Source organism: Novipirellula rosea (assembly GCF_039541335.1).
Taxonomy (GTDB): Bacteria; Planctomycetota; Planctomycetia; order Pirellulales; family Pirellulaceae; genus Novipirellula; species Novipirellula rosea.
In genome coordinates this window covers 115344-173014 of sequence record NZ_BAABGA010000049.1, presented here as the reverse complement: position 1 = coordinate 173014, position 57671 = coordinate 115344, and the positions used below count along the sequence as shown (strand labels likewise).

Sequence of the window (57671 nt, the reverse complement as noted above, 5' to 3'; positions counted from 1 at the left end):
ACTAGTTTTAGTTACCACTGTTAGATTTGGACAGAGTGCCTTTCAATGCATCGCGTGTCTGGTCCTTTTTCTTCGCAAAAAAAGTGCCGAAGCGATGCCGAAAAGACCAGACAGCGTAAGCCCAATGCACGTTTCGATCACATCGTATGCTCTCGAATATATTCCGATGATTCCACAGATTGCCACGATGGCGGACAATGTGACAGAGGATCCCACAACTGCGTATTTTCGAAAGTCCCACCAACGGGTTGCTTTCACGGCACGCGATCTGAGAAACTGTTCATACTCGCCTATAAGATTTAGCTCATTTTGTGATTGATAGAAGTACGCCTTCGTTGCGATACGTAAGTCAGCGTCATACACGAGCAGATCACAATACACTGCGCAAATTGGGATAGCACAAAGTGATACGTAAGCATTTGGTGTGTTTTCGCCCGTAAATCCTAGTCCGAATGCAAGCACACCTCCACAAAGTATAATTTTCCACTTCAACAGGTCGCGTTGATAAACCTGATTCGCCATCACCTCATCACGAAGCTTATTGTCTGACATGGTAGGGCCTTAATCGTTGGTTTGAGTGTGTACGACAGGAACCTGATTTTCCAAAGTTATATGACTCACATCGGGCGCAGTCAGCAGCTCGTCGTTAGTTGCTGCTGTTACTGACAAGGATGGGATTCTCCCGTGCTATAAATATTGCGTCAAGATTGGCTAGCTTGGGCAAACGTCGTTGCAACGAAAATCTCGTCAGATTTTAAGCCAGTTCACGGTTGACGAAGCCATTCATTTTTTTGGGGGCGGTGCATAATATTTTTGCGGTATAGCTTATCGTTTATGTCTTAGATGATCTTCTGTTGGCGATCATTTCTTGCGGCCATCTCGTTGATTATGATCGACATCGCGAACATGGTGATGTACCAGCCAACCAAAGACACGATTAACCAACAGCCATAAGTGCGTTTGGTTGGCGTTGGTGCGGTGCGGATCGGGGCGGCGTAGGGGTTGATTCGTTGAGGCATCGTGGTTCCCTATCTCTTGATGACGCCCTCGGGCATCAGGACGTCGGCGGCGTGGTCCAGCTCGATCGACTCGATCCGGCGGACGTCGAATTGGCGGTGCTCGCCGCGGCCGGTGCACAACGCGACGAATGTGTTGTCGTTCCGCCATCGCGTCGGGCTGACTCGGCGAACGGTGACGACGCCGTCGGCATCGCGATAGGTGATCCGGATGACCCATCGATCGGGATCTCGCATGGCCCTGCTGACTTGTTGCTGGACACGCGAGATCGCGTGGCTGCGGCCGGACGCTTGTTGGGATGACTTGATGCGGTTCATGGTTGGTTTCCGTGGGCGTTGGATGATGCGGACCGGTGGGTCGCGTTGTAAACGGCTAGCTCGTTGTCGTGGACGTGCTCGAGCAAACCTGCGTTTGGCGGTGACGCCGGCGATCGCGTGCTGGGTTGTGCCACGTGGGGCGTTGGCGGCGACCTCTTGGCGGATTCGCGGACCGCAGCTTTTTATGTTTTTGGAAGCCACCAACTTCGTCATGCACCGAGACAAGACGTAAAGAGGCGGTCGAGCCATCGCGGGAGTTCCTGCCGTCGCGTTGCGACTGCATGGAGAGTTTATCTCTGATGGCCGCAGTGCAGGCTATCTAGTTTACCGGTCTCAAATTTTCCTGCCCCTCCCCATCTTCCTGCCCAACCTCTGGTTGCACAGAGCGAACCTGCCATCACGCGGCGAATTCGATGTGATTTCGAGATAAGCTGTCCAGCATCCCGTCCTAGAAATTTTTCTGTCGCACCAATTTTTCTGTCCTCACTTGCGGTGTGAGCGATTTGGCACGCAGGAACAAGTCGGTCTCGGTGTCTGTGGATGGGCACGGCGCGACGGGGCACTCCACAGACCTCGTTCGGTGGCCATCGTGGTCTTAAGTCGACAGAAAGATTGGTGCGACAGAAAAATGAGTGTGCCACGGCGATTCGCGATTGGATTTGATCGGCCAGTGCTTCCCCATTTTCTAACCTTCCCATCTTCTAACCTTTCACTGCGTTCCAGTTACGTGGCATCGGGTTGCAGACAACTACATCTGCCATCGCGTTGCGACTTTGTGTGACGAGGCGTGTGTCGATCCACGGACTCACGTTTCGTGGCTACAGTCTACCATCGCGTTGCGACTGGTAGGACTTGATGATTTGGTCAACCGGGGTGACCGCAAACGTGGCTACCAAGTCGCCCGGTCTCAAATTTTCCTGCCCCTCCCCATCTTCCTGCCCAACCTCTGGTTGCACGGAGCGAACCAGTCATCGCGCTCCGAGTTAGGTGCGGTTTAGAGATAAGCTGTCCAGCATCCTGTCCTAGAAATATGAGACTGCCAAGGCGATTCGCAATTGGATTTGATCGGTCAGTGCTTCCCCATTTTCTAACCTCCCATCTTCTAACCTTTCACTACGTTCCAGTTACGTGGCATCGGGTTGCAGACAACTACATCCGTCATCGCGTTGCGACTTTGTGTGGCGATGCGTGTATCGATCCACGGACTCACGTTTCGTGGCTACAGTCTACCATCGCGTTGCGACTGGTAGGACTGGATGATTTGGTCAACCGGGGTGACCGCAAACGTGGCTACCAAGTCGCCCGGTCTCAAATTTTCCTGCCCCTCCCGATCTTCCTGTCCAACCTCTGGTTGCATAGAGCGAACCTGCCATCGCGCTACGAGTTCGGTGCGGTTTAGAGATAAGCTGTCCAGCATCCTGTCCTAGAAATCTTTCTGTCGCATCAATTTTTCTGTCCTCACATGCGGTGTGAGTGATTTGGACACCGTGGAACAAGTCGATCTCGTAGTCGGTGGATGGAGACGGCGTGAGAGGACATGCCACAGGTCCCGATCGGTGACCATCGTGGTATGAAGTCGACAGAAAAATTGGTGCGACAGAAAAATGAGTGTGCCACGGCGATTCGCAAGTGGGTTGAATGGCCAGTTCTTACCCATTTTCTAACCATTCTTTTTATCCCAGCGGCGTGGCATCGAGTTGCAGACAGCAACAACTGCCGTGGCGTTGCGACTTGCAGACTGTAGAATCGTTAGGCGATGTCAGTGGATAATCTGCACGCCAGTCCATGGAATTGATTAATGCTTTACGGATGGACTCAAACTGAAAGGCGACCGAAATGCCTGATAACAATAATATCGAGAAAGAGCCGGCGCTACGAAAGACGCAGTTTTCGTTGCGGTTTCTATTCAAAACGACAACGTATTGTGGTCTTCTGATCTATTGGGTCTGGCGGACGTGGGATCATCTGGGAGTCGCGATAATCATCTTGGTCCTAATGGCTCCGTTTATTTTCTTTACGGAGATTGTGGATTACCTATTGGGCGTCAAACGTTCGTGATGCAACCGCCTTGTTGACGTCTTCGGCGACGGCAGTTGATCATTAAGCGGCAATGGAGTCGCGGCGGCGATTATCGCCAATTGCATCTGCTTGCATACCAAACTGCTGTATACATATCTCTCCATTTGATCGAAGCAACACTCATTGAGGCGAATTGTCGCTGCTGGAGATTTCAGCATTGGTTACCTCTCCCGACGCTCCGCGATCGGCAGACTCATCATCTCGTGAGACTAAACCCATCGAGCAACTGCCTCTCGAACTTGACAAGGCGATCAAAGGAAATTTTCCAGATCGATGGCATGCTGGTTTAGCGGACTTGGGTAGGACTCGCTATACTCGCCGTCAAACAAGAATGGCCCGTTCCGCTAACCGTCAATGAATCGAGTGAAGGTAAAGACATGACCGTAGAAAGCCAGCGTGACGTTGACGGGGTTCTGAATGCCGGACGAGTTGTCGCTTCGGTGCGCGACGCCATGCTGAGCGCAGTCGAACCGGGAATGACGACCGCTGAACTGGATCGGCTGGGAGAAGCGTTGTTGGATCGCTCTGGAGCTAAATCAGCACCCCGAGTCACTTACAACTTCCCAGGCGCGACCTGTATCAGCGTCAATGAAGAGGCTGCGCATGGTATTCCTGGTCACCGAATTATCGAGGCGGGGGACATTGTGAATGTCGATGTTTCCGCCGAGCTTGGCGGCTATTTTGCGGATACAGGTGGCACGATCGTGGTTCCGCCTGTGGCAAGAGTCAAGGCGAGATTGTGTCATGCTACGCAGTTGGCCTTGAGATCCGCGCTAGCCGAAGCCCGAGCGGGGGCTCCAATTAACCGAATTGGAAAAGCCATCGAGCGCACGGCGGCGACACATGGGTTCAAGGTAATCAAGAATCTTGCCGGCCATGGAATTGGGCGAAGTCTACACGAAGAGCCTGAGGGTATCGTCAGCACCTATGATCGGTTCGATACCCGCCGACTACAACTCGGCCAAGTCGTCGCGATCGAGCCCTTTCTTTCCACGATAAGCACTCATGTGACCGAAGCGGAAGATGGATGGACTCTCGTCGGTCATCCCGCGAACCTTTCCGCGCAATTCGAACACACCATTATTGTGACAAAGGGCGCACCGATTGTTGCTACACTTTCTGAGCAGTGGGAAATAGGAGCATAGGTGCCATCCACCAATGTTGGTCTCTACCAATGTTGGCTTCAGTGGTCTCAGCTTATCGACGAACGTTGCTGGAATGTGAATTGATTGCTGCCAAGCTGAAACATCAACTCCGTTACCTACCGAGACAAGACGCAAATGTTCCCAGCGGGGCAATCGGACCATCGCAGCAGCACCTGCCGTCGCGTTGCGACTCTTCGCGGCGAGGTGCGTGTCGGTCCACGGACTCACGTCCGTGGCTACTACATTTCGTCGCGTTGCGACTGGCTGGACAGGTCGGATCGGATTGCTCCGATGACCTCAGTAAAAACGGTCCAGTTTCCCGGACTCAAATCTTCCTGCCCAACCCCCGGTTGCAGGGAGTGAACCTACCATCGCATCGAGAGTTTGGTGTGACTACGCGACAGACGATTCAGTTTCTCTGCCCTTAAAATGTTTCTGTCGTACCCATCTTTCTGTCCTCACTTGCATGGTCCGCAATTTTTGCGACCGGGGGCACAAGCTCGTCTCGAAGTCTGCGGAAACGCACGATACGACGGTACACGACAATGGTCCCGTTCGGCGTCCGTCGCGGTATTAAGTCGACAGAAAGATTGGTGCGACAGAAAAATGAGCCTGCCATGGCGATTTGCGGTTGGGTTTGAACGCTCAGTTCTTCCCCATTTTCTAACCTCCCATTTTTTAACCTTTCGATGCATTCCAACGATGCTGCACTGGGTTGGCGACAGCAGCACCTGCCGTCGCGATGCGACTCTGTGTGGCGAGGTGCATGTCGGTCCACGGACTCACGTCCGTGGCTACAGCCTGTCGTCGCGTTTCGACTGGTAGGACTGCTTGGAGCGTTTAACTCTGATGACTGCGGTACAGACCATCAACTTTCCCAGACTCAAATTTTCCTGCCCCTTCCCATCTTCCTGCCGAACCTCTGGTTGCACAGAGTGAACCTACCATCGCATCGAGAGTTTGGTGTGACTGCGCGACAGACGATTTTGTTTCTCTGCCCTTAAAATGTTTCTGTTGTACCCATCTTTCTGTCCTCACTTACGGTGTGAGCGATTTTTTGCGACGCAGGCGCAAGCTCGTCTCGAAGTCTGCGGAAACGCACGATACGACGGTACACGACAATGGTCCCGTTCGGCGTCCATCGTGGTATTGAGTGGACAGAAAAATTGGTGCGACAGAAAAATAAGACTGCCATGGTGATTCGCGTTCGGGTTTGAACGCTCAGTTCTTACCCAATTTCTAACCTCCCATTTTTTAACCTTTCGATGCATCCCAACGATACTGCACTGGGTTGGCGACAGCAGCACCTGCCGTCGCGTTGCGACTCTGTGTGGCGAGGCGCGTGTCGGTCCACGGACTCACGTCCGTGGCTACAGCCTGTCGTCGCGTTGCGACTGGTAGGACTGCTTGGAGCGTTTAACTCTGGTGACTGCAGTACAGACTATCAACTTTCCCAGACTCAAATTTTCCTGCCCCTTTCCATCTTCCTGCCCAACCTCTGGTTGCAGGGAGCGAACCAGTCATTGCAACGCGAGTTCGGTGCGACTGCGAGATAAGCTGCCCGGCATCCCGTTTTTTAAAATTTTTCTGTCGCACCAATTTTTCTGTCGTCATTTGCGGTATGAGCGATTTGACCACGCTGGCGAAAGTCCGGTTCGCTGTCTGCGGAAACGCATGATACGAAAATGGTCTCGTTCGGCGACCGTCCTGGTATTGGGGCGACAGAGAAATGAAAAGCCGAAAATGCGGAACGCACCATCTTCCTAGCCAATCTCTTTCTCGGGATTGACCGCCGAGCCAGGACGCTAGGTTTCCCAGGTAAATTTCTGGATGCGATCTGTCGTCGGCGAATGGGCGCGAATGTTCAAGTATTGTGACACCACGTCAGGCAAATCGGTGGCTAACTGGGAACCCAAAGCGTATCCTAAGCAGGTAAGATTTATCGATCGAAATTCCGTTGGCCGATTGGGTGAACGCTGCGAAGCATTTCGTAGCGGAACGCGTCAAAAGTTTCGGAAAGCACGCCTCATGAAACGAAAGTCTTGGCGGCTTCAGCGACGCCAAAACGACTTACACACGGCGTTTTGAGATTGAATCGCTGACCATCCCGGCTTGAGGACGGGCATCGTTATTCGCCTATCGACTTTTTTGAGAGACTATCATGTTGAAACCTCAGGTCCTACTTGCTGTTCTTGCCTGTTTGCTCGTCTGTCCGAGCGAACAACTTCGTGCTCAAGAACCAGCGTCGCTGCTTGAGTTTCGACTCGCCGACGACAACGATACGGCAGGGTGGCAGGAGATGGAAGTTCGTGGTAGCGACAAACCGATTTTTGTTTCCAACGAGGTTGCGCTGAACGGCGGCGACATCGAAAAGGTGTCCTTCTACAAAGACCGGAATGGCGATCCGTCAGTCGGGCTTACGCTGAGCCAAGATGGTGCGGAGGCAATGATAACAACGACCTCGCAAAATCGGGGTAAGAAACTCGCAATTTTGCTCGGCGGCAAGGTCGTTAGTGCTCCAGTGATTCAATCAGCAATCTCTAAGGAGGTGCAGATCACGGGGCGGTTTGATCAAGACGATTTACTCACCTTCTTTCACGCAATCGTCCTGCGCAAGTTGCCAGCAAACGGCAAATAGCGAAATGAAGAACGTGGGGTTGCCGACGCTACCTGTTTCGAAAGACGATCCGATTCCGGTGGCTTCTGATCTGCAGCGTTCTGGCAATGTGAGCTTAGTGTGATGAATCGAAGCCACCATCTTTGTCTGTTGATTCTGCTCGCGGTTGTTGCTGGGTGCGGTGGCGGCGTGCGATCCGACGTTCCAGCGGATGATTTCACTCTCCGTACGCTCCCCAGCGACGCATCCGCGATTCACTTCGCGATTAATCCGGGAATCAGGAATCCGAATTCGTACTTTGAATTCACCACTTCCGAAACTGAATTCTTGAAGTGGGCACGCCAACAGCCCAATGTTCAGCAAGCCGTCAAAACGCACTTCATCGTCTACCGGTATGCGGGCTACCCAGGGGACGCGGATGATCGAGGATCGCTGGTCGTGGAAGATGGTTATCTGTTTGAGTGGTACGACCCGTCTGACGGTGACCACGGAGAACACATTGCGTATGACAAAGCGACCGGGCGGGCCTATTATTGGAGTCACACCTTTTGACACCAACCAACTCGAAATGCTTCATCGCATTGCCTGCCGCGGCTAGCAATCACACCTCATGCCTTGAACGCCGCTTCGTTCGCTCACGGGAAACTGCATAGCGCTCCATGCGGCAATGCCTCCATACTGTTCTTTCACCGTGAAGCCCGCTTCCAACAATATGAAATATGAAAGGCCCGGCGGTCCGGCGAATGTTGCTCGCGCGATACCCACCCTTCGCTTTCAAGCGAATCTTCAAGCTCCTTCTGAGTCTTCGGGCCGTACTCGGCGACCAACGTCATGACACTGACGTGTTTGGTTTGTAGATTCAACACGGACAATTTCTCATCAGCCGTCGCAGCAATCCGCTGCGTTAGTTTGCTGATGACAAAACCGATCGATGCTCGCAGCGTTTCTGACAATTGCTCACTTATCATGATTGTCAGTGGTGCTGACGATATGGGGTGTGTCAACCCAGGTTGGGCGGCGACCGTCTTGGTAGTAAGTCGACAGAAAAATTGGTGCGACAGAAATATGAGACTGCCGTGGCGATTCGCGATTAGGTTTGATCGGTCAGTGGTTCCCCATTTTCTAACCTCCCATCTTTTAACCTTTGGCCTTACCCCAGCTGCCTGGCATTGGGTTGGTGAAGGCAACACCTGTCGTCGCGTTGGGGCTTGCAGTTCCCTGCAATTAAAATTTTTCTGTCGCACCAATTTTTCTGTCCTCGCTTGCGGTGTGTGCAGTTTGGCCACGCAGGAACAAGTCGGTCTCGGTGTCTGTGGATGGGCGTGGTGCGACGAGACACTCCACAGGTCTCGTTCGGCGACCGTCGTGATATTAGGTCGACAGAAAAATTGGTGCGACAGAAAAATGAGACAGCCGTGGCGATTCGCGGTTGGATTTGAACGCTCGTGTCGTGCTCATTTTCTATCCCTTCATCTTTTAACCTTTGGCTGTCTCTCAGTTGCACGGCATCGAGTTGTCGACAGCAGCAATTGCCGTCGCGTTGCGACTCTGCATTTCGAGGTGCGTGTTGTTCCACGGACTCACGTCCGTGGTTACCGCATGTCGCCGCGTTGCGGCTTGCGGGACTGGCTGATGCGGTTAGCTTGATTGATCGCAGTACAGACTATCCATTTTCGCGGTCACTATTTTTCCTGCCTCCCCACTCCATCTTCCTGCCCAAACTCGGGGTGCATGGAGCGAGCATGCCGGCGCGGGGCGAGTCGGGTGCGACGTCGTGATTCCTCACGTTCAAGCCTAGGTCTGTTAGCTGTTGTCGCGTTGATTTTTTCACGGATTCGCGGCCGGGACTAACATCAACCATCATCGCATCACAGGAACGATCCTAACGATGTTCTGGCCCGAAGAAGAATGCAGGACGATGATTTGACGTTTGTCGCTGAGCGGGATTGCATCGTCGTTGCAGCAATCATCGCTGGATACGATGGAGTTAAAGGATGGAGCGTCCGCCGTGATGTGTCGCCGGAGCACATGCGATGCGGATGATGAATGGACAGCAAACAGATGCTCCGATCCTAGAATCTTGTCAGCCCTATTTCCGCTTTCGAAAAACGCTAGAATTGAAGGTCATAGTGTGCCAAAATGCATTCGGTGTTGAGGAAGTTCGCCGAATTCCAAAGGCCGGTGGCGATTTTCGTTTAACAGCGAAGGAGAAAATGATGGCAGCGACGATGGAACCAGTGAATCTAGCGGGATCTGTGCTAAATCGTTCCTACCATGTTTGTGCATTTTTCCACACGAAGGAAGAGCAGTATCGGGTGCTAATGCCGTATTTCAAGGAGGGGTTCGAAAGGGGCGACCGGGCTTTTCACATCGTAGACCCCAGCCGGCGTCTCGAACACCTGCGTCGGCTGGAGCAGGAGGGCATCGACGTGGCCAACGCCGAGTCCAAGGGACAACTGGAGGTTCGTTCTTGGGATCAGGCGCACGTCAAGAACGGCAGATTCGATCAAAAGCAAATGATCGAGACCCTTGTGGACATCTTCAGCCCAGCCAAGAGATCCCCCGGTCCACTGACACGAGGCTTCGCAAATATGGAGTGGGCGCTGGAGGATTTGCCCGGCGTTCACGACATTGTGGAGTACGAAACCCGACTGAATCACGCCCTGCCGGAATACCACGATCCCATCGTCTGCACTTACGACCTCTCACGCTTTAACGCCAGCATCGTGATGGACATTATGAGGACGCATCCAATGGTGATCATCGGTGGCATCCTGCAAGAGAACCCGTTCTACGTCCCACCCAACGAGATGCTCAAGGAACTGGCCGAGCGGAAGTCCGACAAGAATTAAAATGCCGCTGGGTAATGAGCAGGCTTTGTAAGACTGGAGTAGTTTGGAGGAATGCACGTCACCGGGAACGACCCAGAAGGGGAGAATCGCCGCTTAGCACGGACGATGAGGGATTTAGTCGCCCTTTCGACGCTGCCAGCCATTTGGAATGGCCAAAACCCCGAGGGGATCGCCCGAAGCTTAGCCGAGGTGCTGTTTGACACGTTGTTGGTGGACTTTGTTTACATCCGGTTACGAGGGCTGGTGGGCGAGGAAGTAATTGAAGTTGTCCGCACACGAATTGGTTCTGATCCTGACAACGTTGAAGCGGTGAAAGCTTCGCTCAAGTCAATCTTGAGTCTCGAGGGGGCAAACACGCCTGCAACGATTCCTGATCCATTTGGAGATGGAATTCTCCACCTTGCCATTACTCGGTTCGGGATCGCTGGTGATTTGGGGGTGCTCATTACCGGCTCTCAAAACAATGAGTATCCGACCGAACGTGACCGACTGTTACTAGGTGTGGGGGCAAACCAAACCACGATGGTCGTCCAGCGGTTAAGGGCCGAGGAGCGACTGCGCGAGCAAGGGGAGCGATTGCGAGAGTTGGCGGATCGGCTGTCCGAAGCCGACCGCCGCAAGGATGAGTTCTTGGCGACGCTGGCGCATGAACTTCGTAATCCGTTAGCTCCAATTCGCACTGGGCTAGAAGTGATGAAGTTGGCGAAGGACGACCCCGCCACGATCGAAGAAATTCGCTGCACGATGGAGCGGCAAACGAACCAGTTGGTAATGTTGGTTGACGATCTTCTCGACGTGTCACGCATTAGCAAAGGCAAGCTCGAACTTCGCAAGTGTCGCGTAAAACTTGCTGATGTGGTGCAGAGTGCGGTCGAAGCATCCCGCCCGTTCATCGTTGAGTTCAATCACGAACTGACAGTCGCCATACCCGAACAGCCGATCTTCTTGGATGCTGACCCAAACCGATTAGCGCAGGTGTTATCCAATCTGCTTAACAATAGCACCAAGTACACACCGGAAGGCGGACGCATTCGATTGTCCTCAGAGCAGCAGGGAAGCGACGTTGTTATTTCGGTTGAGGATAACGGCCTCGGCATCCCTTCGACGATGCTCGAGCGCATCTTCGAGATGTTCGCGCAGATCGACCGGCCGCATGAGAAAGGCTATACAGGACTAGGCATCGGACTTTCGCTCGTCAAGTCGTTGGTTGAAATGCACGCTGGGAGGATTGAAGTTTACAGTGAGGGGACTGGCAAAGGAAGCGTTTTCAGCGTGCGTCTGCCGATCTTACACGAGCCATCTGGTGAGGACTGTGCGCCGTCTCACTCCGACGGATCACCTCAAAAGACAACCAACAAGCGGAAAGTGCTTGTCGTCGATGACAACAAAGCAGCAGCAACCATGTTAAGCATGGTGGTTAGGATGCTCGGAAACGACGTTCGCAAGGCCCATGATGGAAAAGAGGGGATTGAAGTCGCCGAAGAGTTTATGCCGGACGTGATCCTGATGGACATTGGGATGCCGAAGATGAACGGCTACGACGCCGCGCGGCACATTCGCCGGCAACCTTGGAGCAATGGGATGATGCTGGTTGCGCTGACAGGGTGGGGGCAAGAGGAAGACAAAATCAAAACGAAGGATGCGGGGTTCGATCATCACTTGGTCAAACCCGCCGAGCCTGCCGCTATCCAGAACCTGCTCAATAACTTCACAAAAGAGAGAGCCCGATGACTTCAAATAAGGATGTTTCACCATCAATGAACAAAGAACGCCGAGAGCAACTTCGGCAACTCGAACACGACATGAAAACACATCTTGGCGTTGTGACGATGGGGCTGCAAGCTTTGGAAGGAGTTAGGGAAGACGCAAAGGAATTTAGCGAGATGTCGCAGACCATCGAAGAAGAAGGGGTGAAGCCATTGAAACGAATCGTCGCCGAAATCGTTGCCATTGCGTTGAACGAAAGTGAGTGACATGCCGCTTTAGTGAGCCGCTAGCCCCGAGCCTATAGTCATCATCGCGAAGCCACGCAGCAGTCACTTGACAAACAAAGTTGCTAAGAAAAACTTGCAATCGATATCAGTGAGCTTTTGGACGTGTGATCGCGAACGCAGCTTTTGCTTGTGCGGAGATGGCGTGTCATTACATCATCAAAGATGTCCGTCCTCGGTCGATGCCGAACCATTTGCGCTAACTTGCGGACTGGATCGTTTGCTGATTCGCTCGGCCTCATCTTCTTGGTAAAAGAAATAGGCTTTCCCTTTTTGCAGGCCGGCTATCTCTGGATCGCTCAGCAGTATCGCTCGGTTATCGTCCATCTTGCGGTATTTGCTTCCCATGTGGAAGAACGTGTCGCCGACATCGATGCTCGCAAAATCGTCATTCATCGCAATCTAAGATCTGTTAGGGTGTCACGGGTAGTCGTAATGCGATGAAGCAACCAGCATACCGGACGTTTTCAAGGCAGTAAAATTACTGGTGGTCATCACGAAAAGATCGCCAATAACTGCCGCATAATCGCTTCAATCACTCAGATCAGCATCCGAAATGCCAAGCCGGTTGCGAGCATGGAGCAACTTAGGTTTGTCAGCGTCCATCTGTGCCTGTCGGTCGTTGTCTTGCTCCGGCAACCTGTCGTCCGCTGAGTGGGAAATCGGAATTAGTAAATCGATCCACGGACTCACCTCCGTGGCTACAGCCAGTTGTCGCGTTGGGACTGGCTGGACAGGTTGGGGCGGATAGCTGCGACGGCCGCAATAAAAGCTATCCCGTTTCCCGGACTCTAATTTTCCTGCGCCTTCCCATTTTCCTGCCCAACCTCTGGTTGCACGGAGCGAACATGCCATCGCGAGGCGAGTTCGGTGCGACTGCGAGATGAGCTGCCCAGCATCCCGTCTTTAAAATCTTTCTGTCGCACCCATTTTCTGTCCTCACATGCGGTGTGAGCAAATGAGGCACGCTGGCACAAGCCGGTCTCGGTGTCCGTGGATGGGCACGGCGAGACGGGGCACTCCACAGGTCTCGTTCGGCGACCGTCGTTGTATTAAGTCGACAGAAAGATTGGTGCGACAGAAAAATGAGACTGCCATGGCGATTCGCAATTGGGTCCGAACGGCCAATTCTTCCCCATTTTCTAACCTCCCATTTTTTAACCTTTCGGTGTATTCCAACGGCGTGGCATGGGGTTGGCGACAGCAACACCTGCCGTCGCGTCGCGACTTTGCGTGCCGTGGTGCCTGTTGTTCCACGGACTCACGTCCGTGGCTACTACATTTCGTCGCGTTGCGACTGGCTGGACAGGTTGGATCGGATTGCTCCGATGACAGCAGCAAAAACAGCCAGTTTCCCGGACTCAAATTTTCCTGCCCAACCTCTGGTTGCACAGAGCGAACATGCCATCGCGAGGCGAGTTCGGTGCGACTGCGAGATAAGCTGCCCAGCATTCCGTCTTTAAAATCTTTCTGTCGCACCAATCTTTCTGTCCTCACATGCGGTGTGTGCAGTTTGGCCACGCTGGCACAAGCCGGTCTCGGTGTCTGTGGATGGGCACGGCGCGACGATACACTCCACAGAACTTGTTCGGCGACCGTAGTGATATTAAGTCGACAGAAAGATTGGTGCGACAGAAAAATGAGACTGCCGTGGCGATTCGCGGTTGGGTTTGAACGCTCGTGTCGTGCTCATTTTCTATCCCTTCATCTTTTAACCTTTTGCTGTCTCTCAGTTGCGCGACATCGAGTTGTCGACAATAGCACCTGCCGTCGCGTTGCGACTGGCAGATCAGGCTGATGCGGTTTGCTTGGGTTACTTCGCGATAGACTATCCAGTTTCCCGGACTCTAATTTTCCTGCCCAACCTCTGGTTGCACAGAGCGAACATGCCATCGCGAGGCGAGTTCGGTGCGACTGCGAGATAAGCTGCCCAGCAGCCCGTCTTTAAAATCTTTCTGTCGCACCAATCTTTCTGTCCTCACATGCGGTGTGAACAATTCGCCCATGCAGGCACAAGCCGGTCTCGGTGTCTGTGGATGAACGTAATGCGACGAGAACCGCCAGCGGATTGAGGGGGATCGGAGCATCGGAAACCAATTGCCGGCCCGGAGCCAACCATTCCGCGATCTCGCGATCGTACCGTGATGTCGATCAGACGGCAAAGACTGTTCACGACGCGGCGTGAGAGGGGGGATCTGCTAAGGTGCATCGTATTCGAGTCAACTGACTCTAATACGACCACGAGATTTCACCACACAACCGCCATCGGAAGGTCACGCAAAAGCGTGTTTCGGCTGTAAAGAAAATTGCATTTCAGCAAAAGAGGCGACGGTGGGATTCGAACCCACGAATAAAGGATTTGCAATCCTTCGCCTTAGCCACTTGGCCACGTCGCCTTGTTTGATTTGCCGCAAAGTTAGGAGATGTTTGCGGGTTAGTCAAGATCCTCTGACTGGAACAATCGGGATGTTGCAGTCGGTGATACGCATCCTATCGGTGTTTCTGCGTCGGAGCTTTAATGTCCCGCAAAAATAACTTTACTTTTTGACTGCCGACCTTGCTAGCCGTCTGCTATTACAGCCGCACGCTAATTGATCAGTGACCCCGTAAAAGACGCTGAAAAACCAGTTTTGGTTCGCGTGGCGGATGCGAAATGGCAGCTGTTTTCCAAGCCGCGGTGAGCTCCCGACGCTGAAAAATTTTCCGCCAAAATTTTTATACGATTTTGATAGCGGACTTTGATTTGAGAGCGCGAGTCAGGAAGCGAGAAAATTTTTGCCTGGAGCCGCCATCCCCTCGCTAGTGCGGTCTCTTTTTGGCTGGCGTGCGGTGTCGCGAAGGGTGATCGCCGTAAGCGGAAATCCAATCGCTTTTTCGTCGCTTATGAAACCTGCAACCACCGTCCCCTCGACGCTCGCCTTCGTTCAGTCGTGTTTTTGTCGCATCCGAACCGGCGGCCGTTTCATCTTCGCTGTTGTTCGGCTGTGGTTGGGAGGGCGCGATGGTGGCCGCGACGGTGGTTAGTGCCGGCGAGACGTTTTTCGTTGCGGTCGACGGCAGTGATGAAAACCGCGGCACCATCGACTCGCCGTTTGCTTCGATCCAACGAGCCCAGTTGGCGGTCGAGCCTGGCGATACCGTGTTCATTCGCGGCGGTACCTAATTGATCAGCGAGTCGCAGATCGCGCGGAAGCAGCGAATCGTTGCGCACGTGATCGATTTGAACAAGAGTGGTGCTGAGGGGAAGCCGATTCGTTACCAGGCGTACGGAAACGAGCAGGCCATTTTCGACTTTTCCAATGTCAAACCTGCCGGCCTGCGTGTTCACGCATTTTCCGTCAGTGGATCGGGGTTGCATTGGGTGGGATTGGAGGTGGTTGGTGTTCAGGTCACGATCAAGACGCATATGCAATCGATCTGTTTCGCCAACGACGGCAGCGACAATGTGTTCGAGCGATTGAGTATGCATGATGGACACGCGATCGGTATCTACTCTGTCCGCGGTTCTGTCAACTTGTTCCTGAACTGTGACGCTTACCGAAACTACGATCCGGTTTCCGAAAATGGCAAAGGGGGAAACGTCGATGGTTTCGGATGTCACCCGCGGAAAGGGGATCGCGGCAATGTATTCCGAGGTTGTCGAGCGTGGTTCATTAGTGACGATGGGTTTGATTGGATCATGGCGGCTGAGTCGGTGAGGTTTGAAGATTGTTGGGCGTTTTAGAACGGCTATTCTCCGGAGTTTAAAAGCCATCGCCGACAGCAACGGCTTTAAAGCGGGCGGTTACGGCTCGACGCCGCGATCACGTTTGCCCGATCCGATCCCTCGACATGTTATGATCACTTGCTGCGTAACAACTTGAGTGTGCGTAGTCGCGTTTTGGTCAAACAGCTGAGTTTCGAAACCAGCGATGTGGCGTTTAACTCGTTCGATATGGACGTGTCAGTAAGCGAGGATGACTTTGTCGCTACCGACTTTGCCGAGCCAGAGGAGCGTCAGCTGGCGGGGCCATGGCAATCCGATGGTGGACTGCCTTTGATTACGCTGCTGCGGTTGAGACCGGGCATTGGACTGGTTGACCGCGGAGTCGATGTGGGGCTGCCGTTTGCAGGGGCCGCGCCGGACCTCGGAGCGTTTGAGGTTCAGCCGAGCGGGAATTCTGGAAGTCGATAGAGTTATTTTCGGGGGGAGCGACGAAAAGTTTGGCACTCGGTGGCGAGAATTTTCGCACTACACAAGGGGAAGCGAGTTCGGCCGGGGAGAATACCGAAGGGGAGATGCTGACGCAGGGGACAGTTTTGGATGTATTTCGACGGCGGACACAGGCTGGAAGCCTATGCTACGTGGATGACGACAGGCTGGGAAGCCTATCCCACAATATCGGCTTTTGGCGGAACTTGCTGCGACCCTAGGGGTTTACTCGATCTTGTTTTCAATTCATTGCTGCGGATTCGCATTTTTTGAAGCAAAATATAACGCCACACGATATAGCGACATCTCGCATCCGACTCGATTTTGACTCGCCTCATGAATAGCCCCACTTCTGGTCCCCCGCGGACCCTCAAGCATCTCGTTCTGAATATCGTGGTTTCGATCATGATTTTGGGGGGCTGTTTGTTTGGCTACACCTTACTCGGGGAGCGTAAACGCCCGGCGCGTTCGAAACCGAACAAACCTGCAGCGACGGCGGTGACGACCGAAGCGCTGCAGCGGCACCAAGGCCCGCTTTCGATCGGCTCCAACGGCGTGGTGGTCCCCTTACGAGAAATTCGCCTCGCCACCGAGGTGGCAGGACGCGTGGTCGAGCAATCCGAGAATCTGCGCCCCGGTCGCGAGGTATCAAAAGGGGAGACACTGATTCGTTTGGACGCCATCGAATATGAGCTGGAAGTGCGGCGATTGGCGGCACAGAAAACGCAAGAGGACGCCGAGTTGGCTGCCGCGGACGTCGCAATCGAAAACACAGCACACCTGCTAAGATTGGCCGAAGAGCAAGTCCGACTCGCCAGCGCCGAACGGATTCGTGCGGATGCACTGGTCGCTCGCCAAGCCGCCTCGGTTGCCGAAGTCGATGTCGCGAAACGAGCCGAGTTGACTGCGAAATCGGCATTGGTCGAGTTGCAAAATCGCGAGCGAGAGCTGATCGCACAGCGAACTCTGATTTTAAGAAAACAAGCGTTGACCGAGGTGGCGTCAGAGCGGGCCAAACTCGATCTTTCTCGCACCACGGTGACTTCTCCTATCGACGGACGGGTGGTGCAAAGCGGAGTGGAAGAACAGTCGTTTATCGCCGCAGGGACCTCTTTCGTCACCATCGAAGACACTACCGCAATCGAAGTCCGATCGAATTTGACGGTTGACCAAATGTATTGGGTCTGGAATTCCGCTGCGATGGCGAACCAGTTCGATCAGGGGAATCATGGCGACCGAGTCCCGCCTGTGAGTGCAACGATTCAATACCGATTGGGAAAACGCGTCTACCAGTGGCAAGCGGTGTTGGCTCGCATTGATGGTGCGGGCATCGACTTGGACACTCGCACCTACCCTTGTTTGTTGCGTGTCGATTCGCCCGCCAACGTGGTCGCTGTCGAGACCGACAGCGCAGGGGATCGTAGCGACAATTCGTCGCTTCCGGGCAATGGCGTCGCGGACGGACCGAGACGTTTAATGCGTGGAATGTTTGTTTCGGTCACGTTGAACGTCCAGCCGACACGAACCCTCTACCGCGTCAACGAAGTGGCGATCCGTCCAGGAAATCGCATCTGGTTGGACGTCGATGGGAAGCTTCGTGTGGTGCCAGTCGAAGTGATAAGCCGGATGAATGATGCGGTCATTGTCGACGCGGATATCGATTCGGCACTGGCTATGTCGACCTTGCCAACGTCGACCATGCCAACGTCGACAGTGACAGCGGACCAGGTCGCGGTGATTATTTCGCCAGTTAGCGATCCGAAAGACGGGATGCCGGTCATGACCTCGGGGACAACGCCAAGGCAGGCGGGCCGTACGCCCGCGGGAATTGCCGACGATGCATCGGCCCTTGATTCAGAAAAGGCAGCTGGATGAAATCGATAATCGCTTGGTCGGTCAAAAATTGGCAGGCCATGAATGTCATCATGCTCGGCACGCTGCTACTAGGTGCGTGGAGTCTGTCGCAGTTGCGACGCGAGTTCTGGCCCGACTTTGAACTGTACGTCGTCAATATCTCGGTGGTCTATCCCGGTGCCAGTCCGGATGAAATCGAACAGGGCATTTTAGAAAAGATCGAAGAGGCGATTCGCACCGTCGATGGCATCGACGAAATGACCTCGTCGGCTCGCGAGGGGATCGGTAGCGTCACGCTGGAATTGGACAGCGACACGAAGCAGGCCGATGCGCAGCGAGTGTTGACCGAAGTCACTACGTTGATCGATCAAATCCCGAGCTTTCCTGAATTGGCGGAAAAGCCGGACGTTCGTCTGAACACCAACTTCACCACGGCAATTCGGGTGGCGGTGTTGGGGCCCAAGAATTCGGGGGCGGGCAATGGCAATAACGACGAAGCGGTGGCCGAGGCGGCCTTGGAATTGCGGCGAGTGGCTGAACGTGTTCGCAACGACTTGTTGGCGTTGCCGAGCGTCTCGGTCGCCGATTTAGTGGGTGCTCCCGACTATCAAATCGATATCGAGATCCCCGAGCACACGCTCCGCGAATACAATTTGTCGCTGAGTGAAGTCGCGGGCATTGTGCGAGCGAACAACGTCGAATTGCCAGGCGGTACGCTCAAAGGACGATCCCAAGAAATCTTGCTTCGCGGCAGCGACAAGAGTGAAATCGGGGACGAGATCGCATCGATTCCTTTGGTCAGCCAGAGCAGTGGTGTGGTGCTGACGGTCGGCGATTTGGGAATCGTGCGTGACGAATTTGCTGTCGATGCGACAATTAACGAGGTCAATGGTCGGCCGGCGGTGGTGGTGTCGGTCGAATCAACCAGCGCCGATGATTTGATCGCCGTCTCGGACGAGGTGCGTCAGTATGTCGATCATGAAAAAGGTCGGCTGCCAGACGGGTACAGCATGCTGCACATGCGTGACCGCAGCACGAGTGTGAAGAACCGCTTGAATTTGTTGGCGTCCAATGGCTGGATGGGACTGCTGCTCGTGTTCCTGGTGTTGGCCCTGTTTCTGGAGATGAGATTGGCGTGGTGGGTGGCACTCGGGATTCCGGTTTCATTGTTGGGCGCGTGTATCTACATGTTCCAAAGCGGCCAAACGCTCAATATGACATCGATGTTCGCGTTTTTGATCGCGTTGGGGATCGTGGTCGATGACGCGATTGTGGTGGGCGAGAATATTTATGCACATCGCGAACAAGGCAAGAGTTATCGGGATGCCGCAATCGACGGGGCTGCCGAAGTGATGCCTTCGGTGATCACTGCGATTCTAACCACGGTGATAGCGTTTGTTCCGATCATGTACCTCGAAGGCAATATCAAACGGCTGACAGTGGTGTTGCCGCTATGCGTCGGAGCGATGTTGTTCATCTCGATGGTCGAAAGCTTGACGATCCTGCCGGCACATTTGGCTCATCGACGCAGCCGGTTTCTCGATGTGTTGACATGGATCCTGTTCCCCTTTCGACCGGTCGCGTGGTTGTTACATCGCAGCAACCAAGGGCTGACGCGGTTTTTAAACTGGTTCATCGAGCGGATCTACACTCCGGTTTTGAATGTATCGCTACGAAATCCGGCGGTCGTGATGTCGGCCGCGGCGGGATTGTTGATTTTGTCGTTAGGAGTCGTTCGATCCGGAATGGTCCCATTCCTACTGCTGCCCAAAATCGATTTCGGATTCATCACCGTCCAAATCACCTACCCCGATGGCACCCCGGTCGCGATCACTGATGCCGCAACAAAACGGTTAGAGGCGGCGATTTGGCGAATCAACCAACGTTCGATCGACGAAGGCTTGACGACCGATCCGAACGGTTTTGTGCAAGCGGTGCAGCGATCCGTCGGTTCCTCGGGCGATGAGGTTGGCGCTGCTCCGGCCAGTCATATCGGAGGCATCTTTGTGCAGCTGAATGACATTGGGCAACGGACAGTGTCCAGCGCTGACATTGTCCGCATGTGGCGTGAAGACGCGGGACGTTTCCCTGGTGCGGAGGCGGTTGCGTATGGAGCAACGCCTCGTGGCCCCGCTTCGCTGCCCATCGAAATGCGATTGATGGCAACGGCCGAGAACATGGACCAAATGGATGCGGCGATCGCCCGCTGTAAAGCCAAACTTGCCGAATATCCGTACGTGTCGGACATCGCAACAGACACGCGGCAAGGCAAGTGGGAATACCGCATGAAGGTCCGTGACGACGCCAAGGCGATGGGAATCTCGTTAGCCGACGTTGCCGGTACGGTGCGTGCATCGTATTACGGCGAAGAGGTGATGCGGCTGCAACGGGGACGGCATGAAGTACCACTTCGCGTTCGTTATCCACGCGAAGACCGAAATACGTTGGTCAGCTTTAATGGGATCCGGATTCGTAACGGCGATGGAATCGAACGCCCCCTCAGCGAAGTTGCCGATGTGGAAGTCGCCCGAGGTTATTCAGAGATCCGCCGCGTCAATCAGATGCGGTCGATCGGCGTTGTGGCTGACGTGGACGAAACGCAAGGCAACGCGTTTAACGTGGTCGCAGATTTGCGAGCCAACTTCGTGCCCGAATTTGAAGCCGAATTTCCTGGAGTGCGATTAGAGTGGGCGGGCCAACAAGAACAGACCACCGAGACGGTCAACAGTTTGACCATCGGTTTTTTCGTGGTGGTCGGCGCGATGTTCTTGCTGCTGACGATCCAGTTCGGGTCGAGTTGGCAAGCCATCTTGATCCTATCGATCATTCCGTTTGGCTTTATCGGTGCCATTTTTGGGCATATCGTCATGGGCATCGAATTGACGCTGTTCAGCATCTTCGGCATTGTTGCGTTAGCAGGGGTGGTGGTGAATGATTCGATTGTCTTGGTCGACTTTATCAACCGCCGTGTCGAAGAGGGGTTACCTATCCGCGAGGCGATCGTCGACGGAGGCCGCCGCCGTTTTCGAGCCGTGTTGTTGACGTCCGTTACGACGGTCGCCGGAATGTTACCGATCCTGTTGGAACGTTCCAAGGAAGCCCAAGTGGTCTCGCCGATGGCAACCAGTTTGGCGTTTGGATTGACACTCAGCACGGTGTTGGTTTTGGTGTTGGCCCCGGTGATGTATCTAATCACCGCGCGTTTCTCGGGCGGTCAAGAAGTCGCGGTTGACTGAGTTGCCAGTCTCATTGTGTTCGTACATTAGTTGCGCAATTTTTCTGCCACCTCTCCACCAACTTCAGCAGTCACCTTCGTCGGTGGAGAGGCGACTGCAGTGTCTGCCGGAAGAAAAACTCACCCCCCAATATCCGATGGCAACCCCAAAGATTTAGCAGTCCAGTGGTAGCCGCGGGCCTCGCGTTGCGAAAGTTCTACAGAGCGGCGGCTCGACTCTAGTGAGTTCGGCTCACTACATGCGAAACTCGCGAAAAGTTTCGGACCCGCCAATGCCGCCCGAAAGTCTCTGCAACTTTCGCTACGGATAAATTTTCTTTGGGGCATTCTGCCCCGCTGCGGACTTGTGTCCCTTGAATCTATCACGAGGACATTTGCTAAGTCCGTTTAAAATCACGTGTTTTACGCAGTAGTTGCGATTAAATGCGGCTGTTTTCGCTGACGGCATGGCACGTGCTTTTATTGGGATCGCCAGCGGGTTGTCGTTTGTGAACGAACCTCGGCCGTTTCGAGCTGCCTGACTCTTTCCGCAATGATGCGGGGGCTCGCGACATCACTCAAGATTGATCTCACCCTTCGCTAAAGGATTACATTATGAATCGTCCTCTTTCAAAACGTTCCAAATTGCGTGCTGCATTATTGGCCGCTCCGCTGACCGTGGCTGCGACGGGGGCGTTGATCGCCGCTGCACCGGCGACGCACGTCAAAACCGAAACGTCGGTTGCCACCGCCCCGGTGCTACGAAGTGAATCGATCGGCGTCGCGAATGCGTTGAGCGATGCGTTTCGTGATGTCGCGACTCACGTTCTGCCCTCGGTCGTCGCCATCGAAAATCGTCCCGACACGTCATGGCAATCGGCCAAACAGCCTGTGCCCGATCGTGGACAATCGCTTGGTCAAGAGAATCCCTTCAAGGGAACTCCGTTTGAAGACATGTTTCGAAATCAAGAGTTCGGCCAACGCGGAGGACAAACCCCTGGTCCGATGACGCCGCGGCAATCGCCTCGATCGCAAGGCGGCATTGGCTCGGGCGTGATCATTGACTCAGCCGGGATTGTATTGACGAATAACCATGTCGTCGAAGGTGGCGGGACGGTGATCATCAAAACGCAAGACGGTCGTGAGTTTGTTGCGACGGAGGTGTTGACCGATCCGCAAACCGATATCGCGGTGGTGAAATTCGAAGGAGACTCGAGCTTGGTGGCTGCCAAGATTGGTGACAGCGAGGCGATGGAGGTAGGCGATTGGGTTGTCGCACTTGGCCAACCCTTTGGACTGGAAAGCACCGTCACCGCCGGGATCGTAAGTGCCAAGAATCGGGGCATCGGGATCACCGATCGTGAAAACTTCATTCAAACTGACGCCGCGATCAACCCAGGAAACAGTGGTGGACCGCTGGTGAATCTGCGTGGTGAAGTGATCGGGATTAATACAGCGATTTCCTCTCGCGGAGGCGGCAACAATGGCGTCGGATTTGCCGTCCCATCGAACCTCGCCCACTGGGTCAGCGATCAATTGGTCAGCCATGGACAAGTCAAACGGTCTTATTTGGGGGTCAGCATCCAGCCGGTGAATTACGAATTGAGCACCCAGCTTGGCGTGGCTCCGAAAAGCGGTGTGGTCGTGACAAATGTGTTCCCGAAAACACCTGCGGCGAAGTCGGGACTGAAAACCGGCGACGTGATTGTCAACTTTGATGGGATCCATGTCACCACGCCTCAGCAATTGCAGTTGGCGGTCGAACGATCTCCGATCGGCGAAACATTGACCGTGGACGTGGTGCGTGATGGCAAGTCGATCGAATTGTCGTACGAAGCCGAAGTTGCCCCCAATCAGTTCGGGGCGAGCACGAAGTCGGCCGAAAAGAGCGACGGTGTGAAGATGCAGTCGCTTGGGCTGGAGATCAGCGAGTTGTCTGCCGATGTGGCTGAGCAATTAGGAATGGATTCGCAAAAAGGTGTCGTTGTCACTCGGGTCCAGGAAGGCAGTGCCGCGGCAGATTCGGGATTGGAACCTGGAATGGTGATTGTCCAAGTGAATCGTCACGATGTCGCAAACGCTAATGAGTTCGAGAAACGCGTTGCCGAAGACACCGACGGCTCGGTGCTGTTGTTGGTTCGAAGCGAGCAGGGTTCGCGATTTGTGGTGGTTCGGAATTAAGGATCAGCGGAATATCACAGGCTAGAAGCCTATGCTACGGCTACTGACTGCGGCCAACGTCTGACTTACAATCGACGTTGGTCGCGTTTGTCTTTGGGAAGCATTTTTTATGAAACTTGCAGCGAAATTGATCCTGATCTTTTTGGTAGGAGTTTTTGCGGTTGTTTCGTTGTTCGCCTGGCAAACGGTTCAGCGTCAACACGCATGGCAGCGGCAGCAGCGTGAAGCTCACGCCCACGAGTTGGTCGAAACAATGCAGTCCGCAATCGACTCGGTCGCGGGCAGCAATTCACGCGTTACGTTTCGGCAAGCGGTTGAAGTGACGATGGAACAACGGGGCGGACCACGGATGCGGTGGATCGATGGGCAAGAGGTTCCGTCAGCCGAGCAGCAAACGGTTGCGAGATCGATGTCCAGTGTTTCGGTCACCGACGCCAATGGAACTCGCACCGCTTATTCGTACGTTCCGCTAAACGTCGATGGCAAGAAAATGGGCACCGTCGAGGTGTCTCAGCCAATTTCAGAACAGGATTCCTTTGTTCGCGATTCCGTGTATGCGTCGCTGCTGTCGTTACTGGGGGTTGCTGGATTGTCGGCGCTGGTGATTTATTGGGGCGGCGTTCAGTTGGTCGGCAAACCACTGGATAAACTGATTGAACAGGTCAACCAGATTGGCGAAGGCAAACTTGATCAACCGCCAGCACTGACATGCCACGATGAACTGGGACGACTTGCTGCCGCGATTAGCCAGATGAGTCACCGGCTAAGTGCGCAGCGGGATACCATCCGGCATACGGACCGATTGGGGACGATTGGCACGCTTGCGGCCGGGGTGGCACATGAACTGGGGACACCTCTAAATGTGGTGTCGGGACGTGCGGGATTAATCGCCAGCGGTAAGTTGTCGCCCGAGGAAGTGGTATCAAGTGCGCAGACGATCAAGAGCGAATCGGAACGGATGACCACGATCATCCGCCAATTGCTCGATTTTGCTCGACAAACCCCGTCGCCACATGGCGTGATCGAACTGCGTGAGATTGTCTCGCGGACTTGCGATCTGATGCGTCCCTTGGTCCGCAAATCGGAAGCCGAGTTGGTGTTCGAGTCGACCGACACGCTGATGGAAATCGATGGAGATGCGGCGCAAGTCCAACAAGTGTTGACAAATTTGATCAGTAACGCGATCGCTGCGATGCCGAACGGCGGTACGGTGACTGTGTCACTCGGCAGCGACGAGGATACCGACCGCGTGTGGGTCGATGTGCGAGACACCGGCGTGGGCATTCGAGCCGAAAATTTGAACCAAGTGTTCGAGCCTTTTTATACGACCAAAGACGTTGGCGAAGGGACGGGGCTTGGGTTGTCGATTGCCTATGGTATCGTGCGTGAACATGGTGGCGACATCACGGTGGACAGCAAACAAGGCCAAGGAACCACGTTTCGCGTGTGTTTTCCGCGTCACACGAACCGGTAGCGGAAGTCGTCGAGACTTTCGACCACACACTTTCAGGGCCGGAATTCTTGACGAATTTCGCTACGACGGGATCGGCAATGATCGCTCCATATCGGTTTTAGGATAGGTTCTATATCGACACGCCGTTAAAAATCCCGAATGAACGATCTTTGGCAAGATCCACTACGAGGCTTGGTGAACATGACGTTTAGTTACTCAAACTAAGTATGGAATGATGACAAATCCCAGCGATTCGACTCGCGTCCTGATCGTGGATGACGAGCGTAATATGTGCGAGCTGATTCAAACCGATCTGCGTCTTCGTGGGATACAGAGTGATTGGTTTACATCGGCAGGCGAAGCGATCGAGGCGATTCATCAACGTGATTACGACGTGGTATTGACGGATGTTCGCATGCCTGGAACCACAGGTCTGCAGTTGTGCGAACAACTGACTCAGCTTCGTCCGGACATCCCCGTGATCGTGATGACCGCGTTTGGAACGCTCGAAACAGCGATCGCGGCAATGCGCAGCGGAGCTTACGACTTTATCACCAAACCGATCGAAATGGACTTGTTGTCACTTTCGATCAAACGCGCAATCGAACATCGACGGTTATCGGAACAAGTTCGTTTACTCGAGTCCTCGCAAAACCAGGCGACTTCGTTTGGCGAAGTGCTTGGGCAAAGCCCCGCGATGCAATCGTTGTACGATCATTTGCATCAGGTCGCCAGTTCCGATGCGGCGGTATTGATCACGGGCGAGAGTGGTACTGGTAAAGAATTGGTGGCCCGATCGATCCACGCGAATAGTCGCCGATCGAACAAGCCGTTTGTCGCGGTGAATTGCGCGGCACTGACCGAAACGTTGCTGGAAAGTGAGTTGTTCGGGCATGTCAAGGGAGCGTTTACGGATGCTCGCGGCGAACGACGCGGATTATTTTTGGAAGCTGATGGCGGGACGTTGCTGCTTGACGAGATGGGCGAGATGCCAATGACCATGCAGGTCAAACTATTGCGAGCACTGGAAGAACGCAAAGTGCGACCGGTTGGAAGCGACAAAGAGATGTCGTTTGACGTGCGGGTGTTGACCGCAACAAATCGGGACCTGGAAACGGCGGTGGATGAAGGACGTTTTCGCGAAGATCTGTTTTACCGAATCAATGTGATTGGAATCGAATTGCCACCACTGCGTTCGCGCGGTGCCGACATCCTGCGATTGGCCGAGCATTTTCGCCAGCGATTCGCCAACAGCGAGAACAAACCGGTCGATGGGTTGGCCGAGGGGGTCGCCGAAAAATTGCTCAGCTATTCGTGGCCTGGCAACGTGCGTGAACTGCGAAACGTGATGGAGCGAGCGATCGCGTTGACGCGTTACGATAAAGTGACCGTCGAAGATCTGCCCGAGAAGATCCGGAATTTCAAAGGCGGCACTTTGATTTTTGGTGGTTTTGATCCTGCGGAATTGGTTTCGATGGAAGAGATTCAGCGGCGGTACATCAACCATGTCATGGACGCCGTCGGAGGCAACCAGACTCAGGCGGCTCGGATCCTGGGGCTGGACCGTAAAACGATCTACCGCAAACTGAAACAGGAAGCGGATTGAGAAAGGCGTGGACGATTTTGTTAGTGGTGCGGTGAAAAAGTTTGCGAGACCGAAAAAACACTACAACTTCATACGATTGAACAGCGCGGACTCGCGTCCAACCTCTATGCGTCAATCGTCACTGTACGCGGCCGCGGGGCAAACAATCCGTACATCACTGGCAACACCAGCAAATTGACGAGCGTGGCACCCACCAACCCAGTCAAAATCACCAGCGCCATCGGATGCTCAATCTCTTGGCCTGGCAGTTCGCCGGTGATGACCAGCGGCAATAACGCCAGCCCCGTGGTCAACGCTGTCATCAAAATTGGTGACAATCGTTCTTCGGCGCCTCGCATGATCAGTTCGCGGTGTGTGATGTCGGGTTCCTCCGCAGCTAGGTGACGGTAGTGACTGATCAACATGATCGCATTGCGTGCGGCGATTCCCAGAACAGTGACAAAGCCTACCAGTGAACCGAGCGAGATGATGCCGCCGCTGATGACGACGCCCAACAATCCGCTGGCGAGTGCGAGTGGTAACGCGAGCAAGATCAGCAAGACAAGTCGCCAACTTTCAAAGTCGATGTACAAAATCACGGTGATCGCCAAGATCGAACCGAGCGAAAGCAACAGCAAGCGTTGTCGCGATGCTTTGGCTTCGGCGTATTCGCCCAAAAATTCAGGGTGGTAACCCGTTTTGAACGACACCCCTTCTCGCACCGCTGCTTCGATGTCGGTTGCCACGGATGCCAAGTCACGCCCCTCGACATTACATGTGACGTCCAATCGCCGCGAGGCTCCTTCGCGTTTGATTTCGTTGGGGGCGGGGACAATCGTGACACTCGCTAGACTTTTCAATGGTATCTGGGCTCCCGACGGCGTGTCGATCATCATGTTGCCGAGTGTCGCCCAATCGGTAAGCAAATTATCGTTGCCGCGAACCACGACTGGAAAGATCGCTTGGTCGCGATACATCTCACCGACTTGCGTGCCGTTGACCAGCGTGTTGACACTTTGCATTAACATGCCTGGCGTCAGACCGAATTCCGAAGCGGCGTCGACTCGCAAATCGATGGCGATTTGAGGCACTAAGACTTGCGGTTCAATCTTCAGTGTTGTGACTCCCGCGATCGGCTTGATCAGTGCTTCGATCTCCGCCGCGGTGGAACGCAACTGATCCAGATCGGGACCATAGACTCGCACGACGATCGAAGCACTGGTGCCAGTGAGCACCTCCTTGATCCTTTCGGTCAAATACGTCAACAAGTCACGATACAGCCCTGGGTATCCGTCGACGATCGCTTGCACCTTGTTGACAGTGGTGTCGTAGTCTTTGTCGTCATCAATGCTGATCCAAAGTTCAGTAAAGTTGGGGCCGACCACTTCATCGGCCACCGTGGCTCGGCCAATGTGAGATCCAAAATTGCGAACTCCGTCAACGCCCATCAACTCTTCGCTCGCTCGCAATGTAATCCGATCCATCGCATCGATCCCGATGCCAGGTTTTTCGACCCAGTGCATCAGGAAATCGGTCTCGCGAAACTTCGGCATCAATTGCTCACCCAGTCCCGGGATGATCGAAACAAGGGCAAGGAAGATTAACGCGGCAACCGCGAGCGTCCCCCACTTCAAGCGAACCGTGATCCCCAAAGTTGTGCGGTACAGCGATTTGAACAATCGAACCAGCGGACCGTCGACCGAGCGCCGCTGAGCCGATTTAGGCAGCAAGATCAGCGACATTGCTGGCGTGACTGTGAGTGCAACCAACAACGATGCCAAGATCGCGAGGATATAGGCAGCGGCGAGCGGGCGGAAAAACGCTCCCGCCAGTCCCGTTAAAAAGAAAACGGGAAGAAACGCCAAAACAACGATCACGGTTGCGTACACGACCGCGCTGCGGACTTCCATCGAAGCGTCGAAGACCACTTCAAAGGTCGAGCGAGGTTTATCCAGCAACGCGTTCAGTCGCAATCGACGCATGATGTTCTCAACGTCGATGATCGCATCGTCAACGACTTCGCCTAACGCGATCACCAATCCAGCCAGCACCATCGTATTGACGGTGCCGCCACGCCAATACAGCACCATCACGGCGGCTAGCAGCGACAGCGGGATCGCCGTGGCACTGATGATCGCGCATCGCCAGTCAAATAGAAACAACAACAGCACGATGACGACCAGCACACATCCGACCAGCATCGAATGGCCGAGGTTAGCCAATGCTCGTTCAATAAACGTCGCCGGGCGAAAGATCGTCGTGTCGTATTCCACTTTGCCCATCGCAGGTTTTAGCTCTGCCATCGCTTTTTCGACGTTCTTGGTCACGTCCAGCGTGTTGGCCCAAGGCTGCTTTTCGACAATCAATAACAAGCCTGCGCGGCTGTTGATGATCGCGTTGCCGATCGGAGGCGCGTAGTCATAACTTACTTCGGCAACATCCTTGATCCGCAGTGGGGTCGTCGGCAACGCCGTAACCCGAGTCGGCGTGGGAGAAGTCGTTGCGGGGGCAGCGGGCGATGTCGCGGTACGAAATCCGATCACGATTTCACCGAGTTGCTCGGGTGTATAGACGGCCGGAACGTGACGCAGCGCCAGTCGTTGGTTAGCGGTGTCGACGAAACCGCCGGCGCCCACTGCGGTGGCATCGCGAACCGTCTGTAACACGGCATCAAGTGTGATTCCGCTGGCCCGCAGTCGGTCCGGTTCGACAATGACTTGCAATTGCGGTTCTTTCTCGCCCCACACCGCGATGTTTGCCACCCCGGCGATCGACATCAACCGTGGCCGGATGGTCCATCGCGTCAGCACGGTCATATCCATTTGCGACTGCGTATCGGACCACAACCCGATCTTCAAGCAGCGGCTAAGCGACGAGAGTGGCGGCAAGATGACCGGCGGCTTGGCCACCATTGGCAGTTGCTGTGAAACCAGAGCGAGTCGCTCTTGAACCAATTGACGGGCAATCAATAGGTCGGTCCCTGACTCGAAGATCAGCCGGACGCTCGATAGACCCAACACTGATTTGGAGCGGACGGTTTGCACAAACGGGATGCCGTTAACCGAGTTTTCGATCGGGACGGTGATTAGGCTCTCGACATCCTCGGTGGCAATCCCGGGAGCTTCGGTTTGAATTTCGACCAGCGGAGGTGCGAATTCGGGAAACACGTCCAGCGGCACCGAGTCGGATGTGCGGACGCCGACGACGATCAATGCAATCGCCAACACAATGATTAGTAAACGGAATTGCAGCGAGGTTCGAATGAGCCAATTCATACTGCCGCCCCCATTACCCAGCAAAGCGGGGCGGCAGCGTGCTGTTGCACTCTCTGCTGGGGATTCAATGCGTTGTCTGACCTTGGTTGCGGTAGCGAGCCAGCGTTGCGTCGTTGGATGCTCATTTGCCCGCTCCGAATTCGGTACCGAACAATTCCGCAGCACCATCGACGACGACGGGAGTACCAACCGCAGGCCCTTTGGCCAAAATTGCCTCATCCGCTGCGACAAACTGAACCGCCACGCGATGACGCGTGTATTGCCGCTGGCCCGTTTCTACATAAACCCAGGCGTTTCCATAGATGTCATAGATGAGCGACGCCGCCGGGACGATCCGCGATGTTTGGGTCTTCGACATCGGCAACTCAACACCAATTCGTTGTCCAGGACGCAGCCCGATTTGTCGGTTATCGACTTCGTAATACACGTCGGCCGAGGACGAAAGAGCGTCGGCCGTGGGCGGCGCCGCAATCGGTTTGGCAACGATCGGTTCGCGTAGCGGGTCACCGGACAGTGACACGAGTTGAGCGTTTTGCTCGGATTGGATATCCCTGAGTAGATCGACGTAAACCGAAACACGAATCCAAATCGTATCGAGGTTCACGATCTCGAATAGCACGGCACCGGCGGTCACGGTTTGTGCTTCACTGACGTCGATGCGGTTGACCAAGCCGGAAATCGGAGTGGTAACGGACATCGCAGTCGCAGCCGCCTCTGGTGACTTAAATTCGAGCGACTTTTGCAAATCAATCAGCTGTGTGTTTCGATCTTTCGCGGCTTTGAGCGTGGAGGTCGCGATATTTAATTGAGCTTCCGCATCGTCGACAGCTCGGCGGGAACCGGCGCGATCCGCAAACAATTGTTGCGCTCGATCCAACGCAATTTGCGCCCCGTTCACTTCCGCTTGGCTACGGTCCACATCCCCTGCGGCAATGGTTTGTGCCGCCATCAGATTGGCTTGGGCGCTAATCAATTGAACTTGCTCGGCGGGCGTCGGCACATCACGTTCGGCCGACAACAATGGTTTCAGCGATAACAGAGGTTGCCCAAGTTCGACTTTACTGCCGGGGAAGGGAAGCGGTTTGCCGTCTGCCCCCGAAACCGTGCCAGCCAGAGGGGCCGAGACAATGATGCTCTTTCCCGATGGCACGACGGCTTGTCCGCCCAGTGTCCGACGCTGAGTGATCTCACGTTCGGTCACCGCCGATGTCGTGATCCCCAATCGACGATCCGCGTCTGCAGTCAGTGTAATCGTGGCGAGATCGGTTTCGACAGGCAGCTTTTCAATCTTCGCTGGTTTTTCTGCGTCGGATTTTGTCGCAGCCTTTTTTTCGCCCGCTGCTTGGTGGCAACCTGAACTCACCAGGCTTACAGTCAACAGCAGCGTCGCGACGTACGCTGGGGGAAGGTGGGGATAGCCGAAGCGAAACATGAAGCAAATCTGCCATTGGAAAAACGCGGCTGACTTTGTTCCGATGCGCTCACCGCTACACGCTACTAACAGCTTAGTTATTGGATGCGGTTGTGATAGGGACCAAGCGTCTTAATGAAGGATTCTTCAAAAATGAAATGGCGGTTCCCATGGAGTTGCTGACAGAAGTGACCTAACGCAAGGTGCTCTGCAAAAGTAGCACCTTACCAGCAACGCCTGGGGTCGAGATCGTGCAACGTTTTTCACCCTACCTCGGCAGGGTGACATGTGTCACACGATCGTAATCCCGACTAGCGAATGTTGGACAGGCACGGCGCAGTATTCATTTTCGACCTGCTCAGCTAAACGAATTTTTGACGTCGGCTTGAAACAGCAGAATCAGACACCAGATTCCAAACGGGATGCCCAAGATGAAACAGGGGCCGCAAACCGGAACCAGCGCCAGAAACGCCCCCGCCATGGCAAGCGGATAAGCTTTTCGCTTGAGCATCATGATGCTGCCCAATAGGACGACAAGATTGATGATCGGCAACAAAATGATCGCCGCATAGAAACCAAATTTTTGGGCAGCGACATTGCCCTGATTGGCCAAATTTGGCGGCAGGCCGGTCGTCATTGAATAAATGAAATTGACCACGCCGTACAACAACCAAATACTCGACAAGATGATCAAGATGATCGCTGGGATCTTTAGCGGATGCGAAGCAGGTGGCGGCGGCTGAAATCCACCTTGACCCGGAGTTTGATAAGGCCCCTGATTTGAAGCAGGAAATTGACTCGACATGATGGGCGTTCCTGGGGTGAATACGATCGCGTCGACAACCCCTGGGCCGAACTCGCATCATCGGTTGAGTTAAGTCGTTGTCGAAGCCGAAAGAGGAATGAACGTTATCAATGTAACGGATGTCAACGACCCCGGGGGGCACGGCATCCCTGCTCGTCCTGATTTCACTGTTTCCAGTCGTCTCACTCAGCCGGACTCACTACCGTGTCGATTCGTCAAATTCAATTGACGTGGCTTCGATCAACTCGGCAACGTCAACCACGCCGGCCTCTAAATGGCACCCCACCGCACGCTCAAGCTCCGCCAAGGCACGCCCGTAGGCAGCTTTCTGGTCCAAGATTCGGGCTTTGGTATCGAGGTATTGCGTGGTCGTTTGTAGCACTAACAGGTACTCGGTGCCGCCGCCCGCAAAACCCTTTCTGGCGATTTCCAAAGCCTCGATCAAAGCCGGTGCGACCTGTTGTTCTAAAACCGTCAGATTGTCGTTGGCTTGCTGCAGTTGTCGTGCGGCGGTACGAACATCCGCAACGATCTGGTCGTGAATCGCGTCGCGAGCATGTTGTGCTGCGTTGACTTCCCAATCGGCGCGGATGATTCCGCCTTGATTGCGATTGAAGATAGGAATGTCGGCTCGCAATCCACCGCCGGTGTGGGTGTAACCAGGTCCGTCGCGTACATCCAGCACTCCGTCGACTCGCAAAAACAACCACCGCGCGAGTCGGGATCGCTGAGATGCCGCTGCAATCGTCCAGTTTGCCGATTGATAATCAGGTCGACACGCCAAGGCTTGCGCAATCAAACTCGTTTCATCCACGATCGGAACATTAGCCACGTCCATTGGCAGCGGCATCAACGGGACGTCCAATGAAGTGAGCCCGATGAGGGTCGCCAATCGTGCTTCGGCAATCGCAACGGTTTGCCGCTGGACAGCCGACGTTGCTGTGGCATTGAGTTGATCGACACGGGCCGCAATCGTTTCAAGTTCGCTGATGTCACCATCGTCGAACCGCTTGTCCGTCAATTCAGCAATACTCTCTCGAATTTCCAAGGCTTCTAGCGCCAGCGCCGCCTGTTCGTTGGCTACGGCCAAATCGGTATAAGCCACGCGAACGTCACGAGCCAGATCCAAACCATTTTGCACCAATTGGTCGCCAATCCGCCGGTAATCTCGGTTGGCCACTTTCACTCGCATCGGACGCATCAGGTACGATTCGATCGGAGCATACAGCGTGTACTGCCCTTCCTTGGCACCGGTGGGAAAGTACGCCAGCAGCGAGGGGTTTGCCAGCAAACTTGCTTGGACTGCATCGCCGTGGGCCATCCCTAACTGAGCCAAAGTGGCTTGAAAGGCCGAGTTGTTGGCAAGCGCCGTCTGCACCGCCTCGTCTTCGCTCAGCCCGTCTTCGAGGATCACGTTGGCGGGAATGACTTCATGTGTCGGTTTGACACCTTGCGGGCCTCCCCCCGTTCGCCAGTTCAGCTCGCGAGAAACCAAATCGGAATCACAACACGGCTGAGGCGACTTGCACCCAACTGGCATGACGCTGACGATCAATACGGCAAGGACAGACAGGTTTGATTGCCACTCGAATCGGATTGCCATCCTTGGCTTCCTTCGATTTTCGGGCGTGACGTTGTCATGTCACGTCGCAGGACGATTGATACACAGTCATTCGGTTGCTGGAACGCAACCGACACGTTCATGTTATTCAGATCGACTCTCCCCTACGGTGTATTTAGTACGACCCACTCGCCGTGCTTCGATCGCGATAACCGGATTCACCCAACCCACCCGCGAAAACCTTCCTTTGCTATCATTTCCTGGGCGGAACTCTTGAACTACTAGAGTTTTCGATATTTAACTACGAAGGAGATAGGAGTTGGGGTTGTTGCGGATTTCGCTTTGCAATTATCCTTCGCGGATCAGCAAATGACTCCTAATTTGAAAGTGCAAGGATGTACGCCAAGGATCGGTCGGGGGCCGCCCCCACGCTCTCGCTCATATTGCCAGCTTGGAACGAGAGTGAAGTGATTCGCCGAGCGATTGACGAAGCCGATTCGGCTTTACGTCAATTGACCCACGATTACGAAATCATTGTTGTCGACGATGGCAGCACCGATGGCACCGGAGAGCTCGTCGAGCAAGCGGCGAAATCGAACCCTCACGTGCGTTTGCTCCAGCACCATCCGAACCAAGGTTACGGGGCCTCGATTCGCAGTGGTTTTGCCGCGGCGAGGAAAGACTTGGTGGTCTTTACGGATGCCGATTGTCAATTTGATCTGACGGAGTTGGATCGTTTTGTGCTGCTTGCCGATCGCTACGACATCGTGTGTGGGTACCGAATCGATCGCAAAGACACGCCGCTGAGGTGTCTGTATTCACGCGTCTACAACCAGATGGTACGGATCCTATTGCGTACCGAAGTGCGAGACGTCGATTGTGCGCTGAAAATGTTTCATCGCGAAGTGGTTCAGAAGCTCGAAATTTCGGGCAGCGGGTTCCTGGTCAATTCCGAAATCCTAACGCGTGCAAAACAGGCTAGGTACAAAATTGTTGAAGTGGGCGTGTCGCATCGACCGCGAACCGACGGCACAAGCACTGTTTCGATCTCGCATATTCCCAAAGTCCTCTGCAGTCTGGCGCGATTTTGGTGGAACGCAGTGCAGTTCCCCGTTTGTGACGATTCAGCTATCGCGGTGAGTCCGGCCCACCAATCGCAGGCGACCACAGTGCAGGATCGTCGCTACGTTTGGGCGAGCGTTGGGTTGTTGTTGATCGCGGCATTTTTCATGTTAACGAATCTCGGTTATCCGCTGATTGATCGCGACGAAACTCGGTACGCCGAGATTCCACGTGAGATGATTGCGACCGGCAACTGGGTTTTGCCACAGTTGAACTTCCATAGCTACTACGACAAACCGCCGCTGGTGTATTGGTTGTGTGCCATCAGCTTCAAGCTGTTTGGGATCACGGAAACCGCGGCAAGGCTTGTTCCTGCCTTGGCGGCACTAGCAACGATTGCGTCAACGATGTGGTTTGGTGCTCGAGTATTTGGCAAGCGAATCGGATTGCTTAGTGGCGTCGTATTGCTGTTGTCCGCTGGATTCGCATTCACGAGTCGATACTTGTTGCTGGACGGCGTGATGACGTTGTTTATTTCGCTGTCGTTATTCACCGCCTACGAAGCGATTTGCAGCGGCGAGATGAAATTGAGCTGGTGGTTGTTATCGGGTGTGTTCTGCGGTTTGGCGTTTCTGACCAAGGGGCCGGTTGCGCTCATTCTGTGGCTACCGCCGGTGTTTGCGTTTGCATGGTTGTCGGATACGTATGCCAAGCCGCGTGGGTGGCATTATGGGATGATCGCCGGGGTGACATTTGCAGTCGCGGTGCCGTGGATGATCGCGGTTTCGTTACAAGACGCCTCGTTTTTAACCGAGTTTTTCTACACACACAACTTGAAGCGTTTTGCCGGTGGGTTTCATCGCCAACCGATCTGGTATTTTGTTCCGGTACTGTTGGTCGCGGGGCATCCGTGGTCGTTTTTGGCGGTTCCCTACGCTCATTTTCTGTTTCGCCAATCGGGCGAATCTCGCTACCAGCGGCCTGCGGTGGTCGGTTACTTGTTGCTGTGGAGCGTTTGGTGTTTTGTCTTCTTTTCGTTGTCGCGATGCAAGCTGCCCACTTACTTGTTGCCCGCCGCTCCGGCGTTTGCGTTGATGGTTGGGCACTACTTGGATTACGTGCTGGACGGATCTGCGGACAAGGCATCATTCTGGTTCGCTCGGTTCTGGTCGCCCCGAACGGCGACGGTGACCACCTGCGGCGTTGGCATCGCATTTGTCGTTTACATCGCTGTTTATGTTGGTGATGCCTCGTCCTTGATTTATGCGTGGGCGACGCTCTGGGCTGCGTTGTTGTGCTGTTCGTTGTTCACGTTGTTCGGTAAACGTGACGACACGGGGTATGCTTGGCCGGCGTCGATGGGCACTGCATTGCTGCTTGCTTTTATGGTGATGCACCATTGGGTACCGACGTACAGCCAAGGCGAAACGTTGTTTGGCCATGCGTCTCCGCTAGCAGAGCAGATTGCGTTGCAGTCGAATCCTGCGATCGCCACGGTGGCTCACGAGTTCTCGGGCGTACCGTTCTACCTAAATCGATCGGATGTTGGCAACTTTGGCGGACTGGACGACCCCCAACTGCGATCACTCGTGTCGGCAAACGAGCGGACCGTGTTGGTGGTGGAAAAGCGAATTCCTAGCGAACAACTCGAGCGGTACTTTCCGCCTGGGACACGGATCAGGCGACTGGGGAATCGAGGGCAGGCTCAGGTGATCGAAGTTGTCAATCCCACGACGATTGCCAAGCGAGTCCAACCCAAACGCCGATCGGTGGCGAGATGAGGATGCGGATGCGAACTCGCCTCTCGCTTCCCATGTTGGCGGTGACGATTGGCAGAGGAGTGCGAGATTGGTTCGATCAACTCTCGGCGTCCTGTTTGAACAGTGCAATGCAAGTCTCTTGCGGTGTCACCTGCGAAGATGTGCTGGCGATTCGCGAGATGATCGAGATGTTGGAACAAACCGAGTGGCGGACGTTCGCCGCTTCACACCGCGAGGAAGACCCATGTTAACGAGGATCCAGCGTGGTATTGCACGCGACATCTTGGTGATGTTTGGTTTGTCCCTTTTTGTGATGACGTTGATGGTGATGCTAATTGGTGTCGCCCGCGAAGCGTTGTCGCAGGGATTGGGAGTGGTTGGTGTTTTCCGACTACTTCCCTACGCGATGCCCAATGCATTGTCGTTGGCGGTACCAGGAACGGCGTTATTTAGCGTGTGTTGTGTCTATGGACGGATGTCGGCGGACAACGAATTCACGACGCTGCAATCGGTAGGTGTCTCGCCGATCACGGCGATTTGGCCCGCGATTGGGATCGCCACGCTACTGAGTCTTGCGACAGTGGGGTTGATCAACACGGCGTTCACTTGGGGATTTAATGGCATTCAACATGTCGTGTTGTCGTCGGTCGAAAACGTTGCGTATGGCGTACTGCAACGTGAACGAAGTTTTCAGCACGGCGATTTAAGTTTGTCGGTACGCGATGTCAACGGTCGCAACTTGGTTGAACCGGTGATCGGAATTCGTCGACCGAATCAGGAATCGATTTCGATCGAGGCGAAATCGGCCGTGCTGCGTTACAACGACGAGGAAAAAGGTTTGACGTTAAGCGTCACCGACGGAACGGCAACGATCGAAGGCAAAGCTTCGTTTCATTTCCCCGATACGTTTGTCCATACGGTCCCTCTACGCACCGAACCACCCTACGACGTATTGACGGCCAATCCATCGCATATGCCGATGAGCGATTTGCCGATCGCGTCGTCGAAACAGTCTCTAGAGATCGTACGACGCGAAAGTTCAATCGCGGTTGAAACCGGAATCAATATTTTGACAGGGCGTGTTCACGAGATCGTCGGCGCGACTGCAATGGCGCACCATGACGCTGTCCGCGAAGGACGTAAACGTCTGCAACGACTCGATGCCGAGATGCACCGACGTTGGGCCAGCGGGTTTACCTGTTTCGCGTTGGCGATGGTCGGTGTGCCGTTGGCAATTCGATTGAAGACGGCCGATACGATGACCACCTTTGGGATCGTCTTTTTGCCAACGTTGTTGGTCTATTATCCGATTTTTGCGTTAACGCTTGATATGGCCAAAGATGGTCGAATCGCGGCGTGTGGCGTTTGGATCGCGAATGCTGTTTTTGTCCTTCTAAGCATCGTGATGATGCGAAAAACGATTTATTCGCCGGTATAGGAATCATGGTCAAGAGAATCAAACGCAATTTGCGAGCGTGGTGGAATGACACGCAGTTTCCCATCGCCACCTGTGATCACGTAACGTCGGTCCGCCAATGGACACCACGACAAGAAAAGGTCGCCGCGCTGATCCTGACGCTGGCGTGCTGTGTCGTGTTGTTGCCGAATCTGTCCTATCCGTTGATAGATCCCGACGAGACTCGTTACGCGCAAATCGCGATCGAGATGAATGATTCTCGTGACTGGGTGACGCCGACGCTCGAGGGCCAAGCGTATCTGGATAAACCGCCGCTGATGTATTGGTTGACCGCGGCAAGTTTACACTGGCTTGGCAACAACGAAACGGCGGCGCGGTTGCCTTCGGTACTGGCGTCGATCGCAACGGTGCTGGTCGCCTATCTGCTCGGGCGACGCATCCTCGGCAGCCGCGCCGCTTGGTTGGGCGGCATCGTATTGCTGTTAAGTGGCGGTTTTGTAATCGCAGGACGGTTTCTGATTCTGGATTCGTTGTTGGCATTCTTCGTGACCGTTTGTTTCTTGACTGGCTACATCGCAGTCCGCGAAACGGAACATCGTTGGACATGGTGGATGATTTCCGCAGTGGCATGTGCACTGGGCGTGCTAACGAAAGGCCCGGTGGCGTTCGTCTTGTGTGTTCCGCCGCTGATTACCAGTGGATGGTTGCGTCGCGATCACACACGCACGCGACTGGTGCATTGGGTCGTTTTTGTATTGCCCATCGTGATTGTTTGTGTTCCATGGTACGTCGCGGTTTGGAAGTTCAATCCCGAGTTTGGTGACTACTTCTTCTGGGAGCACAATTTCAAGCGATTCACCCAAGGATCGAACCATGAGGAACCGTTTTGGTTCTATCTGCCAGTGATATTCATTGGGATGTTCCCCGCTTCGTTGTTGTTGCCGTCGTTGGCGGTCTATTTGGTTAGCCGCAAAGAGTCCAACCGTGTGCTGAGATCCAAAGACTTGGGATTCCTGTTTTGCAGTGCGGTTTGGATTTTGTTGTTCTTTTCGATCGCCAGTTGCAAGCTGCCCACTTATATATTGCCTGCGATTCCGTTGATGGCATTGATGCTAGGCGGAATGCTTGACCAAACCGTCTTGCGGCCCGAGCGGACCAGTGGCATCACCACGTATTTGAATCCGTTTCCCCAACGCGCCAACTTAATACTGCTGGTAACAGGGGGGGTGATTGTGATGGCCGAGATCAAACTTGGCGGGCATGTCGACCTGACCATGATTGTGTTTGCTTTGCTTTGCACGATGGTGTTGTTGGGAACGTGTCTTGCGTGGAATCGAGAGATTGCGTTTTCACGTCGTGCGTGGGCGGGGACAGCCATCGTGGGCATCTTGTTACTGGGGTACACCACCGCGCGATTCATTCCCAAGGCGGCAACGCAACGCTCGTTGTACAGCAAGACCGCCAGCATCTTAGAGCAGCATCCCGATGCGATGGCCGTGTTCTATGGCGAACACGCTCATGCCGCTTCCCTGCAATTGCCATTGGAGCGGGTGGTGTATTTTCCGCTGGAATGGAAAAGTGAGTTTGCCGCGTTTATGGCAAAGTCTCATGAGGTAATTGTTGTCGCCGACGAAGAACATCTCGATGAAACACGCGACGCGATCGCTCGGACCCACAAGCTAATTGCGACAGGAATCCACAAGCGTGTCTACATGGGACGTGAGATCGATACACCCGATGCAAAGGTTGGCATGCGAAATGACGGAGCAATGCATTAGTATGGTCCGGATAGCCATTGGGACGCTTTGGTGGGTAAGCGGATGCATCGGATTGGCCCTTTTGCCGATTGCGTCGTTTGCGAATGAAAATGTCCGCTTGCGTGACCCCGCGGAAAGCGATTTTTACAATCAGTTTCCCAGCGTGATTGATCAGCTCGATTCGGTACTGCAGCGGACCGAGATCGAGTGTGACGCAATCTGTGGTGATTTGGCCGGATGGAGGTATGTTGCCGGACGTGATCACCACAACCTCGCCAACTCCGGTGCTCGCGACTGGTACGTGCTGCCCGATGGGTTGTTGTGGCATTCCTATTTGGCGGGACCGCATGAGCCTCGGATTTCAACCGTGATCTTTAACGACACCGACAACGGAGTTTTTTGGGATGCGACGCTCGGGGGCCGAGTGGGGCTAATTCGCTATGGAACCTTCGGTGCGAAAGATCCTCGCGGTTTGCAGTGGGATTTAGAAGGTGCCGTTGCGACACGATTAGATTTGCATCATGCCGAAGATGTCGAATCGATGGACTATCGTTTTGGTACCGAGATCACCGCCGCAGAAGGACGATGGGCGATGAAGTTTGGGTACTTTCACATCAGTTCGCATGTCGGTGACGAATACATGGTACGCAATCCGCTGTTTCAGCGAACCAACTATGTGACCGAGTCATGGGTAATCGGACTGCGCTATGCCGCGACCGAATCGATTCAAGTGTACGGTGAAATGGCGAATGCGTTTTCAACGTCGGGCGGAGCGAAACGCTACCAATACCAAACTGGCTTCGAGTACACGCCGATCGCGACATCGTTTCGAACCGGAGCCCCGTTTGCCGCGGTCAACCTGAATTTTCGCGAGGCGGTCAATTATGATGTTTCGACAACCGTTCAATTCGGCTGGGCTTTTCAAGGCCCCGAATCGCAACGTCGATTCCGCGTCGGGCTGCAGTATGCCGAGGGCCCGACCAGCCAGTACGAGTTTTTTACTCGTCGCGAAGAATACATCGGCGTCGGGGTTTGGTTTGATTATTAGAGGGGTGGGTTCACTCTTTTGCCGAGTTGCCGAACTGGCGTGGGTTTCCTTCGTTGCGGCCCCCCCGAAGGCAACAGCGCAAACTTAAAAAACGCCGCAAAACATGCTCCGGCAAAAATGCTCCGAAACCCATGACTCGCGTTGGGGTTCTATGGGTATGTCGAGTCGATGAGCGACACCCTGCCACAGACTGTCGTCCGCGGAAGCATTCGTTCGTGGAGTTGTCTTTTGTCACACCCCAATAGAAAGGTTGCGGAAATGGAATTCGTGCACGTTCAATGTCATGCTGGCCATCGTTTGAAAGCGGGCACTCACTTGCGAGGACGAACGTTGCCATGTCCCAAGTGTCGCGCCGAAGTGGTCGTGCCGCAACCGAAAGACACGCTTTCCGATACGGGGGTGATGCGGATTCTCGGCGACTTGGCACCGCTGTCCGAGCCGCCTGTGGCAAAACAACAACCGCCTCAGCGTCCCTGTCCAAGATGCAGCCTCGAGGTCAGCGTAGACCTCTCGGTATGTAACCACTGCCAATGTTTCATCGGAATCGTTCCCGATTACATGAAGCAAATCGGTTAGCATCGAACGAGGAGAACTAAGTTTGCTGTGATTCCCAGGCTGGAAGCCTAGGCCACGCTAAATTCAAAGTCCTTCAGTAACAATCGGCGTCGCGGAGCGATCAGCGACTCTTGCTCAATTCCTTGGCGATTTTGCGGCCTGTCACGCTCATCGGAAGTTCGTCGAGCTCCGCAAGCGTTGCGAACTTCCAGGGGGCGGGCGGTTTCCATCGGCGCGCCGATCCGTTAGCAACGTTGGCTCGAAAAACGTTTAACCGGATTCGGTACTTCGTCACAGCATGCTTCATCGACATCAACGGATCGCCCACCGAGATCGGCGTCGCCAACGTGTCATGTAACTGTGTGGCTGCCACCGATTCATTCTCAATTTCGCCCGTGGTTAATCGAGGGAAATCCCAGAGCCCCGCCCAACGCTCGCCCTCGGGAATCGGTCGAACAAGAAATTGAGATTGGTCTCGGTTTGCGATCACAAAGGCAAACTCGGTGCGATCTTCGTAGTCGATTTTCTTGACTTTGCCGGGAATCGTTTCTTGCATGCCAAGTTTCTGTGCGCAACAACTTGCTCGCACCGGACACTGATCGCACTTGGGGGATCGCGGCGTGCAAATGAGTGCACCGAGTTCCATTGCGGCTTGATTAAAGATGCCTGGCCCGCGGCCTGTCGCGGCGTCGCCGGCAGATCCGTTTTGTTTGGGCAACATCGCTTCGGCAAGTTGCCAGAGTAGATCGAGTGTCGGCTTCTCTGAAAGGACACCCTGCATCGCGACCCAGCGGCTGTAGACACGCTGCGTATTTCCCTCAAGCACCGGAAACGCTTGGCCTTGAGAAATCGACAAGATCGCGCCTGCGGTGTAGCGACCGATACCAGGCAGATTGATCACGTCGTCAAACGTCGTGGGAAAGACCGCGTCGTGTCGTTCGCAAATCTGCTTTGCAGCCGCGTGCATCGACCGCGCGCGGCGGTAATATCCGAGTCCTTCCCAGTGGGAAAGTAATGTCGATTCATCAGCGCCCGCGAGTGCTGCAACCGTGGGAAACTGTTTTAGAAAGCGTTCATAGTAAGGAATGACCGTCGCAACCTGAGTCTGTTGCAACATGATCTCGCTGACCCAGACGTGATACGGCTGAGGGTCCGATCGCCAAGGCAGCACACGGTGGTTCGAGGCAAACCAATCGAGCAATCGCTGCCGTGTCCGACTTCGCCACGCCGATTGTTCCCAGATCGGGTCATGCGGTGGCGGTTCGGGTTGAACGCGTTGCGGTTTTGACTTGGACTTTGTCTTCGTGTCTGACTTTGCTTTTGACCTTGACCTTGACTTTGACTTTGGTTTGGACTTCACCGCTGATTTAACTTCCCAAGCTTTAACTTCACCGATTCGAGGGCATCGCCGCGACGGAATTTCACTTCCACTTCGTCGCCTGGAACCTTTTGATTGATTGCATTCTGAAGGTCCTCGAACTTTCCAATTTCCGTTTTGTCGATCTGGACGATTTCGTCACCGCGTTGTAATCCTGATGTCTCGGCAGCCGACCCCGGGATGACTTCGTTGATTCGGCAAACGTCAAATCCGTTGATACAGCTGACGCCAAGAAAGCCTCCCTGGCGATGATCGATGGTCAATCCGGGAAGCTGCTGACGCATCTCTTCGACCTTTTCTTTGCTGATCCCCGTGCCCATCAGATTCAGCGAGATTCGCATCGGGATTTTTGCGATTTCATCACCAAGTTCCGCAGTCAGCGGCACGTAGCGAAACTCCATCGAACTGACATGTTTCATTTTTTGCAAGGGACGCAGCGTTTTTGCATCGACTTGGCCTTCGACCACCGCGATGGTGTTCAAGTCGGGCATGGTGACAAGTTGTTCAAGCACATCGCTTCGCACTGCGGGGCCTTTGACGCGAGCAAACTCGATCGCTCGCACCCATCGCAGCCACTTCAGTGATTCGATATCCCCGGACCAATTCTCGTCGATTTGCACGACCATTTGCGGCGTGCTGATGGCGCGGACCAGGAATTGATCGACACCAATGATGACCCCGGCGCGGCCGAGCGCTTCTTGCGCCTGTGTGGCTCGGACTTCGTGGATTTCTTCGACAGCCGCTTTCGCCAATGACGCTTGGCTTCCAGCGGCGTGGACACTTAACGTTCGCAATTCACCGAGCGCCCCATCCTCTTCGTTCGGAGCCTGTTTCAGCGCGATCGCACTGAGGGCATGAACGGCCCGGTCGACCGTTTCCAGATCGCCGAACTTCATCGCATCGACCAACAGCGTGACCGAGTCGGGCCCCGCATCGATCAACTTTTGGGTGGCTAGTTTTCGGCGGTGAAATTGGTCGTTGCTAAGTTGCTCAACCCAGTAGGAGAGCGGTTTCGAGTCGGGAGATCGCGTGGTTGTGGTGTCGGGGGTCGTTGTTTCGGGGGGCGTCGTTTCAGGAGGGGAGGCAGGTTTTTCCGCGGTTGGATCGATTGCCGGGTCGGTTTGGCCTGGCGAGGAAACGGCCCACGACCATGACAAAACTAGCGAAATCAGCAATCTCAATGCAATTTGGTTCATTCGATGACACTTCCCATGCGGACCCGAATCATGACTCTTGTATGGTACTGGGTTAGGTCGTCGCGCGTCAGCCCTAGGTTTGCCGCGGTCTTCGCTGCGATTGTTCGGTGCTTTCGCTGCTTTCAGTGCGATTGTGAGCCGACGAGCTAGCACGATACCATCTGCTTTGCCACTCAAACGGGTGGTTTTTATAGCCGAACGGCAGGTTGCGTCATTATGGACTCGCAGGGGGGCCGAATTTCCTGACAAATTCGCAGGCTGCTTCCCACGCCGCTTCATCACGGCATTGGCCTCGCGAGACCAGATGGTACATGTCGGAACCTTTTATTTTTAGCAGAATCATGTTTCCGGTGACCTCCGTGGCTTCGAACAGCGACCAATTCGCCTTGGATTGCCCGGTCGTCGCCATACTGAACTGCCCCGCAGCATCGAACCACCCTGACGACATCAGCAACGGTTCGGCGTTGCTGAGCGTCGCCCGGCGGGCCTTGATTACCGAGCGAGCCGGTTTACTGAGCACGAACAGCAAGACCAATCCGACGACGATCCCAAACCAAGTGAACCCCGCAAAGTAAAACCAAGCCACAATCAGGGTGACGGCGAACAAGCCAAACAGCAACGTGAATCGCAGCAGACCGCGACGCCATTTTCGCCCCAGCACGGTGTCTTGGATGTCGTCAGCATAGATTCCACCCGCAAAAAAAGCCGCGTCCTCAGCCGGGCTGCAAACAGCAACGTCGTCCGCCAGCACTTGCCGTCGCGGGTCGATGACTTGGATCGGACAGGGAGGCCGCAGTTCGCTTAATCGTTGGGCTAGCATCACGGCACGGTTGCGATCGGCAAACGCACGCAGCGGCAGGACGTCAAATTGCATCTGCGTTGCGTCAAAGCAAAGCGTCAAGGTGTTGCGACTGCGGCCGACGCTGACCAAGTGTTCCATTTTCATCCAACGTGTTTGGTCTGCGTGCACGATCATCATCATGTCGTGATCAATGTAGCCGTGGATTGGGCCACAGCGATGTGCATTCAGGTTTACCGCGCGGCACAGAGCACGATAACGGACCACCAATAACGCCGCGGTAATGACGATCGGGATCGATAACAGCAACGCGACCGTGGAATTGGGAGACGCAACCAGGCTGAGAAAGCCGATGTAGAAGCAAAAAAAGATGACAATCGACGCCAACGTCCGCATGCTGACCAAATCGGTGCGAATGTTGGTTCGGGCAATGCCGTCGCGAATGTCCCTGCGAGTTAACTCGGTCTGAAACTCGAGCCGCTCGAAAGTCAGCAGTGCGTCCCCGATCGCCAACGGATTTTCGACCGCCGGATCGCTGCGTGGAGGTTCGTACGGATTGATGGACGCGTTAGAAATGATCAAACCGTGTGGAGTCAATGGGACGAAAGTGAGCGACCGCGTCGGGCGACGCCCTGTCTTGATTTTATCATGTCGTCAACAACGAAATCGCACGATGTTCGGCGGCGGATTGATAACACACGTCGACCAATGCCATGGTTCGCAAATTGTCGACTCCGTTCATGGCTGGTTCGCATCCCGACTCCAACGCAACGAGCAACTCTGCCATTGGACCGGCAAACGCGTCTGGAAACCAGACCTCGTTCCATCGCGGACGGTGCCATTGATTCGATTTAGTCGTGGTGTAATCGATCGTGCTCGGTGCACGCTCGGGGTAACGTGGCCATCCAATCGTGCCTCGCGCCATTCCCTCGGTGCCTTCGACTCGCCAACGGATTCCAATGTCTTCGGCGGCGCCTTCGCGAGAGGGTCCCGCCCAGACATCGTCGCAAATCATGCATCGAAGTCCGCTGGCGTATTCCAGAATGTACAGTCCGATGCCGTCCTGGTGCGGGAATTCGGTCCGTGGGTCGGTTCGGAAACTGGCGAAAACTCGCTCGGGTTCGCCAAACCAATATCGCATCGTGTCCAGATGATGAATCGACATGATCCGGCACGTCATCCAGCCCTGACGCGACTGCCACGGCATCCAGTGAGGAATCGCTCGCATCTCGATCGTCGCGAGCACCGGTTCGCCCATCATCCCACGATCTATCACAGATTTACAGGCACGAACGGATTGGTCGTAACGCATGTTCTGGTTCACACACAGGGTGATACCCGCGTCGGCACACAACTGCACAATCCGCTGCGAATCGGCATAATTGCCTGCAAGCGGTTTTTGCGCAAGGATGCCACGGATATGTGGATGACGAACGACGTCTCGTACGATGTCCAATTGCACGTCGGGCGGGACCGCGATATCGACCACTTCGATCCGCGTGTCCTCGAGCATCCGCTGATAGCAGTCGTAAGCCGATTCGATCTGATGTTGATCGGCGACTTGTTGTGCGCGATCGAGACGCCGCGAACTGATCGCAACCGGGTGGAAGCCTGCTTGGCGATAGGCGACTAAATGGCAATCGGCCATGATGAAACCGCTGCCGATACAGCCAATGGGAACATCACGGCGTGTCGGCATCGTCGGCAAATAATTGAGGTCGTCCGGGGTAGGCATCGTTTTTTTTTTGAGCAATGTTTTTTTAATTTCGTGGATCGCTCCGCGATCGAAACGTAATGATTGCGGAGCGATCAACGACAGTCCTTCCTATTCGTCTTCCTCTAATCGACGAGCAGACGCTTCGCGTTTCGGATCCAACCACGCCATCTCGGTTTGATCGCCGCGGAATCGCTGGGCTCCGATTTGCTTGATTGCCGAGTCGGGCAATCGGTCCAGCGGCGTGTAACGCGGGTGATGCGATTCTTTGTACGGATCGTTGCTCTTGGCGTTATAGCAACAGATCATCGACCAACGCGGATGGTCGCTGGCGTTTTGGTCACTGCGGTGCAAGAGGTTCGAGTGAAAGAACAACACATCGCCGGGGTCCATTTCGACATGCAGATGTTCGAATCGTTTAGCAATTTCGCTGACACGTTCCAAGTCCGCCCCGGCTTGTTCACCCGTCAACTTGTGATGAATTCGGCCGCATTGATGCGATCCGCGAATGACTTGCAGGCAACCGTTCTCGCGATTCGATGGGTCGACGGCGATAAAGCAGCTGACCAAGTTTGGCGTTAGCACCCCATTACCGTACCAGTAGCCATAATCTTGATGCCATGCCCACGCTCCGCCCACGCGAGCATCTTTCATGATCATTTTTGAATGATAGTGATACGGTTCGTCTCGCAGGATTTGCTCGGCGGCATGAACCAACCGTTCGCATCTCGCGAACGCACCATAAATTCCTTGTCCGGGATGGTTCCAAAGCGACAACCGTACCGTGCCTCCTTCACCATCACCGCGGCCAAAGGAATGATCGTCAAGCTGTTTGTCTTCCTTTGCCGAACGACGAAGCAATTCGATCTCGTCACGAGCGAACAGCTGTTTAGCGAGGTGAAAACCATCGCGGTCGTAGCGAGCAAGTTGCTCGTCACTCAATCCAGGCGTCATGTGGGTTACCAAATTTCGGGTGGGCGGGTAAAGGGGGGGCCGAAGAGCGGCGACGTAGCGGGAATGCCAATCAAGCAAAGATTTCATCGCCAGCCGTGTTACAAACGGGATGGAGCTAAACCAAAATTCCAGCGAATCACTTCAGGCTATCCCCACAATCATATCCGAAGTGACACGGTGTGTTGCGTGGGGGCACTTCCCACCAGCCCTTTACGAGACTCGAAGCCGGACACCGATTTTGTTGCACGTTTCTTAGGACGCTGGGAACCTATGGCGAAACCGATTATGGTGTGCGGTGTATTGAAAACGACGACCTGCAAACGGAGCAAATCGAAGATGGCTGATTGGATTGAACCTGGAACCAAAGCCCCTGCATTCACACTCAAAGACGACGCTGGCAACAAGGTGAAATTGGCCGATCTAAAGGGTAAACCGGTTGTGCTTTATTTCTATCCTCGTGATGACACGCCCGGTTGTACGAAGGAGGCGTGTAATTTTCGTGACCAATACAGCGAGTTGGAAAAGTTGGGGGTCGCGTTGTATGGCGTCAGCCCGGATGACGCCGAGAGTCATACTCAATTTCGCGAGAAGTATTCGTTGCCCTTTCCGCTATTGGTGGATGCGAACCACGCAATTTCCGAAAAGTATGGTGCATGGCGAGAGAAAAACATGTACGGCAAAAAGTCGATGGGGATCCAGCGGTCGACCTATTTGATTGACGCCGAAGGTAAAGTCGCCAAAGTTTGGAAACGCGTCAAAGTCGACGGCCATGACGCCAAAGTGATCGAAGCGGTCAAATCACTCGGCTAGCAGTCGATTGAATCGCCGAACATCGCGGACAATCAATCGTCCGTAACCCGGAAATGATTCGACCACGAAAGAGCCATCCGCAGCATCGCAACTCGGTTCTCTGAATTGTTCCGAAGCGTCGTTCGACTAGCAGGGCACGCCGGCCCCGTATCGCCGGTCTATATTCGCAGGAGAAACGCAGCGGGTGCGGTCTTACGGACTAGCAACTCTCGATCCGTTGGGAACGCGACCCGCGAGTGCGGGAGGCGACCGCAGGTGATTGAAATTAAGAAGTGGAAGCCAGTTGCTTTCTAACGACCGGAACGGATGCAAAGCAATTTTGACAGCCGAACGAAGGACAGCCGAGTCGTCGCTCTGAATTCATTCGTCTGTCCCGCCATTCGTCTGTCAAAAATCACACGTCGCTTCCTACAACCTTCGATTTTGTTTTCGGTTGAAGGATTGCCAACGGATTGGAAAGTCGTGCGATGTGTCGGCTAACGGCCCTATTTAGGTTGCAACTCGCTTTGGCGTTTGAGGATCGCGGTTTGCAATTCGCCCATATTCGCTTGCACGCGCTGCATGCCGATTTGTGCTCCTGCGGCCGATAGCGTCGGTAACTTCTCGATCGCTTTCTTGCCCACAGGCGTGTTGTAGAAATCGGTCAGTGCCTTGATTTCCGATTCGGTGAATTCCGATTTGTAAAGCTTGATCAAGTCGGGTTTGAGCGATTCGAACGAAAGATGTTTGTGCAGAAACGCTTTCATCACATCTTGAAACGCCGCCATCTGCGGTTGCTGTTGAATCTGCATCTGCAACATCTGGTCCACCGTCTGCTGCGTCGTCTCTTTCATGTTCATACTGTCCAACAGTGCTTCCACTGCCACCGTATGCGAGTCCTTTTCGACTTCCGCTTCTGCCTCTTCTTCGGCGGCAGGGGAATCCGCCGCTGGGGCTTCGGTGGCAGGTGCAGGTGTGTCTTGGGCATGGACACCGGCGGCACTGCAGAACAGGCCGACAGCAAATGCGGACGTGAGATAGAAACGGACGGCGGGACGCAAGCAGACTTTCATCGTTGGCTCTTGTTTACGATTGCGAGGTTCGATCAGACGATGAGTGCCATCGTCTTTGTATCGGGCAATTGTATACCAAAAACCGCTTCAATAGTTTCGCGGGTCTAGTTTGCGTTGAACTGGGTGCCCGGAGGCACTAAACCGTAGATGCCGTCGGTAAAGATTTGCTGTACCCAATTGTCAAAGCGGACGATCGGTCGGGCGGGAATGATGATCACATCGCCGTCGCGGACCCAGATTTCGTCGGCCGGGGTCGGGCGTTTGCCGTAAATCGCCCCTTGCAAGTCCAGCATTGTTGAAATCATCCGCCAATCTTCGGCACGCCGAAAGATCACGACTTGTCGCAAATTACCACTGGGCAAATGACCACCCGCAGCGGCAATCGCCCCCAGCACGGTCGTTGGCCCATCGAGCTGGATTCGGTTCGGGGCGCCCACTTGGCCCATCACATGAACAAAGTGTGGCGCTTGCGATGCGAGGACCGGTTCGACGTCTAGCCCGACGACGATTTCACGGTAGCGAAGGTTGATTTCCTTTTTCAATTCGTTCATTGAAAAACCTTGCACACAAACTTCGCCAATCCCGGGTAAGCGGATTTTTCCGTCGGGCATGACGGTCACGGTGACCGATTGCTGGCTGAATCCGCTCTGGCCGCCGACTGCGTTGCGAATGTCTTCGGCGAGCGTATTGGTGCGAACGGGTGTCACGTCGATCGCGGGTTTGGGATAGTACTTCATGTACTGATCATTCAGCAATTCGCGAAGCTGATCGATCGTCATGCCGGCGGCGCGAATTTGCCCAAGCAGTCGAACTGTGATGGTGCCATCGGGTTGGATAACCAATCCGTTTTCGAGCGTGCCACGATTCAATTCCACATCGGCGAGAGATTCGATCAAGATGGAGTCGCCTGGCGTTAGCCGGTACAGCCCCGATGATTGCGAGCGAGTAATCAGGTAGAAGGCTTGCAGTTCATCACCAGGACGCAGCCGATATTCGCCGAGATGCGAAAGCCGCGAAGGGCCGGCGTATTCACCAGGACCGTAGGCGTCGAAATTCAAGCGACGTGAATCTTTCCAACGCTGTTCTTCGCCACATCCATCGCGACAGTCGACACCGATCATGCATTTGCGGCATTCACCACGACAGGGATATCCGCCGGGAACATTCCTACATCCACAATCGCTTTGTAGAGGCGATACTTCGCTGGACAAGAGATTTTGCTCGCGCGGTGAATTCACATTCGCCGGAGAAACGGTCGAGTCGAGTTGTTGAGCATGCAGTGTCGCCGAAAACACCAACACCGTCATTGCAACGAATCCATAGATCATACAAATCTGGTGGTTTCGATGTCGTTTGGTTTCCAACATGCAAATAGTTCGCGTAGCAGCGGGTGTCATGTGAATGCGTGACATGGATGATCGGTAATGGGGTGTTGTCTTGATTTTCATACTGGCGATTACCACAAGTTACGTACCGAGTTCCAAGTGCGACGCAGTGCCGATGGAGTTGGCTCTGAAATGTTCTCGACGTCACTCATGTTAGGGACGATCGGTGCACCGCTGGCCGACGCGTCGGTATAGATCGTGTTGGGATGACCGGGCCCGGTTGGCATGTTGGTAACGAGATTTTGTTTTGTTGATACGGCGATTGCCGGGGCTTGAGATGCGGCTCGCGGTGAAGCGGCGGCCGGCTGCATCACAGGACTCGAGACGGCTGCGAATTCAGCGGGAGTGAGCTGGATGACTTCGGGGATCCGGATTCCGTTTGGATACTCGGTGGTCGGGTAATTTGCCGCTTGCAATTCGACTTGAACCTTCGCCGCTTGCTCGAATTGACCGAGTTGTTGCAGGACGGTGGCGAGAGCCGATTGAGTTGCCGGGTCGTTTTGCAGAGCGACGGAATGCTCAAGCACGCGTTTAGCCTCGGTCAGCATTCCCACGCGTGCCAATTGCATTCCCAAGTTTGAGGCTAGCGTCGCATTCTGCGGTTGGCCTTGCAGGGCGGCACGACGCAGGCATAACGACGTGCTGCCGGGCAATGTTCGCTTGTCGTCACGGGTGAGATAGATGGCAGCCAACAAATCCATCGCTTCGGCTGCTTGCACGCTTTCGCTCGCCAATTTCGCAAGCGTTTGACGTGCATCGTCCAAGTAGGCTTCGATCGCTTGGGTCGAGGTCATGCCGTACAAATCGACGTGGCGAAGCACTTTCGTGCGGTGCGATCGGACGATGGTTTCCATGTCAATCTGGTTCGACGAAGTCGATTGTTCCGCAAAATCACGCACCTCGGTCAATGCGGTGCGGGCGCGCTGAAGATCGAGCAGTGGATCATGAACATCGTCCGCCTGAGGGTCTGATTCGCGTGTCGCGATCTGGATCCCTTCGACAGCATGCGTCAGTGCGGCCCAGGTCGATGTCTCGGCCGACAGCCATGCTTTGACTCGATATTCGTGCGACGCTTGATCGAGCAATTGTCGGCACCGCAGCTGCGATTCCATCGACGTGGTGTAAGGCAGCGTTGCCGGCGACTTCACGCGGCGGCTCACTGGAATCGGCAACAGTGGCGGTTCCGAATTGGATACCTGCGTCACGTTCCGGTTGCCCAAAAGATGAGTCGCAAATTTGCTAGGAACAGCTCGTTCGGTAACGTCGACGGGTTCATCCGCTGCGGTCGTTCGTCGGTTGAAGACGAATGATGCATGCTTGCGAGTGACCGGGGCAGAATCGCTCGGCATCGATTCCACGTTATCAATCGATACTGTGTCGTCGGCGTTTGTGTTGTGATCCAAGGCCGATGCGGCTGGACGATGCAGCGAGTCTGTGGCGATTTTTGATACCGATTTCGTTTCGGACTCCGCAAACGAGGCGACTGGATCGTTGGCGGGTGGATTGTGGGTCGCTGGGCAACACGGAACCGCAGTGGGCGTGTTCTCAACCGACGTATCTGAATGCAATGCCGTGCCCGGGATTGCAGGCACAACCGGGGCTCGATGTTGCGTGTGCACCTCTGCGGGCAATTGCGGAGCGACTTGTCGGCTTGTCAGCGACACATCGGCAATCACCAGTGCGGATAAAACGCTGCCCAACACCAGCACCGCGACTTTTGTCGAGGCGGATCGATAGCGATTGGGGCTGAGCCGTAAAGAAGAGTGTGTCACGTGCATATCGATAAAACCGTCTTAGTGTCGAAGTGTGCTAGCGAGGAAGGCGCTGGCACTCTTTTTCGTGGCGATCAGTGGATTCGCTACGATGAGACTTCGAGGATTAAATCGGATAACCGTTACATCAGGTGCCTGTGAAAGTGGGATTCCGGTAGGGCAAGGAGCCAAACCGACAAGCACATCCGGCATAACCGTTAGAGTTTGACACGCGACAGCACGGACGACGGAGTTTCACGATGGGGCAGCGGTGATAGCATAAGACGAAAGTCACGATCGACTTTCGTTATCGTTCTGATAGCAACCGTGCCAGTTTCAATGAGGAGCCTGCGAGGGATCGATCTTCTTGTTCTCCCAATAGATGCCGTCGGCTCGCTGTTCCAGGATACGGTGGGCACTGCCTTTGGCGAGCCCTCGCTGCTGCTTGGGCAACCATCCGCTCAGCCGATCGATCACCTCGGCGTATTGCGTCCGATCTTTGCCGGGGGCAATCAGATTAGCGAATTCGTTAGGATCGACATCGCGATCGTAAAGTTCTTCGCTGCCGTCGAGGTAACGGATATAACGCCATCGTGTGTCACAAACACTATGGTTGCCCTTGTTGTGAGTACAGATTGCCGGGCGTTCCCGCGTCGTGGTGGGGTCGATCAATTGGGGTTTCAGGCTGAGCCCTTCCACACCTGCGGGTGCCGGCAGTCCCGCCAACGAAGCGAGTGTCGGATACAGGTCTAACAATTCGGCAGGCTGATTACACTTGACGCCCCCGGCAATCCCGGGGCCCGCGAACAGTAGCGGTACACGCGTCGATCTTGCCCACAACGAATTTTTTCCTGAGATCGCCTTTTCACCCAAGTGGTAACCATGGTCGCTCCATAGCACCACGATGGTGTTGTCCGCGTAGGGGGACTTTTCCAACGCATCGAGAACACGTCCCACTTGGCTGTCAACAAAACTGATCGAAGCCAGATAAGCGCGAACCAGCGGACGCACTTGATCGTTCGCCTCGAGCCAGTCGGTACGGGGTTCGGGTAAATTCCAGTGGATGTACCAAGACGATTGGGGAGTATCGCTGCGATCGCCGGTCGGCATCGGAGGCATCGTCAACGAGTCTTCGGGGTACAGGTCGAACCATTTTTGTGTCGCATAACAGGGGACATGGGGCAGAAAGAAACCGACGGACAAGAAGAAGGGCTTCTCGTCCTGCATCGATTCGATCTGGTCCACTGCCCACGATGCCACCTCCCAGTCGCCCTTGTCCTCGTCGCGATGAGGGAAGGTTCCCCAGTCCATCAACGGATGGTTACCGTTAGGAGTAGGAGGGATTAGTTTTTGTTTTGGTTTAACGCCAACGGACGAGGCGGGCCCCCAAACGTCACATTCCATCGGTTGTTTTTCATTTCGACCATAGGTGCCATGAAATATCTTGCCTCCGATTAATGTTTGGTAACCATGGTTTTGAAAATGTTGCGGCAAGGTGGTTCGCGGTTTGAACTCGGGAAGCGTGCGAAACCAAGGTGCTAGTCCATAGACGCCGGTGGATGTGGGGCGCAGTCCGGTCATGATCGATGTCCGGCTGGGGTTGCACAGTGGTGCTTGGCAGTGGGCGTTGGTGAACGTGACTGCTCGGCTAGCCAGTTTTGCCATCGCCGGCGTTTTGACGTCGGGGTGACCTCCGAGTGGTTCGACCCAATCGTTCAAATCGTCAATCGCGATCATCAAAACGTTGGGACGCGAGTGTTCGGTTTCGGCTGCCGCCACGGACGCTACGCCGAGTAGCACGACGGTGACGAGAACCAAGGAAGTCTTTGCTTGGAACATGATGTTTAGGTGGGATGGAAGGTGGGAATGTTTGATGGCTTTAAGGACTCGGGATAACGATCACGCCGCTATTTCGGCGGTCCAATTATTTCGTTTTAACAGTTTTTGTGAGCCGCTCGCGCGTGAGCTGCTGGGTCTCGCGCATGACCCGGTGCCTCACGGCCCCCCGGATCACAAAATCGGACCGTTGAACTATTCGGCCGAGAACTTGAACGTGGTTGTTGTGCGGTGTTCTTCGCCAGGATTGAGGATGGTCGAGGGGAAGCTTGGTTGATTGGGGCTGTCGGGATAGTGTTGGGTTTCCAAGCAGAAGCCGCCACGGTGCACGTAGGGTTTGCCCGACTTGCCTCGCAAACGCCCATCCAAAAAGTTGCCACAATAGAACTGGATGCCAGGTTCGGTGGTGTGGATTTCGAGCACACGGCCTGACTTTGGATCTTTCACACGAGCGGCTAAGGTCATCGCGTTTTCTTTGCCTGTTTTGTCCAAGACAAAGTTGTGGTCATAGCCGAGTCCAAATTTCAATTGCTCATTGTCTTTGCCAACATCGCGGCCGATCGGCTTTGCCGTTGTAAAGTCGAATGGGGTTCCAGCGACCTCACGCAGTTCGCCTGTTGGAATCAAACCTTCGTCGACGGGCGTAAATTTCTTGGCGTTGATCATCAATTCGTGGTCCAAAATCGTTCCTTCGCCTTCGCCCGCAAGATTGAAATAAGTATGCTGCGTCACATTGACGGGAGTTTTCTTGTCCGTCGTTGCGAAATAGTCGACCACCAATTCGCTCGTCATGGTCAACTTGTAGGTCACTTTCAAATTCAAGTTGCCTGGATATCCTTCCTCCATGTCTTTCGCGGTATAGGTCAATTCCAAGCCGGACCATCCATCGCCTTCGAGCGGTTTGGCATCCCAAACGACTTTGTCGAAACCGATCACACCGCCGTGCAGATGGTTCTCGCCGTTGTTCACGGCAAGCGAGTAGGTCTCGCCATCGATCGAGAATTTGCCTTTGGCGATTCGGTTCCCGTAACGACCGACGACGGCGCCAAAGTAAGGCTTGTCAACCGCGTTGATGTAGTCTTCGACGCGGTTGTACCCAAGTGCAACGTCTCCCATCTTTCCGTCACGGTCCGGCACGATGATCGAAGTAATGATGGCACCATAGTTGGTGATTTTGACCGTCATCCCCGCTTCGTTCTTGAGCGTGTACAGCTTGATCGAATCAAAATCTTCGACCGAAACGTGAGCTTCAGACGACTTGGTACCCAATGTGAATAGAGCGAGGAGTGATAAACACAGCAGAAGTGTCGATCGGAATTTCATGTTGGTGCCTATTTGTTCAATGTTGCAGGGGGGAGCAGGATTTTGCGGTTGCAGTGGGTGGGCAAGTTCACTTCGATTGTAATTCAAGATGGGGAAGCTGGTGCCCAAACAACCTCGACGAATGCAATTCGGATGAAAACGCCCCTATCAGCCGTATTGCTTCGTCCACGCGTCCTCTTTGGGTAGCGTCCTCTTTGGATAGGGAACTCGTCAAGAGTTTTCGGCCTGTTCCGGCATTCGCCGAAAGTCGCGAACAACCTCCGCTACGAGCTGATCCCCATTTTAAGTATGGGGAAAGCACTAGGCTTTCGGTGTCAGCACGCTGAAGTCGGCGAAGGAGACATAGATCGCGATCACGATGATGATCAGCGCGATACCCGCCGGGGTGGCGTATCGCCACGGCGTCATATTGACGGCTTTGGCATCCTGTTGAATGAACTCGGTTTCACGAGGACGGACTTCGCCGATCACCAGCATCAAGATGACGAGCCATGCGAACACCATGCCGAGGAAGTGAAAGTCGTGGACCGAGGCGACGATCGCATCAAACGGGCTGACAAAGTAACCCACCGCGATGACCACAAATCCGGTAACCAAGCCAATTTTGGCTGCGATCGGAGGGACACGGCGAGTCAACATTCCCACGATTACCACGGCAAAGATTGGGATGAAATACATTCCGTTCATTTTTTGCAGGTAACCAAATATGCTGGTCGTTTGAGCCAACAGGGGAGCGATCGTCATCGCCACGACTGCGACGATCCAGCCAAACCATTTGCCCGAGCGAACCACGCTCGCTTCGGACGCATTCGGCTTGGCACTCTTATAAAGTCCCAGACTAAACAGCGTGCACGCACTATTGAGTGCCGAGTTAAAACTGCTCAAAATTGCCCCGATCATCGCGGCGGCAAAGAACCCGGTCAGCGGTCCCGGCAACACTCGATTGACAAGCAAACCGTAGGCCTTGTCGGCTTTGATGTCTTCGCCGGCAAACATCGAATACGCGATCATGCCGGGGATGACGAGGTAGAGTGGTCCGAGCAACTTGAAGGCGCCGGTTAACAATACCCCTTTTTGACCTTCGGCCAAACTGCTCGCTCCGAAGGTTCGCTGAATGATTTGTTGATTCGTCGTCCAGTAGAACAGATTCAAAAGAAAGATACCGGCGAAGATCGAACCAAAGGGGACCGAGGATTGATTGCTGCCGACGGAGTTGAATCGGTCTTTCTGCTCTTCCCAAAGCAAATCCGCCCCGGCCGCAACGCCTTCACCCCCGCTCAACACATTGAGCGCGTAGTAGGTGATCAGCAACCCGCCGACGAGCAGTCCAATTCCATTAAGCGTGTCCGAAACGGCAACCGTTCGCAGCCCACCAAACAGTGCATAGATCGAACCAATAATTCCGACCATCCAAACGATCATTACCAACGCGAACGTTTCGGGATCCATGTTTAGACGTTCGGGAAACGATCCAAGCAAGCTGGGAACATCCAAGATATCCAGCATGCCGCGAGCACCTGTGTACAAAATGATCGGCAACAAAATGCCGACATACGCCACCAAGAAAATGATGTTGGTGATGACTTGGGTTTGGTGATCAAAACGGATCTCGAGGTATTGCGGAACCGTTGCCACGCCACTTTTCAAAAAACGAGGCAAGAAGAACCATGCCATGAATACGAGCGCGACGACGGCGACGACTTCCCACACCATCACACATAAACCATCGGTGAAAGCGGCGCCGTTAAGCCCGACCATTTGTTCGGTCGACAGGTTGGTCAGCAGTAGTGATCCGGCAATCAACGGGAACGTCAATGAGCGACCGCCAAGAAAGTAACCCGAACTGCTGGCGTGGTCATCGCGTCGAGTGATCCACCACGTCAACACCCCGACCAGCGACGTGAAGAACAGAAACCAAAAGATTGTTAATGCGCCCACCGATGCCTCTTTATCATTGAAAGTTCAACGCATCGTCCATGTTGCGTCCGAAAGTAATTGACTGGTGCATTGCGAGATCGCTTCGAGTCTGATGGGTTCTCTGGTTCAGAGACTGCTGCTCGAGCGACGGCAAAGCAATTTGTTCTGTGTGTGTTCCGGTGAAATGTTGTTCATTCGGTGAGCCGACGGTGCTAACCCAATGCGATCGACTTTCCTAGCGGTGCGGCGAGGTGCCGCGCGGGCTAAATCGACGTTTTTACTCGCTGCAACCGGGCGGCCCCACGCCGTTCCGCTATTAAAAAATACCTGGCTACAATCTAATCAGCAGGATACTGTATGTGCACCCTTGGCCGGCAAACTAGCGAAAAGTTGAGCATCAATCCCGCA

At 54.4% G+C, this 57671-nt stretch carries 41 protein-coding genes, 1 tRNA gene and 1 pseudogene (1 of these 43 only partly in view); 22 read left to right on the top strand and 21 right to left on the bottom strand.

Features of this window, described 5'->3' with window-relative positions:
- Positions 1-839 precede the first annotated feature (839 nt).
- Both ABD971_RS20245 and ABD971_RS20240 read right to left on the bottom strand, forming a co-directional pair.
- Positions 840-1019 carry a hypothetical protein gene (locus tag ABD971_RS20245; protein ID WP_345325055.1) on the bottom strand — a complete coding sequence of 60 codons (180 nt, stop codon included), beginning with the start codon at positions 1017-1019 and terminating at the stop codon, positions 840-842.
- A gap of 9 nt (positions 1020-1028) precedes the next feature.
- On the bottom strand, positions 1029-1334 hold the full coding sequence (locus ABD971_RS20240) for a WYL domain-containing protein (RefSeq protein WP_345325053.1): 306 nt from the start codon (positions 1332-1334) through the stop codon (positions 1029-1031).
- 1836 nt (positions 1335-3170) lie between these two features.
- On the opposite strand from ABD971_RS20240, the gene ABD971_RS20235 reads away from it, so the two are divergent.
- The 5 genes from ABD971_RS20235 (at position 3171) to ABD971_RS20215 (ending at position 7727) form a co-directional block, all read left to right on the top strand.
- On the top strand, positions 3171-3392 hold the full coding sequence (locus ABD971_RS20235; protein ID WP_345325051.1) for a hypothetical protein: 222 nt from the start codon (positions 3171-3173) through the stop codon (positions 3390-3392).
- Between the two features lie 398 nt (positions 3393-3790).
- Positions 3791-4558 carry a type I methionyl aminopeptidase gene (gene map, locus ABD971_RS20230; RefSeq protein ID WP_345325049.1) on the top strand — a complete coding sequence of 256 codons (768 nt, stop codon included), beginning with the start codon at positions 3791-3793 and terminating at the stop codon, positions 4556-4558.
- A gap of 702 nt (positions 4559-5260) precedes the next feature.
- Positions 5261-5383 (top strand): hypothetical protein, encoded by a 123-nt coding sequence (locus ABD971_RS20225; protein WP_345325047.1) that lies wholly within the window; start codon positions 5261-5263, stop codon positions 5381-5383.
- A gap of 1336 nt (positions 5384-6719) precedes the next feature.
- Positions 6720-7196 carry a SecDF P1 head subdomain-containing protein gene (locus ABD971_RS20220; protein ID WP_345325046.1) on the top strand — a complete coding sequence of 159 codons (477 nt, stop codon included), beginning with the start codon at positions 6720-6722 and terminating at the stop codon, positions 7194-7196.
- A gap of 102 nt (positions 7197-7298) precedes the next feature.
- The gene (locus ABD971_RS20215; RefSeq protein ID WP_345325044.1) at positions 7299-7727 is read left to right on the top strand and encodes a hypothetical protein; all 429 of its coding nucleotides are present in this window, start codon (positions 7299-7301) and stop codon (positions 7725-7727) included.
- A 134-nt stretch (positions 7728-7861) separates the two neighbouring features.
- Here ABD971_RS20215 and ABD971_RS20210 read toward each other — a convergent pair whose 3' ends face one another.
- The gene (locus tag ABD971_RS20210) at positions 7862-8143 is read right to left on the bottom strand and encodes a hypothetical protein (RefSeq protein WP_345325042.1); all 282 of its coding nucleotides are present in this window, start codon (positions 8141-8143) and stop codon (positions 7862-7864) included.
- Positions 8144-9208: 1065 nt separating this feature from the next.
- Between ABD971_RS20210 and ABD971_RS20205 the strand changes: the two genes are divergently transcribed.
- The 3 genes from ABD971_RS20205 (at position 9209) to ABD971_RS20195 (ending at position 12000) form a co-directional block, all read left to right on the top strand.
- Entirely contained in the window at positions 9209-10027 is an 819-nt protein-coding gene (locus ABD971_RS20205) for an MEDS domain-containing protein (protein WP_345325040.1), read from the top strand.
- A gap of 105 nt (positions 10028-10132) precedes the next feature.
- Positions 10133-11758, top strand: coding sequence for a hybrid sensor histidine kinase/response regulator (locus ABD971_RS20200; RefSeq protein ID WP_345325038.1), 1626 nt, complete (start codon positions 10133-10135; stop codon positions 11756-11758).
- Positions 11755-12000, top strand: coding sequence for a hypothetical protein (locus tag ABD971_RS20195; protein ID WP_345325036.1), 246 nt, complete (start codon positions 11755-11757; stop codon positions 11998-12000). Before ABD971_RS20200 ends, ABD971_RS20195 begins: the two co-directional genes overlap by 4 nt.
- Before the next feature lie 177 nt (positions 12001-12177).
- Here ABD971_RS20195 and ABD971_RS20190 read toward each other — a convergent pair whose 3' ends face one another.
- Together ABD971_RS20190 and ABD971_RS20185 are read right to left on the bottom strand one after the other, a co-directional pair.
- The gene (locus ABD971_RS20190) at positions 12178-12414 is read right to left on the bottom strand and encodes a hypothetical protein (protein WP_339943873.1); all 237 of its coding nucleotides are present in this window, start codon (positions 12412-12414) and stop codon (positions 12178-12180) included.
- Between the two features lie 1927 nt (positions 12415-14341).
- A tRNA-Cys gene (locus ABD971_RS20185) sits at positions 14342-14414 on the bottom strand.
- A gap of 605 nt (positions 14415-15019) precedes the next feature.
- Between ABD971_RS20185 and ABD971_RS20175 the strand changes: the two are divergent.
- The 7 genes and pseudogenes from ABD971_RS20175 (at position 15020) to ABD971_RS20145 (ending at position 26518) form a co-directional block, all read left to right on the top strand.
- Positions 15020-15742, top strand: a pseudogene (locus ABD971_RS20175) (right-handed parallel beta-helix repeat-containing protein).
- Positions 15743-15883: 141 nt separating this feature from the next.
- Positions 15884-16192 (top strand): hypothetical protein, encoded by a 309-nt coding sequence (locus ABD971_RS20170; protein ID WP_345325030.1) that lies wholly within the window; start codon positions 15884-15886, stop codon positions 16190-16192.
- 354 nt (positions 16193-16546) lie between these two features.
- Positions 16547-18085: an efflux RND transporter periplasmic adaptor subunit gene (locus ABD971_RS20165; protein ID WP_345325028.1), complete on the top strand. Its 1539-nt coding sequence runs from the start codon at positions 16547-16549 to the stop codon at positions 18083-18085.
- The gene (locus ABD971_RS20160; RefSeq protein ID WP_345325026.1) at positions 18082-21300 is read left to right on the top strand and encodes an efflux RND transporter permease subunit; all 3219 of its coding nucleotides are present in this window, start codon (positions 18082-18084) and stop codon (positions 21298-21300) included. Before ABD971_RS20165 ends, ABD971_RS20160 begins: the two co-directional genes overlap by 4 nt.
- A gap of 593 nt (positions 21301-21893) precedes the next feature.
- Positions 21894-23459: a Do family serine endopeptidase gene (locus ABD971_RS20155; protein ID WP_345325024.1), complete on the top strand. Its 1566-nt coding sequence runs from the start codon at positions 21894-21896 to the stop codon at positions 23457-23459.
- Between the two features lie 109 nt (positions 23460-23568).
- Positions 23569-24933, top strand: coding sequence for an ATP-binding protein (locus tag ABD971_RS20150; RefSeq protein ID WP_345325022.1), 1365 nt, complete (start codon positions 23569-23571; stop codon positions 24931-24933).
- Between the two features lie 214 nt (positions 24934-25147).
- The gene (locus ABD971_RS20145; RefSeq protein ID WP_345325020.1) at positions 25148-26518 is read left to right on the top strand and encodes a sigma-54-dependent transcriptional regulator; all 1371 of its coding nucleotides are present in this window, start codon (positions 25148-25150) and stop codon (positions 26516-26518) included.
- A 104-nt stretch (positions 26519-26622) separates the two neighbouring features.
- Here ABD971_RS20145 and ABD971_RS20140 read toward each other — a convergent pair whose 3' ends face one another.
- The 4 genes from ABD971_RS20140 to ABD971_RS20125 all read right to left on the bottom strand — a co-directional run bounded on the left by ABD971_RS20140 (position 26623) and on the right by ABD971_RS20125 (position 33591).
- Positions 26623-29772, bottom strand: coding sequence for an efflux RND transporter permease subunit (locus ABD971_RS20140; RefSeq protein ID WP_345325018.1), 3150 nt, complete (start codon positions 29770-29772; stop codon positions 26623-26625).
- A 121-nt stretch (positions 29773-29893) separates the two neighbouring features.
- A complete protein-coding gene (locus ABD971_RS20135; protein ID WP_345325016.1) occupies positions 29894-31204 on the bottom strand; it encodes an efflux RND transporter periplasmic adaptor subunit in 1311 nt (436 codons plus the stop codon).
- Positions 31205-31541: 337 nt separating this feature from the next.
- Positions 31542-31988, bottom strand: coding sequence for a hypothetical protein (locus tag ABD971_RS20130; RefSeq protein ID WP_339942050.1), 447 nt, complete (start codon positions 31986-31988; stop codon positions 31542-31544).
- 199 nt (positions 31989-32187) lie between these two features.
- Positions 32188-33591, bottom strand: a complete 1404-nt coding sequence (locus ABD971_RS20125) for a TolC family protein (RefSeq protein ID WP_345325013.1) — start codon at positions 33589-33591, stop codon at positions 32188-32190.
- 353 nt (positions 33592-33944) lie between these two features.
- Between ABD971_RS20125 and ABD971_RS20120 the strand changes: the two genes are divergently transcribed.
- From ABD971_RS20120 to ABD971_RS20095, 6 genes are all read left to right on the top strand, one after another.
- Entirely contained in the window at positions 33945-36392 is a 2448-nt protein-coding gene (locus tag ABD971_RS20120) for a glycosyltransferase (RefSeq protein ID WP_345325011.1), read from the top strand.
- A gap of 8 nt (positions 36393-36400) precedes the next feature.
- Positions 36401-36622 carry a hypothetical protein gene (locus tag ABD971_RS20115; protein WP_345325009.1) on the top strand — a complete coding sequence of 74 codons (222 nt, stop codon included), beginning with the start codon at positions 36401-36403 and terminating at the stop codon, positions 36620-36622.
- Positions 36616-37809: an LptF/LptG family permease gene (locus tag ABD971_RS20110; protein WP_345325007.1), complete on the top strand. Its 1194-nt coding sequence runs from the start codon at positions 36616-36618 to the stop codon at positions 37807-37809. Before ABD971_RS20115 ends, ABD971_RS20110 begins: the two co-directional genes overlap by 7 nt.
- Before the next feature lie 5 nt (positions 37810-37814).
- Entirely contained in the window at positions 37815-39566 is a 1752-nt protein-coding gene (locus tag ABD971_RS20105; protein ID WP_345325005.1) for an ArnT family glycosyltransferase, read from the top strand.
- Between the two features lies 1 nt (position 39567).
- Positions 39568-40593 (top strand): DUF1207 domain-containing protein, encoded by a 1026-nt coding sequence (locus ABD971_RS20100; RefSeq protein WP_345325003.1) that lies wholly within the window; start codon positions 39568-39570, stop codon positions 40591-40593.
- 258 nt (positions 40594-40851) lie between these two features.
- The gene (locus ABD971_RS20095; protein WP_345325001.1) at positions 40852-41169 is read left to right on the top strand and encodes an ATP-binding protein; all 318 of its coding nucleotides are present in this window, start codon (positions 40852-40854) and stop codon (positions 41167-41169) included.
- 100 nt (positions 41170-41269) lie between these two features.
- On the opposite strand, the gene mutY is transcribed toward ABD971_RS20095, so the two are convergent.
- From mutY to ABD971_RS20070, 5 genes are all read right to left on the bottom strand, one after another.
- Entirely contained in the window at positions 41270-42508 is a 1239-nt protein-coding gene (gene mutY, locus ABD971_RS20090; protein ID WP_345324999.1) for an A/G-specific adenine glycosylase, read from the bottom strand.
- Entirely contained in the window at positions 42505-43722 is a 1218-nt protein-coding gene (locus tag ABD971_RS20085) for a PDZ domain-containing protein (RefSeq protein WP_345324997.1), read from the bottom strand. The genes mutY and ABD971_RS20085 overlap by 4 nt, the downstream gene beginning before the upstream one ends.
- A 214-nt stretch (positions 43723-43936) precedes the next feature.
- Positions 43937-45103 (bottom strand): hypothetical protein, encoded by a 1167-nt coding sequence (locus ABD971_RS20080; protein WP_345324995.1) that lies wholly within the window; start codon positions 45101-45103, stop codon positions 43937-43939.
- Positions 45104-45167: 64 nt separating this feature from the next.
- Positions 45168-46256 carry a Gfo/Idh/MocA family protein gene (locus ABD971_RS20075; protein WP_345324993.1) on the bottom strand — a complete coding sequence of 363 codons (1089 nt, stop codon included), beginning with the start codon at positions 46254-46256 and terminating at the stop codon, positions 45168-45170.
- A 90-nt stretch (positions 46257-46346) separates the two neighbouring features.
- Positions 46347-47189: a phytanoyl-CoA dioxygenase family protein gene (locus ABD971_RS20070; protein ID WP_345324991.1), complete on the bottom strand. Its 843-nt coding sequence runs from the start codon at positions 47187-47189 to the stop codon at positions 46347-46349.
- Positions 47190-47525: 336 nt separating this feature from the next.
- On the opposite strand from ABD971_RS20070, the gene bcp reads away from it, so the two are divergent.
- Positions 47526-47999 (top strand): thioredoxin-dependent thiol peroxidase, encoded by a 474-nt coding sequence (gene bcp / locus ABD971_RS20065; RefSeq protein WP_339942063.1) that lies wholly within the window; start codon positions 47526-47528, stop codon positions 47997-47999.
- 485 nt (positions 48000-48484) lie between these two features.
- On the opposite strand, the gene ABD971_RS20060 is transcribed toward bcp, so the two are convergent.
- The 7 genes from ABD971_RS20060 to galK form a co-directional block, all read right to left on the bottom strand.
- Positions 48485-49051, bottom strand: a complete 567-nt coding sequence (locus ABD971_RS20060) for a DUF2059 domain-containing protein (RefSeq protein WP_345324989.1) — start codon at positions 49049-49051, stop codon at positions 48485-48487.
- A gap of 104 nt (positions 49052-49155) precedes the next feature.
- The gene (locus tag ABD971_RS20055) at positions 49156-50463 is read right to left on the bottom strand and encodes a polysaccharide biosynthesis/export family protein (protein ID WP_339942065.1); all 1308 of its coding nucleotides are present in this window, start codon (positions 50461-50463) and stop codon (positions 49156-49158) included.
- Between the two features lie 44 nt (positions 50464-50507).
- Positions 50508-52208, bottom strand: a complete 1701-nt coding sequence (locus tag ABD971_RS20050; RefSeq protein ID WP_345324987.1) for a tetratricopeptide repeat protein — start codon at positions 52206-52208, stop codon at positions 50508-50510.
- A gap of 315 nt (positions 52209-52523) precedes the next feature.
- Positions 52524-54026, bottom strand: a complete 1503-nt coding sequence (locus tag ABD971_RS20045) for a sulfatase (RefSeq protein WP_345324985.1) — start codon at positions 54024-54026, stop codon at positions 52524-52526.
- A 192-nt stretch (positions 54027-54218) separates the two neighbouring features.
- Positions 54219-55346: an aldose epimerase family protein gene (locus tag ABD971_RS20040; RefSeq protein WP_339942068.1), complete on the bottom strand. Its 1128-nt coding sequence runs from the start codon at positions 55344-55346 to the stop codon at positions 54219-54221.
- Positions 55347-55646: 300 nt separating this feature from the next.
- Positions 55647-57284, bottom strand: coding sequence for a solute:sodium symporter family transporter (locus ABD971_RS20035; RefSeq protein ID WP_339942069.1), 1638 nt, complete (start codon positions 57282-57284; stop codon positions 55647-55649).
- Positions 57285-57605: 321 nt separating this feature from the next.
- A protein-coding gene (gene galK / locus ABD971_RS20030) for a galactokinase (protein ID WP_345324983.1) crosses the window boundary here: on the bottom strand, positions 57606-57671 show its 3' end. It continues 1158 nt past the right edge of the window; only the last 66 of its 1224 coding nucleotides appear in the window; its start codon lies off the right edge, out of view; it ends in the stop codon at positions 57606-57608.

Coding starts and splice junctions, on each gene's coding strand:
- ABD971_RS20245 (WP_345325055.1), bottom strand. CDS start 1,019: ATGCCTCAACGAATCAACCCCTACGCCGCCCCGATCCGCACCGCACCA.
- ABD971_RS20240 (WP_345325053.1), bottom strand. CDS start 1,334: ATGAACCGCATCAAGTCATCCCAACAAGCGTCCGGCCGCAGCCACGCG.
- ABD971_RS20235 (WP_345325051.1), top strand. CDS start 3,171: ATGCCTGATAACAATAATATCGAGAAAGAGCCGGCGCTACGAAAGACG.
- map (WP_345325049.1), top strand. CDS start 3,791: ATGACCGTAGAAAGCCAGCGTGACGTTGACGGGGTTCTGAATGCCGGA.
- ABD971_RS20225 (WP_345325047.1), top strand. CDS start 5,261: ATGCTGCACTGGGTTGGCGACAGCAGCACCTGCCGTCGCGATGCGACT.
- ABD971_RS20220 (WP_345325046.1), top strand. CDS start 6,720: ATGTTGAAACCTCAGGTCCTACTTGCTGTTCTTGCCTGTTTGCTCGTC.
- ABD971_RS20215 (WP_345325044.1), top strand. CDS start 7,299: ATGAATCGAAGCCACCATCTTTGTCTGTTGATTCTGCTCGCGGTTGTT.
- ABD971_RS20210 (WP_345325042.1), bottom strand. CDS start 8,143: ATGATAAGTGAGCAATTGTCAGAAACGCTGCGAGCATCGATCGGTTTT.
- ABD971_RS20205 (WP_345325040.1), top strand. CDS start 9,209: ATGCGGATGATGAATGGACAGCAAACAGATGCTCCGATCCTAGAATCT.
- ABD971_RS20200 (WP_345325038.1), top strand. CDS start 10,133: ATGAGGGATTTAGTCGCCCTTTCGACGCTGCCAGCCATTTGGAATGGC.
- ABD971_RS20195 (WP_345325036.1), top strand. CDS start 11,755: ATGACTTCAAATAAGGATGTTTCACCATCAATGAACAAAGAACGCCGA.
- ABD971_RS20190 (WP_339943873.1), bottom strand. CDS start 12,414: ATGAATGACGATTTTGCGAGCATCGATGTCGGCGACACGTTCTTCCAC.
- ABD971_RS20165 (WP_345325028.1), top strand. CDS start 16,547: ATGAATAGCCCCACTTCTGGTCCCCCGCGGACCCTCAAGCATCTCGTT.
- ABD971_RS20160 (WP_345325026.1), top strand. CDS start 18,082: ATGAAATCGATAATCGCTTGGTCGGTCAAAAATTGGCAGGCCATGAAT.
- ABD971_RS20155 (WP_345325024.1), top strand. CDS start 21,894: ATGAATCGTCCTCTTTCAAAACGTTCCAAATTGCGTGCTGCATTATTG.
- ABD971_RS20150 (WP_345325022.1), top strand. CDS start 23,569: ATGAAACTTGCAGCGAAATTGATCCTGATCTTTTTGGTAGGAGTTTTT.
- ABD971_RS20145 (WP_345325020.1), top strand. CDS start 25,148: ATGACAAATCCCAGCGATTCGACTCGCGTCCTGATCGTGGATGACGAG.
- ABD971_RS20140 (WP_345325018.1), bottom strand. CDS start 29,772: ATGAATTGGCTCATTCGAACCTCGCTGCAATTCCGTTTACTAATCATT.
- ABD971_RS20135 (WP_345325016.1), bottom strand. CDS start 31,204: ATGTTTCGCTTCGGCTATCCCCACCTTCCCCCAGCGTACGTCGCGACG.
- ABD971_RS20130 (WP_339942050.1), bottom strand. CDS start 31,988: ATGTCGAGTCAATTTCCTGCTTCAAATCAGGGGCCTTATCAAACTCCG.
- ABD971_RS20125 (WP_345325013.1), bottom strand. CDS start 33,591: ATGGCAATCCGATTCGAGTGGCAATCAAACCTGTCTGTCCTTGCCGTA.
- ABD971_RS20120 (WP_345325011.1), top strand. CDS start 33,945: ATGTACGCCAAGGATCGGTCGGGGGCCGCCCCCACGCTCTCGCTCATA.
- ABD971_RS20115 (WP_345325009.1), top strand. CDS start 36,401: ATGCGAACTCGCCTCTCGCTTCCCATGTTGGCGGTGACGATTGGCAGA.
- ABD971_RS20110 (WP_345325007.1), top strand. CDS start 36,616: ATGTTAACGAGGATCCAGCGTGGTATTGCACGCGACATCTTGGTGATG.
- ABD971_RS20105 (WP_345325005.1), top strand. CDS start 37,815: ATGGTCAAGAGAATCAAACGCAATTTGCGAGCGTGGTGGAATGACACG.
- ABD971_RS20100 (WP_345325003.1), top strand. CDS start 39,568: ATGGTCCGGATAGCCATTGGGACGCTTTGGTGGGTAAGCGGATGCATC.
- ABD971_RS20095 (WP_345325001.1), top strand. CDS start 40,852: ATGGAATTCGTGCACGTTCAATGTCATGCTGGCCATCGTTTGAAAGCG.
- ABD971_RS20085 (WP_345324997.1), bottom strand. CDS start 43,722: ATGAACCAAATTGCATTGAGATTGCTGATTTCGCTAGTTTTGTCATGG.
- ABD971_RS20075 (WP_345324993.1), bottom strand. CDS start 46,256: ATGCCTACCCCGGACGACCTCAATTATTTGCCGACGATGCCGACACGC.
- ABD971_RS20070 (WP_345324991.1), bottom strand. CDS start 47,189: ATGACGCCTGGATTGAGTGACGAGCAACTTGCTCGCTACGACCGCGAT.
- bcp (WP_339942063.1), top strand. CDS start 47,526: ATGGCTGATTGGATTGAACCTGGAACCAAAGCCCCTGCATTCACACTC.
- ABD971_RS20060 (WP_345324989.1), bottom strand. CDS start 49,051: ATGAAAGTCTGCTTGCGTCCCGCCGTCCGTTTCTATCTCACGTCCGCA.
- ABD971_RS20055 (WP_339942065.1), bottom strand. CDS start 50,463: ATGTCACGCATTCACATGACACCCGCTGCTACGCGAACTATTTGCATG.
- ABD971_RS20045 (WP_345324985.1), bottom strand. CDS start 54,026: ATGTTCCAAGCAAAGACTTCCTTGGTTCTCGTCACCGTCGTGCTACTC.
- ABD971_RS20040 (WP_339942068.1), bottom strand. CDS start 55,346: ATGAAATTCCGATCGACACTTCTGCTGTGTTTATCACTCCTCGCTCTA.